This is a genomic window from Streptomyces sp. NPDC102402, from assembly GCF_044765765.1.
Classification (GTDB): domain Bacteria; phylum Actinomycetota; class Actinomycetes; order Streptomycetales; family Streptomycetaceae; genus Streptomyces.
In genome coordinates, this window is the sequence record NZ_JBIWKR010000010.1 from 113,292 (window position 1) to 170,719 (window position 57,428).

Below are 57,428 nucleotides of genomic sequence, written 5' to 3' on the forward strand. Positions count from 1 at the left end.
CGCGTACCTCGTAGTAGTAGACGTTGCCGTCCTTCGGCACGGTCGTGTCCGTGTACGACGTCGACGTCGTCGTGGCGAGGGGCTTCGTGGGGTACGCGGCGCCCTTCAGACGGCGGTACACGCGGTATCCGGCGAGGTCCATCTCCTTGTTCTTCGCCCAGCCGACCGTGGTGGACGTGGCGGCCGTGCTGTAGGAGACGGTGGTCCCGGCGGGAACCAGCGGCTTGACCTTGTCGACGCTCGCCGTGGTGCGGGGCGCGTACGCGAATCTCACGTCGGCGGCGCCGGTCCAGTTCACGAAGTCGATGCGCAGACTGTGCGTGCCCGCCGGGATGGTCACGTAGGCCGTCTTGGAGACCGTGTTCGCGACGTTCTTCCACATGTCGATCTTGCGGACGCCGTCCACGTACACGCGGATGCCGTCACGGGAGGAGGCGGTGAACGTGAAGGGCCCGCCCGAACCGAAGTCGCGGGTCGTGGACCAGCGGACACCGAAGTCGTTGGAGGGCATCCCCTTGTAGCCGGGTGCGCCGGTGCCCCAGTCCTGGTCGATCACGGAGTCGCAGTCCGTGCCCTTGGGGGTCCCGCTGAAGGTGGTGTTCGCGTAGAACGTGCGCGTGAAGACGGGCGACGCGCAGGACACGGCTGCGGAGGAGGGGGCGGCCGCGGCGAGCAGGCCGCACGCCGAGGCGAGCACCACAGCGGTGGCGGTGGCCACCGTGGTGCGTCTGGGTCGGTTCATGCATTCCTTCAGTTCTGATCGTCTGTGTCGTGAAGTGACTACCGACGATCAAGACTCCCGTGAAGTAGGCATGGTTGTAGGCGCGGAGGGAGCGGCGGGGAAGGCCGTTCGCCGCGTCGGCTGCCGGTCGCGAGTCCCGGGACAGGAAGAGGCCCCTGTCCGTCCTGGGACGGCAGGGGCCCTCGTGGCGCGTGGTGTGGCGGTCTCCCGGTCAGAAGCCGAAGAACTGACCACCTGGCGGAGGGACCTGCGGAGGGGTGCCGTTCCCTGTCTCTGACCTGGGGCGTAGGCCGGTGGTATTGGTGAACGTCGGTGTCTGTGGGCCATCCTCGGACGGCCCACAGACGGCCCGATTCCCTGCCAGGCGCAAGCCGAGCAGGGAATGACCGCGACCAGAAGGGCACCCCCCTACCTGTCAGGTCCGCTACCTCCGCTACCGCCGCTACCGTGCCGGTCAGAGGGGGTGCGAGAGGTAGCGGCAAAGGTAGCGGTAGCGGACGATGCCGTTACCCGCCTCCCCCTTCCCCTGAGGGTCCGCTACATCCACTACACCGCTACATTGCAGCTCAGGGGCCTGATTTCTGTAGCGGACCGATGTCGTGTAGCGGACAGGTCCCGCTACACGACGAGTGCGGGACAAGCCTTAAGGGCTGAAAGGACCGCCCTGCCGGGCGGACGACTTCCGGGCGCCTAGCGCGGAGCTCTCAGCGGCATCGGGCGACTGCGGCAGAGCAGGGCACGACTTCCCGGGCACCGAGAAGCTGTCGCCTCCTTGAAAAGCCATCAGTGGTCGGGGCGATCGGCAGAGGGCATCGGAGGCTGTTTGTAAGCACTTGTTTGGGCTCCACTGCACGGGGTTGAAGTGGCTCCGCAGAGTAAGAAGTTGATCTGGCTCCACTTGGCTGTCGGCGGCCACTTCACATTCCCCAGGTACGGCCAGATACGTGATCACAGTCGGTGCTCGATGAGGGCTGGGTCACAGCGGGCCTCCAAGAACGCCTGGTAAGCACGGCGTATGGAGGAACTTGCACGGCTCAGCGATATCGAGCAGGCCGCGGCCGGCGACGGACATCCGGTCTGGGCCGCCCAGGGACAAGGCGGTGACGGCCTGGGGCCGGGGGTACGGGCCTGGTGCCACGGCGCGGCGCTGGCGGTGGCGAGCCCGAACCCTCAACAGGACCGGCTTGCGGTCAAGGGCGACGGCGCCGACGCGGCCGTGCTGGTGCGGCGGATCCTGGAGGAGATCGGCCCGTCCTACCGAGTTTTGGGGGAAGCTGCCTTGATCGATGCGCTGGTGCGTCAGCTGCCCAACCTGGCGCCGGTCCACAACTTCTTCTGGATGGAGGCCACGTCCCCATCCGGTGCCGCCGCCGCAGGCGTGCGGTGGCTGAACGCCCGCGAGGAGAAGGAGACGACCTCACTGTTCGACCGCTTCTTCCCTGACTCCTACGCGCAGCCGGGACGCGCGGGCATGCGCCGCTGGGCCGGGGTCGTCGGCGAGGTGGACAGCAGCGTCGGGACGAAGCCGCTAGCGGTGGCGGCGGACGCGTGGTCCGCGGCCGGGTGCGGGTTCATGGGCGGAGTGGTCACCCACCCCGCGGCCCGCGGACGCGGTCTTGCGCGGGCCGTGTCCGGCTTCGTCGTGGACGCCCTCGTCAACCAGCACGGCCGCGCCGCGCTCATGGTGCTCACCGGTAACGCGCCGGCCATCGCCACGTATGAACGCCTCGGCATGGCCAAGCGACTGTTCGGGGCGGCGCACATCGCGGCCCGGTGAGGCCAGGGCTCCACCGTGGCAAGCCGACGCGGGCCCGCTCACGCGGAGTGATCACTGGCGGCCAGGCAACTCCCCGCTAACTGGCCGCCAGCGGGGAATCCCGACTGGCCGCTATCACTTGGCGAACACGTGCTGCGACGTGCCCTCGTTGGAGTGAATGCGCTGCTCCGTCCGCCCGGCGACGGCAGGGTGTGCGTCGAGCACGGTCTTGTCGGAGACCGTGTGTGTTGATCGCGGTCATGTCGGGAGGCCGGGATGGGTTTGTCGCGCGCTGAGCTGTTCGCAGCGATCCGGAGGGACAAGCGTCTCGATCCGGAGCTGTCGCATCGAGGCTTTTCAGGGGGAGGTGGACCGGCGGTTGCCCGTGTTGGCTGCGGCGGTGGCATCAGGCTCTTAAGCGGGGGACGGCTGCCCGCCGGCCCCGAGGACGAAGCTCACGGCGGCCACCGAGGATCGGCTGATCCGCTCGAACCCGTGCAGCGCCCGCTCGGTGAAGGCTCCGCGCCTCGATCCCCGCAAGGTGAAGCCGTGGCCGGCCGACCGAGTCATGACTGTGCGGGCAGCACTTCCCGAGCGGTACCGCGTCCTCGTCGAGCCTGCCGCAGGGTGCGGGATGCGGCAGGGGGAAGCCTTCGGGCTGGCCGTAGAGGACGTGGACTTTCTTGCTGGAGTCGTGCACGTGGTGCGGCAGGTGAAGCTCCTGCGGAACCGCCCGGTGTTCGCGCCGCCGAAGGGAGGCAAGGAAAGGGACGTTCCGCTGCCCGAGTCTGTGGCGGACGCGCTGCGGGCGCACCTGGCGAAGTACCCGGCAAGGCCGATCACCTTGCCGTGGAAGTCCGTGGACGGGAAGCCCGTTACGGCGATCCTCATCCTCTATAGCCCGGAGGGTCTCTCGCTGAATCGGAATCGCTTCAACCACCGAGTGTGGAAGCCCGCCCTCGAAGCCGCGGGCGTTCCCACGGTTCGCGACAACGGTACCCACGCGCTGCGGCACTTCTACGCGTCAGTTCTCCTGGACGCGGGGGAGAGCATCAAGGCGCTCAGCGAGTACCTGGGGCACCACGACCCCGGATTCACGCTACGGACGTACACCCACCTGATGCCCGCGAGCGAGACTCGCACCCGAGCTGCAGTGGACGGCGTTTTCAAGAGGACTGGGCACACGCCACGGCCCTGAGACGGCCCACGCGGGGGCGAAAGCCTCTGACCTGCGGATTTCTCAGAAGCCGAAGTCCTGCGTCCACCAGGGGCCGCCGGAGCCGAGGTGGACTCCCACGCCGAGCGTCTTGTAGTCGCAGTTGAGAATGTTCGCGCGGTGGCCGTCGCTGTTCATCCAGGCGTCCATCACGGCCTGCGCGTCGGCCTGGCCCCGGGCGATGTTCTCGCCTCCGAGACCCTGCACGCCGGCCGCGGCGGCGCGGTCCCAGGGGGTCGCCCCGTCGGGGTCGGTGTGGCCGAAGAAGTCGCGGGCGGCCATGTCCTCGCTGAAGTCCTGGGCGAGCGCGGTCAGGGACGCGCTGGTGGTGACCGGGCTGCAGCCGACCTTCGCGCGTTCCTGGTTGACCAGGGCGAGCACGGCGGCCTGGGCCGAGGTGGAGGACGGGCTCGCCGGGGCGTCGGCCGTGCGGCTCGGAGCGGCCGGCTTCCTCGTCGCCGGGCTCGATGAGGCGGGCTTCTCGGCCGCCGGGCTCGACGAAGTGCTCTTCTTCGGGGCGGCCGCAGGTGACTTCGTCCGCTCCGGCGTCTTCGTCGCCTGCTTCGAAGGACCGGCGGACGCCTTCTCGCTCGGGGTCGCGGAGGGCGACTTGGAGGGGGCCGCGGAACGGCCCGTACCCCGGCTGGCCTCGGCCGACGCGGAGGCGGAGGTGCGGCCGGTCGGTTCGGCGGACGCGTCGCCCTGGGTCAGCAGGTCGGGGGCACCGCCCGCGTGCACCTGGTCGGAGGCCCCGCCCCCACTGACGTCGTAGCTGCCGCCGCCCGGGAGCAGACCGGAGGCGACGGCGACCGCTCCGACGGCCACGGCGGCGGACACTCCGAGGAGGCCGGCGCGCACGGGTATGCCGGTTCGCTTCTTCCGGCGAGCACTCCGGTGCCCGTCCGCCGCGTCCGCCGTGCGCTGCTCAGCGGCGGGGGCCGCGCCTGCGCGTCGATGCCGTCCCATGCGCTGTGCCTTCCTCGTTCTCCGGGCGTCGTGGCGACGGCACCGTATTCAAGATCAAGCTCACCCGTTCGAGTGAGGCTATTGCGAGGGGACCTTACGCCATGGCGGATTGGGGCGGCGTGCTCGTCGAGCAATTGGCCGGTTAGCGTTCGGGCATGAACGAAGATGCACGACTCGTCGTATGGGTACGCGGCCGAGTACAGCAAGTAGGGTTCCGTTGGTTCACCAGGGCAAATGCTTTGGAGATCGGAAAACTCACCGGCTTCGCCCTCAATCTCGACGACGGCCGGGTACAGGTGGTGGCCGAAGGGCCGCGTGAGAATTGCCACCGTCTGCTGGACTGGCTCGGCTCGGACGACACACCCGGCCGAGTGGACGGCGTCACTGAGATCTGGGACACGCCTCGCGGCGGATATGAGGGATTCGCGATCCGCTGACCGAGGCCGGGAGAGACGGCCCGATCCGCCGTGTGTACGTGGCCCGCCGAGCGGTGACCGCGAGGGGCTTCGAAGGGCGCGCACCCGAAATGACCTGCGAAAGCAGCCGGCCTCCGGGCATGGTTGCCAAGAAGCGCGCCTCATGCCAGGCTGCGGCATTGACGAAGATCTCCACACCCCTTCGGGAACCCGCAGGAGAGTCGCGCCGCATGATCGTCCGGCCGCGCGCCGCGGGACACCCGGTCCGTCGGCGTGTGATCGTGTTGACCGTCAAACTTTTTGGTGAGACGCTGAAAACCCCGCGCACCTTAGCTGTTCGGCAGAGCTGGAGACAGCAGAACAGCAGTGGACACAGAGCACTGCCGAGCACCGCGGGTGCGATTCCCTCACGACCCACACCGCATCCGGTCGGTCACTCAGTGTGGAGGACCTCTCATCATGGCAAAGGCGCTTCTCGGTTACGTCGGCGGTTCCGACCCGCGACTCCTCGCCGAGATGCGACGGCTTCAGAAGCGCGTCCAGGACCTGGAATCCGAGCTCGTACGGATCCAGGACGAGAACGACGCGCTCAACGCCGCCGCCCAGCACCAGGAGTCGCTGCTCGACAGCATCGACATCGACGTACCCCAGGCGGAGCCCGCGCTGACCTGACCCCAAGGCCCTGCCGGGGCCGGCCGGGCCGTACGCCAGCCGCTCGGGATCAACCCATCGAATGCCTTCGTCACGGATCGTCGCCCCGGAACACGTCGTCGTCCCGGAAACCGAGGACTGCTTCGTGAACCGGTCCGTTCGCGATCCGTCACGCAGGACTGTGCCCGGATGACTGCGCCCGCAGCGCCGTGCACTTTTTACAAGGGACGCCTCGGCGTCCCTTCTTTCTTTCCCCCGGGTCCGTCCCCGGCCGCCCGCTCTTCGCTTACCATCTGATGTGCCCTGCACCTTCATCAGCGAAACCGAGAGCGAAAGGTAGAGTCCGGCGGCGTGCACCTCAAGGCCCTGACCCTCCGCGGTTTCAAATCGTTCGCCTCCGCCACGACCCTGCGGTTCGAGCCGGGGATCACCTGCGTCGTCGGTCCCAATGGATCGGGAAAATCCAATGTGGTGGACGCGCTCTCCTGGGTCATGGGTGAACAGGGGGCCAAATCCCTGCGCGGCGGCAAGATGGAAGACGTGATCTTCGCGGGCACCACGGGAAGGCCACCGCTGGGCCGCGCCGAGGTGTCGTTGACCATCGACAATTCCGATGGCGCGCTTCCGATCGAGTACGCCGAAGTGACGATCACCCGGATCATGTTCCGTAATGGCGGCAGCGAATATCAGATCAACGGCGACACCTGCCGGCTGCTCGACATCCAGGAACTGCTCTCGGATTCCGGAATCGGCCGCGAGATGCACGTCATCGTCGGCCAGGGCCGCCTGGACTCCGTCCTGCACGCCGATCCGACGGGACGCCGCGCCTTCATCGAAGAGGCGGCGGGCGTGCTCAAGCACCGCAAGCGCAAGGAGAAGGCGCTGCGGAAGCTGGAGGCGATGGGAGCCAACCTCGCCCGCGTCCAGGACCTCACCGACGAACTCCGGCGCCAGCTCAAACCGCTGGGCCGACAGGCGGCCGTGGCTCGCAGGGCCGCCGTCATCCAGGCCGATCTGCGGGACGCCCGGCTGCGGCTCCTCGCCGACGACCTGGTGCGGCTGAGGGAGGCGCTGCGCAGCGAGATCGCCGACGAGGCGGCACTCAAGCAGCGGCGGGAGGCGGCCGAGGCCGAACTCAGGGCGGCGCTCGCCCGGGAGGCGGACCTGGAGGACGAGGTACGCCGGCTGGCGCCCCGGCTGCAGCGGGCACAGCAGACCTGGTACGAACTCTCCCAGCTGGCCGAACGCGTCCGGGGCACGATCTCGCTCGCTGACGCGCGCGTGAAGAGTGCCGCCTCGGCGCCGGACGAGGAGCGGCGCGGACGCGACCCGGAGGACATGGAGCGTGAGGCCGCCCGGATCCGCGAGCAGGAGGCGGAGCTGGAGGCGGCACTCGAAGCGGCGGAGCACGCCCTCGAGGACACCACCGCGCACCGCTCCGAGCTGGAGAGGGAGTTGGCGGCGGAGGAGCGCAGGCTCCGGGACGCGGCCCGTGCCATCGCCGACCGGCGCGAGGGCCTCGCACGTCTCCACGGGCAGGTCAACGCCGCCCGCAGCCGCGCGGGTTCGGCACAGGCCGAGATCGACCGGCTGGCCGCCTCGCGGGACGAGGCACAGGAGCGGGCGGTCGCGGCTCAGGAGGAGTACGAGCACCTCAAGGCCGAGGTCGACGGCCTCGACGCGGGCGACGCGGAGCTGACGGAGCGGCACGAGGCCGCCAAGCGGGATCTCGCCGGAGCGGAGTCGGAACTGAGCGCGGCGCGCGAGGCGGTCACCTCGGCGGAGCGCAGCCGCGCGGCGGTCTCCGCCCGGCACGAGGCACTGTCGCTGGGGCTCCGGCGCAAGGACGGAACCGGGGTGCTGCTCGGCGCGGGAGACAGGCTCACGGGGCTGCTCGGGCCGGTCGCGGAGCTCCTCACGGTGGCGCCGGGGCACGAGGTCGCGGTGGCCGCCGCGCTGGGCGCCGCGGCCGACGCGATCGCGGTGACGGACCCGGCCGCGGCGGCCGAGGCGATCCGCCTGCTGCGCAAACAGGACGCGGGGCGCGCGGCATTGGTACCGGGCGGAGCGGGGGCCGGACAGGTTCCCGCGCAGGGTACGGAGCCCACCGCGGGCCCCGCGGGCCATGTACCCGGGCAGGGATCGGGGGCGGAGCACGGCCCCGCGGCCCTCGCGGTCTCCGGGGCGGAGTACGGCGCCGCCGCGTCGGAGCACGGCGCCACAGCAGCGGAGGACCGGCCGGAACGTACGGCCGGCCGGGCCGTCGGCACGGGGGACTGCGCGGCGCCGGCCGTCGCGGGCCTGGTGCGGGGGCCTGCCGAGCTGATGGCCGCCGTGCGACGGCTGGTTCGCGACATGGTGGTCGTCGGCACCCTGGAGGACGCCGAGGAGCTTCTCGCCGCCCACCCCGGGCTCACCGCCGTCACCGCGGAGGGCGATGTGCTGGGCGCCCACTTCGCGCACGGCGGCTCCGCCGGAGCGCCCAGCCTGCTGGAGGTGCAGGCCTCCGTGGACGAGGCCGCCGCCGAACTGGCGGAGCTCGCCGTGCGCTGCGAGGAACTGGCGTCGGCCCAGCGCGCCGCGGCCGCCCGGCGGGGCGAAGCCGCAGCCCTGGTCGAGGACCTGGGGGAGCGTCGCCGGGCCGCCGAGCGGGAGAAGTCCGGGGTCGCGCAGCAGCTCGGGCGGCTGGCAGGGCAGGCCCGGGGCGCCGCCGGGGAGGCCGAGCGGACCACCGCTTCCGCCGCCCGGGCGCAGGAGGCTCTCGAGCGGGCCACCGAGGAGGCCCAGGAGCTGGCGGAGCGGCTGTTCGTGGCGGAGGAGACGCCGGTGGAGGAGGAGCCGGACACCTCCGTACGGGACCGGCTCGCCGCCGACGGCGCCAACGCACGCCAGACCGAGATGGAGGCCCGCCTCCAGGCCCGTACCCACGAGGAACGGGTCAAGGCGCTCGCCGGACGGGCCGACGCGCTGGACCGCGGGGCCCGTGCCGAGCGTGAGGCCCGCGCCCGCGCCGAGCAGCGTCGCGCCCGGCTGCGTCATGAGGCCGCCGTGGCCACCGCCGTCGCCTCGGGCGCGAGGCAGTTGCTCGCCCACGTGGAGGTCTCGGTCGTACGCGCGGACGAGGAGCGGACCAGGGCCGAGGCGGCGAAGGGCGGGCGCGAGCGGGACCTGGCCGCGGAGCGCGGCCGCGGCCGGGACCTCAAGACCGAGCTCGACCGGCTCACCGACTCGGTGCACCGGGGAGAGGTGCTCGGCGCCGAGAAGCGGCTGCGCATGGAGCAGGTGGAGGCCAGGGCGCTGGAGGAGTTCGGCGTCGAGCCGGCCGGTCTGGACGCCGAGTACGGCCCGGATCAGCTCGTGCCGCCGTCCCCGGCCGCGGAGGGGGAGGAGCTTCCCCCGGATCCGGAGGATCCGCGCAACCAGCCGAAGCCGTTCGTCAGGGCCGAACAGGAGAAGCGGCTGAAGGCCGCCGAACGGGCGTATCAGCAACTCGGGAAGGTGAATCCGCTCGCTCTCGAGGAGTTCTCGGCGCTGGAGGAACGGCACAAGTTCCTCTCCGAGCAGCTCGAGGACCTGAAGAAGACCCGGGCCGATCTGATACAGGTGATCAAGGAGGTCGACGAGCGGGTCGAGCAGGTGTTCACGGAGGCCTTCCGGGACACGGCACGCGAGTTCGAAGGCGTCTTCTCCCGGCTCTTCCCGGGCGGTGAGGGACGCCTCATCCTCACCGACCCGGACAACATGCTGACCACCGGTCTCGACGTCGAGGCGAGGCCGCCGGGCAAGAAGGTCAAGCGGCTCTCGCTGCTGTCCGGAGGCGAGCGATCCCTTACGGCCGTTGCCCTCCTGGTCTCCATCTTCAAGGCCAGGCCGAGCCCGTTCTATGTCATGGACGAGGTGGAGGCGGCGCTCGACGACACCAATCTGCAGCGTCTGATCCGGATCATGGAGGAGCTCCAGGAGAGCTCCCAGCTCATCGTGATCACGCACCAGAAGCGGACGATGGAGGTCGCCGACGCGCTGTACGGCGTCTCCATGCAGGGCGACGGAGTGTCCAAGGTGATCAGTCAGCGTCTTCGCTGACAACCGGGGCATACGAACTGACAAGCCATCACTCCGCCTTTACCCAATCTTCAATACTTCAACGCACCTTTTGGGTGTTCTTGGGGCACTTACGAAGAAGGGCAAGGGTCTGATGGGGTCTTGACTTCGAAACTTGAACGCATAACCTCGGCAATGTTGTTTTTACCTTCAAGTGGTGGCCGACCGAAAGTTGTGCGCCACTAGGAGGGCTCACCCCCCACACCTGACGTTGCGGCCAGGTATCAGGAGTTCATGTGACCAGCAGAGCGCGCGGACCGGAGTCCGGAGCCCGGGAGGCCCACCCGGACCATCTCGGCCATGTCATCTTCATCACGGCAGCCGCTGCGATGGGCGGCTTCCTCTTCGGCTACGACAGTTCCGTCATCAACGGTGCCGTCGAGGCCATCCGGGACCGCTACGACATCGGGTCCGGGACACTCGCGCAGGTGATCGCCATCGCGCTGATCGGCTGTGCGATCGGTGCGGCGACGGCGGGACGCATCGCCGACCGGATCGGCCGTATCCGCTGCATGCAGATCGCCTCGGTGCTGTTCACCATCAGCGCCGTCGGGTCCGCGCTGCCGTTCGCCCTCTGGGACCTCGCCATGTGGCGGATCATCGGCGGATTCGCGATCGGTATGGCCTCGGTCATCGGCCCGGCGTACATCGCCGAGGTCTCGCCGCCCGCCTACCGCGGGCGTCTCGGCTCCTTCCAGCAGGCGGCCATCGTCATCGGCATCGCCATCTCCCAGCTGGTCAACTACGGCATCCTGCAGATCGCGGACGGCGACCAGCGCGGTGAGATCGCCGGTTTCGAGGCCTGGCAGTGGATGCTCGGCGTGATGGTCGTGCCGGCCATCCTCTACGGGCTGCTGTCCTTCGCGATCCCCGAGTCGCCGCGCTTCCTGATCTCCGTCGGCAAGAGGGACCGGGCCCGGAAGATCCTCGAGGAGGTCGAGGGCAAGAACGTCGACCTCGACGCGCGTGTGGACGAGATCGAGACGGCCATGCGCCGTGAGCACAAGTCGAAGTTCAGCGACCTGCTCGGCAGCCGCTTCGGCTTCCTGCCGATCGTCTGGGTCGGTATCGGCCTGTCGGTCTTCCAGCAGCTCGTCGGCATCAACGTCGCGTTCTACTACTCGGCGACGCTGTGGCAGTCCGTCGGCATCGACCCGACCGACTCGTTCTTCTACTCGTTCACCACGTCGATCATCAACATCATCGGCACCGTGATCGCCATGGTGCTGGTCGACCGGGTCGGCCGCAGGCCTCTCGCGCTCGTCGGATCCGTCGGCATGGCCGTCGCCCTGGCGTTCGAGGCATGGGCCTTCTCCGCGGACCTCGTGGACGGCAAGCTGCCCACGACCCAGGGCACGGTCGCCCTGATCGCGGCCCACGTCTTCGTGCTCTTCTTCGCGCTGTCGTGGGGTGTCGTCGTCTGGGTCTTCCTCGGCGAGATGTTCCCGAACCGCATCCGCGCCGCCGCCCTCGGTGTCGCCGCGTCGGCGCAGTGGATCGCCAACTGGGCGATCACCGCGAGCTTCCCGAGCCTGGCCGACTGGAACCTGTCGGGCACCTACATCATCTACACCTGCTTCGCCGTGCTCTCCATCCCCTTCGTGATCAAGTTCGTGAAGGAGACCAAGGGCAAGGCGCTGGAGGAGATGGGCTGATCCCCGCTGCCCCTCTCCTCGACCCGCTGCCCCGGGCCGGCCCCATGCCGGTCCGGGGCAGTGTCGTGCCGGTCCGGGGCAGCGTCGTGCCGCGCCGCGGTCCGCGGTCCGCGCTCGGAGCCGGCGTCAGAAGCCGACCGGTCCGCCGGCCGTCGCGTCGGCCGCACGGGGAAGGGCCGCGTACGACCCGGCCGCGACGAGGATCGTCGCCACCCAGCCCAGGCCGTCGCGCCCGATCCAGGTGGAGGCCAGCGGGCCGGCGAACCAGTCCACCTCGGTGAAGAGCAGCCCCACCGCGAGCCCCGCGCCCCAGGCGCCCATCGCCTGCGGGCTGAATCCGCCGGTGTACCAGTAACCACTGCGGGGAGTGGTGTCCATGAGCGCCGCGGGGTCGTAGGCGCGGCCGCGCAGCAGATCCACGCCGAAGACCCCGATCCAGGCGGAGAAGGTCACGCCGAGCAGGACCAGGAACGAGAGGAAGGTGTCGATGAGACTCGTCGCCACCATCATCAGTGTGCCGCCGAGCAGCAGGCTGATCGTCGCGTTCACGCCCACCGCCCAGGGGCGGGGGACCGCGAATCCGAGCGTCTGCGCGGTGAAGCCGGCGGAGTACATCGACAGGGCGTTGATCAGCACCATGCCGACGACGGCGGTCAGCAGATAGGGGACCGAGATCCACCGGGGCAGCAGTTCGCCGATGAAGGCCACCGGGTCCTTCGTGACGGCCAGGTCCGGTGAGCTCACCGCCATCACCGCACCCATCAGCACCATCGGCCCCACGGTGACCAGCGCCCCTCCCACGGTCGCGCCGACCATCGCCCGCGCGGACGCGGAGCGCGGCAGGTAGCGGGTGAAGTCCGGTGCCGAGGGGCCCCAGCTGAGGCCACCGGCCGCCAGCGTCCCGATCCCCGCGATCATCATCCCCGCGGGCCCCGGCGGCCGGTCGAGAACCGTCCGCCACGGGGCCGAGGCGATCAGATGGACCAGGACGAGCAGGCTCGCGGCGCCGAAGAGCCATGCGGAGACCCGGGAGCCCGTCCGCAGCGCCGTGATGCCGAGCCCGGACAGGAGGAAACTCGCCGCGACGAAGACCGTCAGGGTCACGAGGACCAGGGTGGGCGTACTCCGGACGCCGGACAGCAGATCGAGCACGGCCAGCAGGGCGAAGGAACCGGTGACCGCGTTGGCGGTCTCCCAGCCCCAGCGGGCCACCCAGATGAGCGCTCCGGGCAGGAGGTTGCCGCGCTGCCCGAACACCGCCCTCGACAGCGCCATGCCCGGAGCCCCGCCGCGCTTGCCCGCGATCGACACGAGACCGACCAGTCCGAACGAGAGCACGGGGGCGGCGACGGCCACAACCAGCACCTGCCAGAAATTCAGCCCGTTGAAGACGGTGAGCCCGGCTCCCACGCTCAGCAGCAGCACCGTCATGTTGGCGGCCACCCAGGTGGGGAAGAGGGCGCGGACCCGCCCCCTGCGTTCGTCGTCGGGGACGGGGTCCAGGCCGCGGTTCTCCACGGACGTCAGCGTACCTTTACCCCCAAACGTGGCATACCGGCGCTGCGGTCCTGCCTCTCCGCCCTCCGGGTCCGTGCCCGGACCGCAGCCGTGGCCGATACTGGACGGGTTATGGAAATCGCCGAAATCGTCATCCTTGCTGTAGTCATCGCCCTGGTCGCGGTCGGCCTGATCAGCGGGCTCGTGGTCAGCAGCCGCAAGAAGAAGCAGCTGCCGCCCTCGGCACCGTCGAGCACGCCGACCCTCACTCCTCCCGCAGAGCCCCATGTCGGCGAGGAAGCCGAGACGCCGCGCGACGAAGCGCGGCGCACCGTCGAGGAGGTCGGTCTCCCCGGCGACGGGACTCCCGTCGGGGAGACCCCCGTCGTCGTCGAGCCGGAGACCCCCGAGCTCGAAGTCCCCGAGCCCACCGCGGGCCGCCTCGTGCGGCTCCGCGCCCGGCTCGCCCGTTCGCAGAACTCCCTGGGCAAGGGGCTGCTCACGCTCCTGTCCCGCGACAACCTCGACGAGGACACCTGGGAGGAGATCGAGGACACCCTCCTCACCGCCGATGTCGGCGTCGCCCCCACCCAGGAGCTGGTGGAGCGGCTCCGTGAGCGGGTCCGCGTCCTCGGCACCCGTACGCCCGACGAACTGCGCACCCTGCTGCGCGAAGAGCTCGTCGCCCTGCTCGGGCCCGACTTCGACCGTGCCGTGAAGACGGAGGGCGGCGAGACGACACCCGGCGTCGTGATGGTCGTCGGGGTCAACGGCACCGGCAAGACGACCACGACGGGCAAGCTCGCCCGGGTGCTCGTCGCCGACGGCCGCAGCGTGGTGCTCGGCGCGGCGGACACCTTCCGCGCCGCCGCCGCCGACCAGCTGCAGACCTGGGGCGAGCGCGTCGGTGCCCGTACGGTGCGCGGCCCCGAGGGCGGCGACCCCGCGTCGATCGCCTTCGACGCGGTGAAGGAGGGCATCGCCGAGGGCGCCGACGTGGTGCTCATCGACACCGCGGGCCGGCTCCACACCAAGACCGGTCTCATGGACGAGCTCGGCAAGGTCAAGCGGGTCGTCGAGAAGCACGGGCCGCTCGACGAGATCCTGCTCGTCCTCGATGCCACGACCGGTCAGAACGGTCTCGTCCAGGCGCGGGTCTTCGCCGAGGTGGTCGACATCACCGGCATCGTCCTGACCAAGCTGGACGGCACCGCCAAGGGCGGCATCGTCATCGCCGTCCAGCGCGAGCTGGGTGTTCCCGTGAAGCTCATCGGCCTCGGTGAGGGACCGGACGACCTGGCGCCGTTCGAGCCGGGCGCGTTCGTCGACGCGCTGATCGGCGACTGACAGCCGGAGCCCCGTGGGCACGCGGAAGGGCGGTGGACCCGAGAGGGGTTCACCGCCCTTCCGCGTTCACCAGCGGTGGCATATGTAGGCGAGCGTGCCCAGCAGCAGCCTGGCCTGCGGGGGAGAGGCGGCCGTGTCAGGCGCCGGCGGGCGCAGCCAGCGGACAGGGCCCAGTCCCCCGAGGTCCGAGGGGGGAGCAGTGACGTAGGAGCCGAGGCCGAGCGCCCGCAGATCCAGGTCCGCGTCGTCCCAGCCCATCCGGTAGAGCAGTCCGGGCAGCCCCGCAGCGGCTCCGGGGGCGACGAAGAACTGCGTGCGGCCGGCCGGTGTCACCGCCACCGGCCCGAGCGGGAGACCCATCCGCTCCATCCGCACCAGCGCACGCCGGCCGGCGGCCTCGGCGACGTCGAGTACGTCGAACGTCCTGCCCGCGGGCAGGAGCACCGAGGCACCCGGCACTTCGGCCCAGGCGTCCGCGGCCATGCCCAGGGACGCGCCCGGCGGCACCTCGCGGGCGAAGTCCAGGGGATGCGCGCCGGGGGCCGCACACGCGTCGTCGCCGCACGAGCAGACGCCCGCCGCGGCTCGCGCGCCGGGAGCCACCGCCCAGCCCCAGAGTCCTGTGTACTCGGCCACCGCGGTCGCCCCGGCCCCGCGGCCGCGACGCCGCGGGCCGGACCGCATCTCCCGGATGCCGCCGATCGTGAAGCCCATGCCCCCTCCAACGGGTCCGACTCACCGGTGGTTACGACCCGCAGTCCTCGACGTCCTCCGCGCGCCGCCGGACCGACGGCGCGCGGGGTGGCGTACCAGGGGGACGCGCCATGGATCCCGCGCCCCTCGATGCTTCACTCCGCCCGCTGCTGATCGCGGCCTGTCAAGTGAATCGCGGACCGTGCCGGACGGGTTCACCCGAAGGGGTGGCGAATGGTGGCGTTTCAGCAAGAGCCCTCGCAGCGACGGTGATCGTAGGATTACCGTCGGTACTCGAACCTGCAATTGCACGCGCTGGTGGGTATGCCCCGGGCAACCCGATTTTCTGTTCGACGGTGCGCAACGCCCGTACGGGCGGCACAGGAGCACGGCATTCTGATAGAGGTTCGCGCGACAGGTTTCAGCGGGATGGGGGCGTATCCGTGAGTGGCAGCGGCGCAGGCGAGACGAATGCCGGGAAGCGCCCCAACGGGCAATTGGGTTCGTGGTTCGTGCGGAGCGGCTGGTCGAAGGGCGAGCTCGCCCGCCAGGTGAACCGGCGGGCCCGCCAGATGGGTGCCCACCACATCAGCACCGACACCTCCCGGGTGCGCCGCTGGCTCGACGGCGAGCAGCCCCGCGAACCGATCCCGCGCATCCTCTCCGAGCTCTTCTCCGAGCGCTTCGGCGCCGTCGTCCCGGTCGAGGACCTCGGGCTGCGCGCGGCACACCAGGCCCCCTCGGTCGCGGGGGTGGACCTCCCCTGGGCGGGTCCGCAGACCGTCGCGCTGCTCAGCGAGTTCTCCCGCAGCGACCTCATGCTCGCCCGGCGGGGATTTCTCGGCAGCTCCCTAGCCCTGGCCGCGGGTCCCACCCTCGTCGAACCCATGCAGCGCTGGCTGGTGCCGGTCACCCGTCCGGGGCACGCGGAACCTGAACTGCCGTCCGCGGAGAGCCGCCCCTCACGCCTCTCCGCGCCCGAGCTGGACCTGCTGGAGTCGACCACGGCGATGTTCCGTCAGTGGGACGCCCAGTGCGGCGGAGGGCTGCGCCGCAAGGCCGTCGTCGGCCAGCTGCACGAAGTCACCGACCTGCTGCAGGAGCCGCAACCCCAGGCCACCGCCAGGCGCCTGTTCCGCTGCGCGGCCGAACTGGCCGAGCTCGCGGGCTGGATGAGCTACGACGTGGGCCTCCAGCCCACCGCCCAGAAGTACTTCGTCCTCGCCCTGCACGCCTCCAAGGAGGCCGGCGACAAGCCGCTCGGCTCGTACATCCTCTCCAGCATGAGCCGCCAGATGATCCACCTCGGCCGGCCCGACGACGCCCTCGAACTCATCCACCTCGCCCAGTACGGAAGCCGCGACTGCGCGACCGCGCGGACCCAGGCCATGCTGTATGCGATGGAGGCGCGCGCCTACGCCAACATGGGCCAGCCGAGCAAGTGCAAGAGAGCCGTCCGGATGGCCGAGGACACCTTCGCCGACGCCGTCCTCGACGACGAGCCCGAGCCCGACTGGATCCGCTTCTTCTCCGACGCCGAGCTGCACGGCGAGAACGCCCATTCCTACCGTGACCTCGCCTATGTCGCGGGCCGCAGCCCCACGTACGCCTCGCTCGCCGAGCCCGTCATGGCCCGTGCCGTCCAGCTCTTCGGCGAGGACGACGAGCACCAGAGGTCCTACGCCCTCAACCTGATCGGCATGGCCACGGTGCACCTCCTCAAGCGCGAGCCGGAGGAGTCGACCGTCCTGGCCAGGCAGGCCCTGAAGATCGCCAAGAAGGTCAGATCGGAGCGCGTCAACACCAGGCTCCGCAAGACCGTCGACACCGCTGCCAGGGACTTCGGGGACATCTCCGAGGTCGCCCGGCTCACCGACCTGCTCACCGAGCAGCTCCCGGAGACCGCCGAAGCGGTCTGACCGGGCACTCCCGCCACCGGCCGCGACGGCCGCCCCGTACAACCCGACTCGGCTCCCCCATCGCCAGGTCAGCGGGTCGCCGTCGTGGCCGGTTCACGTTTCCGGGCGTGCCGAGCGCACCGTATGCGGCGCAGGCAGCATGGTAGGCAGGGCACCGGGCCCGACACTCCTGGTTCATTGGGACGTAACACACCGGGTCCCTTCGTCACTGCGGTGAAACACCGTGCGGCATTCGTGGAAACCGCGCTGCGCGAATCTCATGGCGCATAACCGGCCCGCACCTTTTCACCGTGGTCCCGCACCCCCGCACGTGGCCGCACCGACGACGAGGAGACGCCGATGCCCCCAGGCATCACGACGCTTGCCGCAGACGCCCCGGAGCTGTCTGCCGCCAATACAGGGTTCATGCTCATCTGCTCCGCGATGGTGATGCTCATGACCCCGGGTCTGGCCTTCTTCTACGGAGGCATGGTCCGCGTCAAGAGCACCCTGAACATGCTGATGATGAGCTTCATCAGCCTCGGGATCGTGACGATCCTGTGGGTGCTCTACGGATTCAGCCTCGCCTTCGGCACCGACGTCGGCTCCGTCATCGGCTGGAGCTCGGACTTCGTCGGCCTCAGCGGGATCGGTGTCACGGAGCTCTGGCCCGACTACACCATCCCGGTGTACGTCTTCGCCGTCTTCCAGCTGATGTTCGCCATCCTCACCCCGGCCCTCATCAGCGGCGCCCTCGCCGACCGGGTCAAGTTCACCTCCTGGGCCCTCTTCATCACCCTGTGGGTCACCATCGTCTACTTCCCGGTCGCCCACTGGGTCTGGGGCGCCGGCGGCTGGCTCTTCGAGCTCGGTGTCATCGACTTCGCGGGCGGTACGGCCGTCCACATCAACGCCGGTGCGGCGGCCCTCGGCGTGATCCTCGTCATCGGCAAGCGGGTCGGCTTCAAGAAGGACCCGATGCGGCCGCACAGCCTGCCGCTCGTCATGCTCGGCGCCGCTCTCCTGTGGTTCGGCTGGTTCGGCTTCAACGCCGGCTCGTGGCTCGGCAACGACGACGGCGTCGGTGCCGTCATGTTCGTCAACACCCAGGTCGCCACCGGTGCGGCGGTCCTCGGATGGCTGGCGTACGAGAAGATCCGCCACGGTTCCTTCACCACCCTGGGTGCCGCGTCCGGCGCCGTCGCGGGCCTCGTCGCCATCACCCCCGCGGGTGGTGCGGTCAGCCCGCTGGGAGCCATCGCCATCGGTGTCATCGCCGGTGTGCTCTGCGCCATGGCCGTCGGTCTCAAGTACAAGCTCGGTTACGACGACTCCCTGGACGTCGTCGGCGTCCACCTCGTCGGCGGAATCCTCGGCTCCCTCCTGATCGGCTTCTTCGCCACCGGCGGTGTGCAGTCCGACGCCAAGGGCCTCTTCTACGGCGGCGGGGTCGAACAGCTCGGCAAGCAGGCCGTCGGTGTCTTCGCGGTCCTCGCCTACTCCCTGGTCGTCTCGGCGGTCCTGGCCTTCGTCCTGGACAAGACCATCGGGATGCGGGTCAGCGAGGACGAGGAGATCTCCGGTATCGACCAGGTCGAACACGCCGAGACGGCGTACGACTTCAGCGGTGCCGGTGGCGGCGCCACCACCCGCACGGCCCCGCCGGCCGCAGGCACCCCGGCAGCCCCGACGAACAAGAAGGTGGACGCATGAAGCTCATCACCGCAGTCGTGAAGCCGCACCGGCTGGACGAGATCAAGGAGGCCCTCCAGGCCTTCGGCGTCCAGGGCCTCACGGTCACGGAAGCCAGCGGCTACGGGCGTCAGCGCGGACACACCGAGGTCTACCGTGGTGCCGAGTACACCGTCGACCTCGTGCCGAAGATCCGCATCGAGGTACTCGTCGAGGACGAGGACGCCGAACAGCTCATCGACGTGGTCGTCAAGGCCGCCCGTACGGGCAAGATCGGTGACGGCAAGGTCTGGAGCGTCCCGGTCGACACCGCGATCCGCGTACGGACGGGTGAACGCGGCCCGGACGCACTCTGACCGACGGTCCCTGTGAACGGAAAGGCAGCTGGGTGACGAGTACCGAAGTGACCACCGAAACCGAGGACTCGGGACCCAGCGGCTATGCGGCGGCCCGGCTGCGCCTCCTCCAGGAGGAGGCGCGGTCCGGGCCGCCGCGCCGTGCGGCCCTCGCCCGGCTCACCGACGACTGGCTCACCGGCCTGTTCACCGCGGCCGCCGAGCGGGCGGGTGTCCGGGGCGCCGCCCTCGTCGCCGTCGGCGGATACGGCCGTGGCGAGCTCTCCCCACGCAGCGACCTCGACCTGCTGCTCCTGCACGACGGCTCCGCGGACGCGGGGGCCGTCGCCGCCCTCGCGGACGGGATCTGGTACCCCGTCTGGGACCTCGGCCTCGCCCTCGACCACTCCGTACGCACCCCCGGCGAGGCGCGCGCGACCGCGGGGGAGGACCTCAAGGTCCAGCTCGGACTGCTCGACGCGCGCCCCGTCGCGGGGGACCTCGGCCTCGTCGCCGGGCTGAGGACCGCGGTCCTCGCCGACTGGCGCAACCAGGCACCCAAGCGCCTCCCCGCACTCGACGAGCTGTGCCGCGAGCGCGCCGAACGCATGGGCGAGCTCCAGTTCCTTCTGGAACCCGACCTCAAGGAGGCCCGCGGAGGCCTCCGCGACGCCACCGCCCTGCGTGCCGTCGCCGCCTCCTGGGTCGCGGACGCGCCCCGCGAGGGACTCGCGGAGGCACGCCGCACGCTGCTCGACGCCCGGGACGCGCTGCACCTGACCACCGGCCGGGCCACCGACCGCCTCGCCCTGCAGGAGCAGGACCAGGTCGCCGGGGCCCTCGGCCTCCTCGACGCCGACGCCCTGCTGCGCCACGTGTACGAGGCGGCCCGGACCGTCTCGTACGCCACCGACGTCACCTGGCGCGAGGTCAACCGCGTCCTGCGCGCCCGCTCGGCGCGGCCACGGCTGCGGGGGATCCTCGGCGGCGCCAAGGCCGCGCCCGAGCGCACCCCGCTCGCCGAGGGCGTCGTAGTGGCCGACGGAGAAGTCGTCCTCGCGCGCACGGCACGCCCCGAGCGCGACCCCGTGCTCACCCTCCGGGCCGCCGCCGCGGCGGCGGAGGCCGGACTGCCGCTCTCCCGCCACCTCGTACGCCATCTGTCCACCGCGGCCCAGCCGCTGCCGGTGCCGTGGCCCGCCCAGGCCCGCGAGGAACTCGTCACCCTGCTCGGCGCCGGTGAGGCGACCGTCGGCGTCTGGGAAGCCCTGGAGGCGGAAGGCATCATCACGCGCCTGCTGCCCGACTGGGAGCGGGTCCACTGCCGGCCGCAGCGCAACCCCGTCCACACCTGGACCGTCGACCGGCACCTCGTCGAGACGGCCGCCCGCGCCTCCCACCTCACCCGTCGCGTCGGCCGCCCCGACCTCCTCCTGATCGCCGCGCTGCTCCACGACATCGGCAAGGGCTGGCCCGGGGACCACTCCGTCGCGGGCGAGGTCATCGCCCGGGACATGGCGGCCCGCATCGGCTTCGACAAGCAGGACGTGGGCGTCGTCGCCACGCTCGTACGCCATCACCTGCTGCTCATCGACACCGCCACGCGGCGCGACCTCGACGACCCCGCGACGGTCCGCTCCGTAGCCACGGCCGTGGGCACCGCCTCCACCCTGGAACTCCTGCACGCGCTCACCGAGGCCGACGCGCTGGCGACCGGCCCCGCCGCCTGGAGCTCCTGGCGGGCCTCCCTCGTCACCGATCTGGTCAAGCGCGTCGCCGCGCTCCTGGCGGGCGAGGAACCCCCCGTACCGGAACCGCTCGGGCCCAGCGCGGAGCAGGAGCGCCTCGCCATCGAGGCGCTGCGCACCCGCGAACCCGTCCTGTCCCTGCACACCCGGCCGGAACCGGCCTCCGGGGACGGCGAGCCGGAACCCGTCGGTGTCGAACTCCACATCGCGCTGCCCGACCGGCCCGGTGTCCTGCCCGCCGCGGCCGGAGTGCTCGCCCTGCACCGCCTGACCGTGCGGGCCGCCGACCTGCGGGCCGTGGAGCTCCCCACGGAGCTGGGCGAATCGGCCGGACTGCTGGTGCTCAGCTGGCGGGTCGCCGCCGAGTACGGCTCCCTTCCCCAGGCCTCCCGGCTCCGCGCCGACCTCGTGCGCGCCCTGGACGGCTCCCTGGACATCCGGGCCAGGCTCGCCGAGCGGGAGGCCGCCTATCCGAGGCGGCGCGGGGTGAAGGCTCCGCCGCCCAGGGTGACCGTCGCCGCCGCGGGCTCCCGCCTGGCCACCGTGATCGAGGTCCGCGCCCAGGACGCCCCAGGGCTGCTGCACCGGATCGGCCGGGCACTGGAGCAGAGCGCGGTGCGGGTGCGCAGCGCCCACGTCTCCACGCTCGGAGCGAACGCCGTGGACGCGTTCTACGTCACGGACGGCGACGGCGAACCGCTGTCCCCGGAACGCGCCGCGGAGGTGGCCCGGGAGGTCGAGAAGGAGCTGGGCTGAACCCCTGCCCCGGGCCCGTTCACGACGAGAATCGGGTGAGGGCTTTGCGTTCTCCGGGGTCCGGATACCCTGGAGGGCGACTGACCTGCCCCGCCCCCGACCCTGAGGACCGACGAGCGCCGTGTTCGATACTCTCTCCGACCGCCTTAGCGCGACTTTCAAAAACCTCAGGGGCAAGGGCCGCTTGTCCGAGGCGGACATCGACGCCACGGCTCGCGAGATCCGTATCGCCCTGCTCGAGGCGGATGTCGCCCTCCCCGTGGTCCGCGCGTTCATCGCCAACGTCAAGGAGCGGGCGCGCGGCGTCGAGGTCTCCCAGGCGCTGAACCCCGCCCAGCAGGTCGTCAAGATCGTCAACGAGGAGCTCGTCTCCATCCTCGGCGGCGAGACCCGCCGGCTCCGGTTCGCCAAGAACCCGCCCACCGTGATCATGCTGGCGGGTCTGCAGGGTGCCGGAAAGACCACCCTCGCCGGGAAGCTCGGCCTCTGGCTCAAGAGCCAGGGCCACTCCCCGCTGCTCGTCGCCTGTGACCTCCAGCGCCCCAACGCCGTCAACCAGCTGAGCGTCGTCGCCGACCGGGCCGGTGTCGCCGTCTACGCCCCGGAGCCGGGCAACGGCGTGGGCGACCCGGTCAAGGTCGCCAAGGACTCCGTCGAGTTCGCCAAGGCCAAGGTCCACGACATCGTCATCGTCGACACCGCCGGACGCCTCGGCATCGACGAGGAGCTGATGCGGCAGGCCGCGGACATCCGCGACGCGGTCAGTCCCGACGAGATCCTCTTCGTCGTCGACGCGATGATCGGCCAGGACGCGGTCAACACGGCCGAGGCCTTCCGTGACGGCGTCGGCTTCGACGGCGTGGTGCTCTCCAAGCTCGACGGCGACGCCCGTGGCGGCGCCGCCCTGTCGATCGCCCACGTCACGGGCAAGCAGATCATGTTCGCGTCGAACGGTGAGAAGCTCGAGGACTTCGACGCCTTCCACCCCGACCGCATGGCCTCCCGCATCCTCGACATGGGTGACCTGCTCACCCTGATCGAGCAGGCGGAGAAGACCTTCAGCCAGGAAGAGGCCGCCAAAATGGCCTCCAAGCTGGCGTCGAGCAAGGGCAAGGACTTCACGCTCGACGACTTCCTGGCGCAGATGGAGCAGGTCAGGAAGATGGGCTCCATCTCCAAGCTGCTCGGCATGCTGCCCGGCATGGGGCAGATCAAGGACCAGATCAACAACATCGACGAGCGCGACGTCGACCGCACGGCCGCGATCATCAAGTCGATGACCCCCAAGGAGCGCGCCGACGCGACGATCATCAACGGCTCGCGCCGGGCCCGTATCGCCAAGGGCTCCGGCGTCGAGGTCTCCGCGGTGAAGAACCTCGTGGAGCGCTTCTTCGAGGCCCGCAAGATGATGTCGAAGATGGCCCAGGGCGGCGGCATGCCCGGGATGCCGGGCATGCCGGGCATGGGTGGCGGCCCCGGCCGTCAGAAGAAGCAGGTCAAGCAGGCCAAGGGCAAGCGCAAGAGCGGCAACCCGATGAAGCGCAAGGCCGAGGAGCAGGCCGAGGCCGCCCGCCGTGAGCAGGCGGCGCAGGGCGGCGCGTTCAACCTGCCCGCCCAGGGGGACAAGAACTTCGAGCTGCCGGACGAGTTCAAGAAGTTCATGGGCTGACCCGCCGGAAGCACGCGCGAAGGGGCGCCCCGCACCGCGGGGCGCCCCTTCGTCATCCCGTCACGTCACGCACACCAGGTAGCGGAAGACGTTCGGCATCCAGACCGTGCCGTCCGGCCGCAGATGCTGATGCAGGGCCTCCGCGACCTCCTTCTCGACCTGGGTGCGGTCCGTCGCCCGTATCGCCGTGTCGAACAGCCCGGTCGACAGCAGGCCGCGCACCGCGCTGTCCACGTCCGCGTAGCCGAACGGGCAGGACACCCGGCCCGAGCCGTCCGGCTTGAGCCCGGCGCGCGCCGCGACCTCTTCCAGGTCGTCCCGCAGCGCCGGCCGCCAGCCGTTCCCGGAGCGCGGGACGCGCGCCGACTCGGTGAGCCGGGCCGCCACCCTCAGCACCGGAGCCGTGGCGCACCGCTCGGGCGGCCCCCAGCCCGCGAGCACCACCGTGGCCCCCCGCACGGCGAGCGGCACGGCGGACGCCAGCGCGGGCGCGAGGCCCTCCGAGTCGCCGGCCGCACAGCCGATCGGCTGGAAGGCGGTCAGGAGGTTGTACGGCGCCTCACCGTCCGGAACGGCGGCGGGAACGCCGTCGGCGAGCCTGGCGCGCGGATCCGTACGGCCGGGCCCCGCGTCCTGTCCAGGAGCGGAGGCGAGGCGCTCACGGGCCAGCGCGAGCCGTTCGCGGTCGGTGTCGACGCCGGTGACGCGCGCCCCGCGCGAGGTGGCGATCAGCATTGACAGCCCGGAACCGCAGCCGAGGGAGAGCATCCGGGTGCCGGCCCCGACTTCGAGGCGCTCGTACACCGCCTCGTAGAGCGGTGCCAGCATGCGCTCCTGGATCTCGGCCCAGTCACGGGCGCGGGTACCGGCGTCCACCGGGGCGGACGAATCCGCGTACCTGTGGTGCCGGACGAGCGTAGGTGTCATGGAATGCGCCCCAATCCGCCGTGAGGTCGGTCGTGCCCGAGTGAGGTCCCCCATGTCTATGTGCTGTGTATGTACGCCCACAGCCCCCGTATGTCAGAGAACTCCGCTTCGGCGGTCCCGTCCAGAGGTCGGACGGGGTGGGATGGCATTGCTTGCGTGCTCCGGTCGTGCGCCCCCGGCGCCGCGTGCAGAGCGCGGGCGCCGGGAACAGCGCGCCCGCTGCTCGCTTCCTCACAGTCTTACCCGACACACGGGGCGCAGCACGTCGAGCGCCCCGGGCCGGGCCGTGACCGGTGTGCGGCCGCCGCTCCGTGCCGGGTAAGGTCGCCGGTCGGGTGCCCGTCCACGCCCGTGCGTACGCGTTGCTACGTACCACCTTGGTGCGAGCTGTGAGACTTCTCCGCTGATCTGCGCACCCGCCCTCGTCCGGACGCATCAAGGGCAACTGACTGGTACGTGCAAATTATTTGGGATGCCCCGGAATAGGAACACCGGAGCCCTCAGGCTCGTTGTCACGACGTGAGCACGACACCACCTGTACTTGCCGCAGAGCTGGCACAGGCGTGGGCCGACATTCAGCGGTACCACCCCGAGCTGCCCGATCTTGCCGCGCCAGAGTCCCTGATCGGAGAGTCCTCGTCCGCCTGTGGCGCCGAACTCTCCTTCGAACGGCTGCTTCATGAGGCAGTCCACGGCATCGCCGCGGCGAGAGGTGTCCGGGACACCTCCCGCGCCGGCCGCTACCACAACCGACGCTTCCTCGCGATCGCCGAGGAGCTGGGCCTCGATCACGCCGAGGAGCCCCACCCCAGCAGCGGATTCTCGCTGGTGACCCTGAATCCCGAGGCCAAACGCAGATACCGCCCGACCACGGAACGGCTGCAGCGGGCGCTCAAGGCGCACACCGTGGCCACCGCCGCCGACACCAAGCGCTCGTTCCGCGGCCCCGCGGCGCGGCACGGCTCGTCCGGGGGAGGGGTGCGGGTGAAGGCCGTCTGCGACTGCGGGCGCAACGTCCGCGTCGTTCCCTCGGTCCTCGCCCAGGCGCCGATCGTGTGCGGAGGGTGCGGCAAGCCCTTCCGTATCCCCGAAGGGGCGGTCGCGGTGGGGTGACCCGGCGCGGTGTGGCACAATGGACAGCTGTACTCGACAGCCGCACAGGACCCCTCTCTCCTCCGGCTGACGCGTCCGTCGGGCACCCGAGTACCGCAACCCCACGTGGCATCTTTTGTGCCCAACCACGTCAGAGACCAGGAGACACCACTTCCGTGGCAGTCAAGATCAAGCTGAAGCGTCTGGGCAAGATCCGTTCGCCTCACTACCGCATCGTCGTCGCCGACTCCCGTACCCGCCGTGACGGCCGGGCCATCGAGGAGATCGGCCTGTACCACCCGGTGCAGAACCCCTCCCGTATCGAGGTCAACGCAGAGCGCGCGCAGTACTGGCTGTCCGTCGGCGCCCAGCCGACCGAGCCCGTCCTCGCGATCCTCAAGCTCACCGGTGACTGGCAGGCCCACAAGGGTCTCCCGGCCCCCGCGCCGCTCCTGCAGCCGGAGCCCAAGGCTGACAAGCGCGCCCTGTTCGAGGCCCTGGCCACGGACGGCGACGAGGCCAAGGGTGAGGCCATCACCCCGAAGGCCAAGAAGTCGGACAAGAAGGCGGACGAGGCGGCCGACGCTGCTGCGTCCACCGAGTCGACCGAGGCCTGAGCATGCTCGAGGAGGCTCTTGAGCACCTCGTGAAGGGCATCGTCGACAACCCCGACGATGTGCAGGTCGCCTCGCGTGACCTGCGCCGTGGACGCGTTCTCGAGGTCCGGGTTCACCCCGACGACCTCGGCAAGGTGATCGGCCGCAACGGCCGCACCGCACGCGCCCTGCGTACCGTCGTGGGTGCCATCGGCGGCCGTGGGATCCGGGTCGACCTCGTCGACGTGGACCAGGTTCGCTGAAAGAGTTGAACACCGGCAGGGGCCGGGGAGGGCTTTCGAGCCGTCCCCGGCCTTTGTCGTCCGTACATGACCGCCTCCTCAGTAAGAGATCACCGGGAGAAGTAGCGTGCAGTTGGTAGTTGCGCGGGTCGGTCGCGCCCATGGCATCAAGGGCGAGGTCACCGTCGAGGTACGCACCGACGAGCCCGAGCTCCGGCTCGGGCCCGGCGCCGTGCTGGCCACGGAGCCCGCCTCCACGGGCCCGCTGACGATCGAGACCGGCCGCGTGCACAGCGGCAGGCTGCTGCTGCGCTTCGAGGGCGTGCGTGACCGCACGGGCGCCGAGGCGCTGCGCAACACCCTGCTCATCGCCGATGTGGACCCTGCTGAACTCCCGGAGGACCCCGAGGAGTTCTACGACCACCAGCTGATGGACCTGGACGTCGTCCTCGCCGACGGCACGGAGATCGGCCGGATCACCGAGATCTCGCACCTGCCGTCCCAGGACCTGTTCATCGTGGAGCGGCCGGACGGCAGCGAGGTGATGATCCCGTTCGTCGAGGAGATCGTCACCGAGATCGACCTGGAGGAGCAGCGGGCCGTCATCACCCCGCCGCCGGGCCTGATCGACGAGAGCGAGGCCGTGATCGCCACCACGCGTGACGAGGACGGCGCCGACAAGGGGGAGGCGTGATGCGGATCGACGTCGTCACGATCTTCCCCGAGTACCTGGAACCCCTGAACGTCTCGCTCGTCGGCAAGGCGCGCGCCCGCGGCCGTCTCGACGTGCACGTCCACGACCTCCGGGACTGGACCCACGACCGCCACAACACCGTGGACGACACCCCCTACGGCGGCGGTCCCGGCATGGTCATGAAGACCGAGCCGTGGGGCGAGGCGCTGGACGACGCCCTGGCCGGCGGGTACGAGGCCGGGGCGCACTCCCCGGTCCTCGTCGTGCCCACACCCAGTGGCAGGCCCTTCACCCAGGAGCTGGCCGTCGAGCTGTCGGAACGGCCGTGGCTGATCTTCACCCCGGCCCGCTACGAGGGCATCGACCGCCGGGTGATGGACGAGTACGCGACCCGTGTGCCGGTCGTCGAGGTGTCCATCGGGGACTACGTCCTGGCGGGCGGGGAGGCCGCCGTCCTGGTGATCACCGAGGCCGTGGCCCGGCTGCTGCCCGGCGTGCTCGGCAACGCCGAGTCGCACCGCGACGACTCCTTCGCGCCGGGAGCCATGGCCGACCTGCTCGAGGGTCCCGTCTACACGAAGCCTCCCGAGTGGCGGGGGCACGGCATCCCCGACGTCCTGCTCAGCGGCCATCACGGCCGGATCGCCCGCTGGCGACGGGACGAGGCCTTCCGTCGTACCGCGCTCAACAGGCCCGATCTCATCGAGCGTTGCGAGGCGTCGGGCTTCGACAAGAAGGACCGGGAGATGCTCTCCATCCTCGGCTGGTCACCCGGGCCGGGCGGACGATTTTGGCGCAGGCCCGAGGCCGTGGAAGAATAGGCCCGCTGTACGTCCGGCGTGCGCCCCTGCCACAGGGGGAAAGACGTCCGCCCGATGTGATCAGCATCCGAACTTCACTCTCTCCCGTCGATGACCTGTGGCATCGGCGAAGAAAGCAGACAACATGGCTTCCCTGCTCGATGGCGTCAACGCCACCTCGCTCCGTTCCGACCTCCCGGCGTTCCGCCCCGGTGACACCGTCAACGTCCACGTGCGCGTGATCGAGGGCAACCGCTCCCGTATCCAGCAGTTCAAGGGCGTCGTCATCCGCCGTCAGGGCTCGGGCGTCAGCGAGACCTTCACGGTCCGCAAGGTCTCCTTCAGCGTCGGCGTCGAGCGCACCTTCCCGGTGCACAGCCCGATCTTCGAGAAGATCGAGCTCGTCACCCGCGGTGACGTCCGTCGCGCCAAGCTGTACTTCCTCCGTGAGCTCCGCGGCAAGGCCGCGAAGATCAAGGAGAAGCGCGACCGCTGATTCACCTCCGGAGTCCACAGCGCGGCCCGATAGTATTCGGCCCCGATGGACACGGACGCACAGCACATGGAGCGCGATCGTTCCTCCGAACCCGAAGACGGGGCGGAGGAGGGGTCGCGCTCCACGCATGTCCCGGACCCTCCGGCCGTCTCGACGTCATGGGGGCGCGCGGTCTTCCTGGGCATCCTCTGCACGGTCGCCCTGCTGCTCTTCAGCACGTTCGTGCTGCAGCCCTTCCTCATCCCCAGTGGCTCGATGCAGCCCACGCTGCGGGTGGGGGACCGGGTCCTCGTCAACAAACTGGCGTACCGTTTCGGCTCGGAGCCACGGCGCGGTGACGTGGTGGTCTTCGACGGCACGGGGTCCTTCGTGCAGGAGGCGGAGACGGGGGACGACCCCGTCGGCAGGCTGCTGCGCGGGGCGGCCGCGACCGTGGGGCTGGCCGAACCCTCAGGGTCCGACTTCGTGAAGCGGGTGGTGGGCGTGGGGGGCGACCGTGTGGTCTGCTGCGACGAGCGGGGGAGGCTCGAGGTGAACGGGGCTCCGGTGGCCGAGGAGTATCTGCACCCGGGAGACCGCCCCTCCGCGGTCGCCTTCGACATCGTCGTGCCCGACGGCAGGCTGTGGGTGATGGGCGACCACCGCAGCAACTCACGGGACTCCCGCGACCACCTCGGGGAGCCGGGAGGAGGCATGGTGCCCGTCGAGCGCGTGGTCGGACGGGTCGACTGGCTGGGCTGGCCGCTCGGCAGGCTCGGCTCCCTGGAGGGCACCGACGCCTTCACCGGCATACGGCCGGCGGACGCGGACCATGGGTAACCGGGGGCGCGAGCGGGGAGCACCGGACACGGATCCGCCGCTGCCCACCGGGTCGAGACCGACGACGGGCCGCTCACTGCCCACGCGGGCGGAGCGCCGGAGGCTGGCCCGCAAGGTGAAGCGCCGCAGACGCAGGTCCGCGATCAAGGAGATACCCCTCCTCGTCCTGGTGGCGCTGCTGATCGCGCTGGTACTCAAGACCTTCCTCGTCCAGGCCTTCGTGATCCCCTCCGGATCGATGGAACAGACCATCCGGATCGGTGACCGGGTGCTGGTGGACAAGCTGACCCCCTGGTTCGGCTCCGAACCGCAGCGTGGCGACGTCGTCGTGTTCAAGGACCCGGGCGGCTGGCTGCAGCAGGAGAGCGCCCCCGCCGAGGACCCGCCCGCCGGAGTCAAACAGGTCAAGGAGCTGCTGACCTTCATCGGGCTGCTGCCCTCCGAGGACGAGCAGGATCTGATCAAGCGCGTGGTGGCGGTCGGCGGCGACACGGTGAAGTGCTGCGGTGCCGACGGCAGGATCACGGTCAACGGAGTGGCGCTCGACGAGCCCTATCTGAATCCCGGCGATGTCCCGTCCACTCTCAAATTCGAGGTAAAGGTTCCCCGAGGCCGCATCTTCGTGATGGGCGACCACCGGTCGAACTCCGCGGACTCCAGATTCCATCTCGACAAGCCCGGGAAGGGCACGGTGTCCGAGGACGAGGTCGTCGGACGGGCCGTGGTGATCGCCTGGCCCCTCGGGCACTGGCGCAGGCTGGAGGAGCCCGGAACGTACGCCTCGGTCCCCGGAGGGGGCTCCGGAGCGACGGCTGCGCCGGGCCCGTCGAATAGTGTGTCCTCCCAGGATCACAACGGAATGGTCCTGCTCCCGACCCCTGCGGAACTCCCGCTCGTTATGGGAGTGGTGGGCCTGCGCCGAATCGGGCGCGGGCGGTGGCACGGAGTGAGGAGTGGATGTGGGGGATTTGGCGGTCGGCGCACGATCCGGACACGACGAACCCGAGGACCGGCCTTCGAGTGACGGGGTCCCGGTGGCATCGGAGAGTGACGGCGAGTCCCCGGACGGTGGCAGTACGGCGGTGAAGAAGCCGCGCTCGTTCTGGAAGGAGCTGCCGCTCCTCATCGGCATCGCGCTCATCCTCGCGCTGCTGATCAAGACGTTCCTGGTCCAGGCGTTCTCGATTCCCTCGGACTCCATGCAGAACACTCTGCAGCGGGGTGACCGGGTGCTGGTCGACAAGCTGACCCCGTGGTTCGGGTCGGAGCCGGAGAGGGGAGAGGTCGTGGTCTTCCACGACCCGGGCGGCTGGCTGGGGGAAACTCCGGTACCCGAGCCCAACGCGGTGCAGAAGTTCCTGAGCTTCATCGGGCTGATGCCGTCGGCCGAGGAGAAGGACCTCATCAAGAGGGTCATCGCCGTCGGTGGCGACACGGTCCAGTGCAAGAAGAACGGACCGGTCACGGTCAACGGCAAGGCGCTGGACGACAAGTCCTTCATCTTCTCGGGCAACAGCGCCTGCGACGACGAGCCCTTCGGGCCGATCCACGTCCCCGAGGGCCGGATCTGGGTGATGGGCGACCACCGGCAGAATTCGATGGACTCCCGCTACCACCAGGAGCTGCCCGGTCAGGGCACGGTCTCCACGGACGAGGTCGTCGGGCGGGCCGTCGTCATCGCGTGGCCCGTCAACCGCTGGGCGACCCTTCCGGTGCCCAGCACGTTCGACCAGCCCGGACTGAACGCCGCCGCCTCCGTCGCGGTGCCCGGAGCACTGGGTGTAGCCGGAGCGCTGCCCCTCGTGTTCTGGCGTCGCCGCAGGCTGACCCGCGGGCGTACCGCCGGGTAAGGTGCCGACTCGGATCAGCGATTGTCGATCTCCGATGGGGGAGCGCTGGGATGAGTGGATCAGAACGTCACGACGGCCGCGGCCGGCTCGGCAACACGTTGTCGAACCTGGCCGTGGCCGTCGGCTGTGTGCTCTTCCTCGGCGGATTCGCCTGGGGAGCGGTGGTGTACAAGCCGTACACGGTGCCGACGGACTCGATGACGCCGACGGTGAACGCGGGCGACCGGATCCTCGCGGAGCGGGTGGACGGCCACGACGTACGGCGCGGTGACGTGGTCGTGTTCACCGATCCGACGTGGGGCGACGTCCCGATGGTGAAGCGGGTCGTCGGCGTGGGCGGCGACAAGGTCGCCTGCTGCGACAAGGGCGGACGGCTCACCGTGAACGGCAAGGCCGTCGAGGAACCGTATCTGCAGGCGAAGGGCGCCTCGTCGTTGAGCGGCGCGGCGGGTGCGCCGGCCTCTCCCCAGGACTTCACGGCCGAGGTGCCCGAGGGGCAGCTCTTCCTCCTCGGGGACGAGCGCAGCACATCGATGGACTCCCGGGTCCACCTGGAGGATCCGGGGCACGGTTCGGTGCCACGCAGCGCCGTCGAGGCGCGGGTGGACGCCGTGGCATGGCCCGTGAACGGCATGATCGGCCGGCCCGAGGCATTCGCCGCCCTGCCCGGCGGTGTGTCGTCCGAGGGGCCGCTGCCCCTGCAGGCCGGGGCGCTCGTGGTGGGTGTGGTGCTCATCCTGGGCGGCGCGGCCTACGGTCCGCTCGCGGCCCGGTCCGCGCGGCGGACCGACAGGCCGAAGGCCTCCACCGGTGCGCGCTGAGGCACGCCGGGTCGCCCGCGTGGTGCTCCTGGACCCGGACGACCGGATCCTGCTGCTGCACGGCTTCGAGCCCGCGGATCCGGCCGTGAGCTGGTGGTTCACCCCGGGCGGCGGTCTGGAGGGCGAGGAGACCCGGGAGGAGGCCGCCCTGCGTGAGCTCGTGGAGGAGACCGGCATCAGCGACGTCTCCCTCGGCCCGCTGCTGTGGACGAGGACCTGTTCGTTCCCGTTCGACGGGCGCCGCTGGGACCAGGACGAGTGGTACTTCCTGGCCCGCACGTCACAGACGGCCACCGACCAGAAGGGCCTCACCGAGCTGGAGCTGCGCAGCGTCGCCGGTCTGAGGTGGTGGACTTCCGCCGAACTTCTGGCCACGCGTGAGACGGTGTACCCGACCAGGCTCGCCGGGCTGCTGCGCACGCTGCTCGACGAGGGTCCCCCGAGTGTTCCGCTGGTTCTCGCCCCCGAAATCGTCTAATCGGCCAGGGCGGTGTGGGGCTGACGCACAATAGGGGGACGCACGGCTGAAGGGGAACATGCCATGAGCGCCGAGGACCTCGAGAAGTACGAGACCGAGATGGAGCTGAAGCTCTACCGGGAGTACCGCGATGTCGTCGGTCTGTTCAAATACGTGATCGAGACCGAACGGCGCTTCTACCTCACCAACGACTACGAGATGCAGGTGCACTCGGTTCAGGGTGAGGTGTTTTTCGAGGTTTCCATGGCGGATGCGTGGGTCTGGGACATGTACAGGCCCGCGCGCTTCGTCAAGCAGGTCCGGGTCCTGACGTTCAAGGACGTGAACATCGAGGAGCTCAACAAGAGCGACCTCGAACTTCCGGGCGGCTGATCCCGGGCTTGCCCCCGTATCCCGGTTCACTCTTCCGAGTGGCCGGGATATCCACATCGGGCCGGTTGTCCACCAAGATCCAATGGATCGGGCGGGGGGCGTCACAGTCGGTGCCGGAGGTGGTGCCGATATGAACGCACGGGGGGCACTCGGGCGGTACGGCGAGGATCTGGCGGCGCGGCTGCTGGCCGACGCCGGGATGACCGTTCTGGAGCGCAACTGGCGGTGTCGCGCAGGAGAGATCGACATCGTGGCCAGGGACGGCGACGCGGTGGTCGTCTGTGAGGTCAAGGCCCGCAGGGCGGGCTCCTTCGAGCATCCGATGGAGGCCGTCACACCGGCCAAGGCCGACCGGTTGCGCAGGCTCGCGGAGATCTGGCTCGACCGGCACGGCGGGCCGCCGCCGGGCGGGGTCCGTATCGACCTGATCGGTGTGATCCTGCCCCGGCGCGGTGCACCGGTCGCCGAGCATGTGCGGGGCGTGGCCTGATGGGGTTCGCGCGGGCGTGCTCGGTGGCGCTGGTCGGCGTCGAGGGCGTGGTGGTGGAGGTCCAGGCGGACCTGGAACCGGGCGTGGCGGCGTTCACGCTGGTCGGCCTGCCGGACAAGAGCCTGGTGGAGAGCCGGGACAGGGTCCGGGCCGCCGTCGTCAACTCCGGCGCCGAGTGGCCGCAGAAGAAGCTCACGGTGGGTCTGTCCCCCGCCTCCGTGCCCAAGAGCGGGTCGGGGTTCGACCTGGCCGTGGCGTGCGCGGTGCTCGGCGCGGCGGAGAGGATCGATCCGGCGGCCATCGCCGATGTGGTGATGATCGGGGAGCTCGGCCTGGACGGCCGGGTGCGGCCGGTGCGCGGGGTCCTGCCCGCGGTTCTCGCCGCGGCGGAGGCGGGGTACCGGCACGTCGTCGTCCCGGAGCAGACCGCGGGGGAGGCCGCCCTGGTGCCGGGCGTCTCCGTCCTCGGCGTCCGGAGCCTGCGCCAGCTGATCGCCGTCCTCGGTGACGAGCCCGTCCCGGACGAGCCGGCCGCCGACCGGGGCCGCCCCGACACGATGCTGGCCGGCCTGATGGTGCCCGGAGCGGGCCTCGGCACGGGGCTGGCCCCGCTGTCGGCCGACGGCGCGGCGCACCGGCCCGATCTCTCGGACGTCGCGGGCCAGGGCCGGGCCCGCAAGGCCCTGGAGGTGGCGGCGGCGGGAGGACACCATCTCCTGCTCTCCGGTCCGCCCGGCGCGGGGAAGACCATGCTGGCCGAGCGGCTCACGGCGATCCTGCCGCCGCTGTCCCGGCAGGAATCCCTCGAAGTGACGGCGGTGCACTCGGTCGCGGGCATCCTCCCACCGGGTGAACCGCTGATCAGCAGGGCACCGTACTGCGCTCCGCACCACTCGGCGACGATGCAGTCGCTCGTCGGGGGAGGGAACGGCCTGCCGAGGCCGGGAGCGGTGTCCCTGGCGCACCGGGGAGTCCTCTTTCTGGACGAGGCCCCGGAGTTCTCCGGGCGGGCCCTCGACGCGCTGCGGCAGCCTCTGGAGTCCGGGCACGTGGTGGTCGCGCGTGCGGCCGGTGTCGTCCGGCTGCCCGCCCGCTTTCTGATGGTCCTGGCCGCGAACCCCTGCCCGTGCGGCAGGCACACCCTGGCAGGCGCGGGGTGCGAATGCCCGCCCTCCGCGGTCCGCCGCTACCAGGCAAGGCTCTCGGGCCCGCTGCTGGACCGGGTCGACCTGCGCGTCGAGGTCGAGCCGGTCGGCCGGGCGGATCTGATGGGACAGGGCGGCCGGGGGGAGTCCTCCGCGGAGGTGGCCGTCCGGGTGCGGGAGGCCAGGGACCGCGCCGCCGAGCGGCTCGCGGGCACTCCCTGGACCACCAACAGCGAAGTGCCCGGTCACGAGTTGAGGACGCGGCTGGTCGCGGCGCCCGGCGCCCTGATGGCGGCCGAACGCGACATGGAGCGGGGCGTCCTCACAGCCCGCGGTCTCGACCGGGTCCTGCGCGTGGCGTGGACCGTGGCGGACCTCAGGGCCGCCGACCGCCCGGACGCCTCGGACGTGGCGACCGCGCTGGAGCTGCGGACGGGCATCCAGCGCGGGGTCCCGCTGCGGGCGGGGGCCCGGTGAACGCCCCGCCGGCCGGGGACGAGCGGGAGCGGCTGGCGCGTGCCGCGCTGACCCGCGTCTTCGAGCCGGGTGACGAGCGCGGTGGCCGATGGCTCCGCGAGATCGGCCCCGTCGAGCTGATGAGACGTCTCGCCGGGCCCGACGGACCGGCTCAGGCGCTCAGGGGGATGACGGCGGCCCGCCTCGCCGGATACCGGCTGCGGGCGTCGAGCGCCGACCCCGTACGGGACCTGGAGGACGTGGCCGCGATCGGCGGGCGGTTCGTCTGTCCCGGCGACCGGGAGTGGCCGAGCCAGCTCGACGACCTGGGCGACGCGCGGCCGATCGGGCTCTGGGTGCGCGGCCGGTCCGACCTGCGCCTCTGGGCGCTGCGCTCCGTCGCCCTGGTCGGCGCCCGGGCATGCACACCCTACGGGGCCCACATGGCGGCGACACTCGCCTCGGGGCTCGCCGAGCGGGGCTGGGTGGTCGTCTCCGGAGCGGCGTTCGGAGTGGACGGCGCCGCCCATCGCGGGGCACTGGCCGCGGGCGGGGCGACGATGGCGGTCCTGGCCTGCGGGGTGGACATGGCGTATCCCAGGGGGCACGCCGGACTGATCGGGCGCATCGTGGAACAGGGCCTGGTCATGGGCGAGCTGCCGCCCTCCGACCATCCGACGCGCAGCAGATTCATCCTGCGCAACAGGGTGATCGCGGCGCTCACGCGGGGCACCGTGGTGGTGGAGGCCGAGTACCGGAGCGGTTCACTGGTCACGGCGAGAAACGCACAGCGGCTGGGCCGGTTCACGATGGGGGTGCCGGGCCCCGCGACCAGCGGCCTCTCGGCCGGGGTCCATGAACTCCTGCGGGGCGAGGGCGTCCTGGTCACCGATGCCGCCGAGATCGCGGAGCTGGTGGGGGAGATCGGTGACCTCGCCCCCGCCAGGAGAGGCCCGGTCCTGCCCAGGGACCTGCTCGACGCGGCTTCCGCGAGAGTGCTGGACGCGCTGCCGGGCACAGGCGCCATGGACGGGCGGGACGTGGCCCGGGGTGCCGGGACGTCGGCTGACGAAACCCTCGCGCGCCTGTACGAACTGCACTCCCTGGGGTTCGTCGAACGCGAGGGCGGCGGATGGCGGTTGACGCCGGGACGGACACACGAAGGGGACGTGCGGCGAGGCGGTACTTGACCCGGAGCATTCGGGTGAAAAGGTGATGTCGACGACCTCGGCAGTACCCGGCCGGGCCGTCGGGAGCTGTGCGAGTGCCGACAGTTCCCGGCGTCGGCAAGGCCGGGTGGCGGAGGAACGGCGAGGGATTCGGTACGCAATCGCACCGCGCGCTTCCCTTGTCCAGCGCGCACCGCAACACCTCAGTCACGCTACGCTCACGAGGAATCCGCCCCAGAGACACGTCCCAGCACTTCACAGCAGAACGGCTCAAGGCACCACATGCCCCAGCACACCTCCGGGTCTGACCGCGCGGCAGTACCACCGGCTGCGCGTGGCACTGTGCGCCCTCCCGCCCCCTCCTCGCTCGACGAGTTGTGGCGTTCGTACAAGACCACCGGCGACGAGAGGCTGCGGGAGCAGCTGATCCTGCACTACTCGCCCCTGGTGAAGTACGTCGCCGGCCGGGTCAGCGTGGGGCTGCCGTCCAATGTGGAGCAGGCGGACTTCGTCTCCTCCGGTGTCTTCGGGCTGATCGACGCCATCGAGAAGTTCGACATCGAGCGGGCCATCAAGTTCGAGACCTACGCGATCACCAGGATCCGCGGCGCGATGATCGACGAACTCCGCGCCCTGGACTGGATTCCCCGGTCCGTGCGGCAGAAGGCACGCAACGTCGAACGCGCCTACGCCACGCTGGAGGCGCAGCTGCGGCGTACGCCCTCCGAGGCCGAGGTCGCCGCGGAGATGGGTGTCGCCCTGGAGGAACTGCACGCTGTTTTCAGCCAGTTGTCGCTCGCCAACGTGGTGGCCCTGGAAGAGCTGCTGCACGTCGGGGGCGAAGGCGGCGACAGGCTGAGCCTGATGGACACCCTGGAGGACACGGCGGCCGACAATCCGGTCGAGGTCGCCGAGGACCGCGAGCTCAGACGGCTGCTCGCGCGTGCCATCAACACGCTCCCCGAACGGGAGAAGACCGTGGTCACCCTCTACTACTACGAAGGCCTCACCCTCGCCGAGATCGGCAATGTGCTCGGCGTCACCGAGAGCAGGGTCAGCCAGATCCACACCAAGTCGGTGCTGCAGCTCCGGGCGAAACTGGCCGACGCCGGACGCTGAGCCGGATGCCGTCCGGCCGGCCGGTCACGGACGGGGACCTCCCTTCGAACTGATGCCGCCGTAGAGTGGTCGGGTGCCCAGGATTCGAGCGGCCTCCGTGGCCGAGCACCGGACCATGCAGCGCGGCGCCCTCCTGGACGCCGCACGCTCCCTGCTGTCCGAGGGCGGTACGGAGGCGCTGACCTTCCCCGCCCTCGCCGAGCGCACCGGCCTCGCCAGGTCCTCCGTCTACGAGTACTTCCGCTCCCGCGCGGCCGTGGTCGAGGAGCTCTGCGCCGTCGACTTCCCCGTCTGGGCCGCCGAGGTCGAGAACGCGATGGAGCGGGCCGGTACGCCCGAGGCCAGGATCGAGGCCTACGTGCGCCGGCAGCTCGACCTGGTCGGGGACCGCCGGCACCGCGCGGTGGTGGCGATCTCCGCGAGCGAACTGGACGCGGGAGCGCGGGAGAAGATCCGTGCCGCGCACGGCGGTCTGATCGCCATGATCGTCGAGGCGCTCGCAGACCTGGGCCACACCGAGCCGAGGCTCGCCGCGATGCTGCTGCAGGGTTCCGTGGACGCGGCGGTGCGACGGATCGAGCTGGGCGCGGCGGAGGAACCGGGGGTCGTCGCGGACACCGCCGTGGCCATGGTCCTGCGGGGCGTCCGGGGCTGAGCGGCCCGCCCGCCCGCCCGCCTCCGGCAGCGGCACGCCGAACACCGGCAGCAGTCTGGAAGGCCCCCGCCGCAACAGGGACGGGGGCAGCAGTGTCAGCGGGTCCAGATAGACGTCGCCGCGCCGCAGGCCCCAGTGCAGGCATCCGCCGGCGCAGTGGGACGGCTCAGGACCGACCACCCCCACCACCTCCCCCGCGGTCACCTGGTCGCCCTCGGTGACCCGCGCCCGCACCGGCTCGTACGTGAAGCGGAGCAGCGGATCCCCGCTCCCCGCCACATCGACGGAGACCACCCCGCGCCCCGCCACCGGGCCCGCGAAGGCGACCAGGCCCGAGGCGGCCGCCCGCACCGGCGTGCCCGGCGGGGCGGCGAGGTCGACCCCGCGGTGGCCGGGCCCGTACGGGCCGGCCGGCGGCTCCCAGCCGCGTACGACCAGGGGGCGGCCCGCCAGCGGCCAGGACCGGTCGACGCCCGGCGGCACCCCTTCGGCGGCCCCGGCGGTGGCCGGTGCGGCCAGGGCCGCCAGCACCGCGGTCAGCAGCACGACGAGGAGCGCGGCCGGGACCGGCGGAGGGGGCAGGGGCCGGGCCACCCGTGAGGCCGGAAGCCGGAAGGGCTGCGGCTCCGGCGCGCACGGCGCAAGGGCCTGCGCGCACCGCTGCGGGCCCGGCCCGTACGGCGCCGTGGCGCGGGCGGTACGGGGCCGGCCGGCGGTCTTTCCTGGTGTGCGGCACATGGCGGAACGATCTCCCGGACGCCCGTTCCGCGGGGATCATGGTCCGGATCTGTGGACGGCCGAGCGGTTGTGGACATCGCCGTCACCCGGCACCCGGCGGGTCCCGTACACTTCTTCTGGCGATCCGGGTCACCGGGTCGACTTCGCACGCCCCGCCACCTCCCTCTCTGCGGACGGTGGCCGCGCTCCTCGGTCCCTCGTGGCACGGCGCGTCGGGGCGTCAGGCGCGACAGCAATCCTGCGGTCGCGGCAACCGAGAAAATCAAGGAGTACGGCCATGGCCGTCGTCACGATGCGGGAGCTGCTGGAAAGCGGCGTCCACTTCGGTCACCAGACCCGTCGCTGGAACCCGAAGATGAAGCGCTTCATCTTCACCGAGCGCAACGGCATCTACATCATCGACCTGCTCCAGTCGCTGTCGTACATCGACCGCGCCTACGAGTTCGTCAAGGAGACCGTCGCCCACGGCGGCTCCATCATGTTCGTGGGTACGAAGAAGCAGGCCCAGGAGGCCATCGCCGAGCAGGCGACGCGCGTCGGCATGCCGTACGTCAACCAGCGTTGGCTCGGTGGCATGCTCACCAACTTCTCCACCGTCTACAAGCGCCTTCAGCGTCTGAAGGAGCTCGAGCTCATCGACTTCGAGGACGTGGCCGCCTCCGGCCTCACCAAGAAGGAGCTCCTGGTCCTCTCCCGCGAGAAGGCCAAGCTGGAGAAGACCCTCGGTGGTATCCGCGAGATGCAGAAGGTGCCGAGCGCAGTCTGGATCGTCGACACCAAGAAGGAGCACATCGCCGTCGGTGAGGCGCGCAAGCTCCACATCCCGGTCGTCGCGATCCTCGACACCAACTGCGACCCCGACGAGGTCGACTACAAGATCCCGGGCAACGACGACGCGATCCGCTCCGTCACCCTGCTCACCCGCGTGATCGCCGACGCCGTCGCCGAGGGCCTCATCGCCCGTTCCGGTGCCGCGACCGGTGACTCGAAGCCGGGCGAGAAGGCCGCCGGCGAGCCCCTCGCCGAGTGGGAGCGTGACCTGCTCGCGGGCGACAAGAAGGACGACGCCGACGTCCAGTCCTCCGCCGAGACGGAGAAGGACGCCGACGAGGACGCCAAGCCGGCCGCCGTCGCCGCGGAGCAGGACGAGGCCGCTGCCGAGGCTCCGGCCGCCGCCGAGGCTCCCGCCGCGGACGCCGAGCAGGCCTGACACCCGTCAGTCACGGCTGAATGACGGCGGGGGCCGGTGCGATGCACCGCCCCCGCCGTTCACCCGTAGATCTTTCAGACTTCGAGAGAGAAACAGACTCATGGCGAACTACACCGCCGCTGACGTCAAGAAGCTCCGCGAGCTCACCGGCGCCGGCATGATGGACTGCAAGAAGGCGCTCGACGAGGCCGACGGCAACGTCGACGGCGCGGTCGAGGCCCTCCGTATCAAGGGCCAGAAGGGCGTCGCCAAGCGCGAGGGCCGTTCTGCCGAGAACGGTGCCGTCGTCTCCCTCATCTCCGAGGACAAGACGTCGGGCGTCCTGGTCGAGCTGAAGTGCGAGACCGACTTCGTCGCCAAGGGTGACAAGTTCCAGGCCGTCGCCAACACGCTCGCCGCTCACGTCGCCGCGACCTCCCCGGCCGACATCGAGGCGCTCCTCGCCTCCGAGATCGAGCCCGGCAAGACCGTGCAGGCGTTCGTGGACGAGGCCAACGCCACCCTCGGCGAGAAGATCGTCCTGGACCGCTTCGCGCAGTTCACCGGCGCCTACGTCTCCGTGTACATGCACCGCACCATGCCCGACCTGCCGCCGCAGATCGGTGTTCTGGTCGAGCTGGACAAGGCCGACGCCGGCCTGGCGAAGGGCCTCGCCCAGCACATCGCCGCCTTCGCGCCGAAGTACCTCTCCCGCGAGGACGTCCCGGCCGAGGTCGTCGAGGCCGAGCGTCGCGTCGCCGAGGAGACCACGCGCGCCGAGGGCAAGCCCGAGGCCGCGCTCCCGAAGATCGTCGAGGGTCGCGTCAACGGCTTCTTCAAGGAGGCCACCCTCCTCGGCCAGCCGTACGCCCTGGACAACAAGAAGTCCGTCCAGAAGGTCCTGGACGAGGCCGGTGTCACCCTGAAGCGCTTCACGCGCATCAAGGTCGGCATCTGAGTCCGTCCGCGAACAACGGTGGACCCCGATAGGGTCTGGTGCAGTCGTCGGTTGCACTCAGCCGGACGACCGCAGATCTGACGAGGAGGCCATTGCCGCTGAGGGACGACAGACCCACCGGCAATGGCCTTCTTCGTATGTGCACGAGGAGAATCTCCATGAACAAGGGCGCGGACGCCACACAGGGTGACCACAAGCGCGACGACGGCACGATTTCCGGGCGCTTCATGCTGAAGCTGTCCGGCGAGGCCTTCGCCGGTGGCGGAGGTCTCGGTGTCGACCCCGACGTCGTGCACGCCATCGCCCGCGAGATCGCCGCGGTCGTACGCGACGGAGCGGAGATCGCGGTCGTCATCGGCGGCGGAAACTTCTTCCGTGGCGCCGAGCTCCAGCAGCGCGGCATGGACCGGGCGCGGTCCGACTACATGGGCATGCTCGGCACGGTCATGAACTGCCTGGCGCTGCAGGACTTCCTGGAGAAGGAAGGCATCGACTCACGCGTCCAGACCGCCATCACCATGGGCCAGGTCGCGGAGCCGTACATCCCGCTCCGTGCCGTACGGCACCTGGAGAAGGGACGCGTCGTGATCTTCGGTGCGGGCATGGGAATGCCGTACTTCTCCACCGACACGACCGCCGCCCAGCGCGCCCTGGAGATCGACGCCGAGGCGCTGCTGATGGGGAAGAACGGCGTGGACGGTGTCTACGACGCCGACCCGAGGACCAACCCCGGCGCGGTGAAGTTCGACGCCCTGGAGTACGGCGAGGTGATCGCCCGCGACCTGAAGGTCGCCGACGCCACCGCGATCACCCTCTGCCGTGACAACCAGCTCCCGATCCTCGTCTTCGAACTGACGCAGGAGGGCAATATCGCCCGCGCGGTCAAGGGTGAGAAGATCGGCACGCTGGTGAGCGACCGGAGCACCCGGGCCTGACGGCCCACAAGATGGACAACGGCCTGCCGGTCGGACACCGTGCAGGTGAGGACGCGACGCAGGATCCGCAGGGCCCGACGATGACGGGTCCGCTCAAGACACGCAGGAGCACGTGGTGATCGAAGAAATCCTCCTCGAGGCCGAGGAGAAGATGGAGAAGGCCGTCGTGGTCGCGAAAGAGGACTTCGCCGCGATCCGCACCGGCCGTGCGCACCCGGCGATGTTCAACAAGATCGTCGCCGACTACTACGGCGCGCTGACCCCGATCAACCAGCTGGCCTCGTTCTCGGTCCCCGAGCCGCGCATGGCCGTGGTGACCCCGTTCGACAAGACGGCGCTGCGCAACATCGAGCAGGCGATCCGTGACTCCGACCTCGGCGTCAACCCGAGCAACGACGGCAACATCATCCGTGTGACGTTCCCCGAGCTCACGCAGGACCGCCGCAAGGAGTACATCAAGGTCGCCAAGACCAAGGCCGAGGACTCCAAGATCTCGATCCGCTCCATCCGCCGCAAGGCCAAGGAGTCGCTCGACAAGCTCGTCAAGGACAAGGAGTCCGGCGAGGACGAGGTCCGTCGCGCGGAGAAGGAGCTCGACGACACCACCGCGAAGTACGTGGCGCAGGTGGACGAGCTGCTCAAGCACAAGGAAGCCGAGCTGCTCGAAGTCTGATGAACGACTCTTCCTGGGGCGCCCCGCAGGGAGCCGGTTACTGGAGCACGCCCGAGATGGGGGCCGCTCCGGCGGGTCCTGCATACGATGTGCACGGCGCCCAGCAGACTCGGCCCATGCCCATCGTGCCGGACGTTCCCGACGCAGGTAGAGACGCTGACGACCGCGACGACCGGAACGGGGACGCCGCGCGCGTCAGCGGCCCCCCGTTCCGTGACGAGAAGCCGCAGGAGCCCATGTCCACCCCGCCGCCGTCCCCGCCGCACAAGAAGCGCGCGGGGCGTGACCTGCGTGCCGCCATAGGGGTCGGTCTCGGTCTCGGTGCTCTCGTCGCCGGCTCTCTCTTCGTCGTGAAGGCCGTCTTCGTCGGCGTGGTCGTGCTGGCGGTGGTGGTCGGTCTCTGGGAACTCACCTCCCGCCTCAAGGAGCGCAAGGGCATCAACGCCCCCCTCGTGCCGCTCGCCGTCGGCGGCGCCGCGATGGTGGTCGCCGGTTATGTGCGGCAGGCGGAGGGCGCCTGGGTAGCCATGGCGCTCACGGCCCTCGCGGTGCTCGTGTGGCGGATGACGGAGCGGCCCGAGGGGTACCTGAAGGACGTCACGGCGGGTGTCTTCGCCGTGTTCTACGTACCGTTCCTGGCGACGTTCGTCTCCATGATGCTCACCGCGGACGACGGTGCGTGGCGCGTGCTGACGTTCCTCCTGCTGACCGTGGTCAGCGACACCGGCGCGTACGCCGTCGGCTGGCGCTTCGGGACGCACAAGCTGGCGCCGCGCATCAGCCCCGGGAAGACCCGTGAGGGTCTGTTCGGTGCCGTCGCCTTCGCCATGGTGGCCGGCGCCCTGTGCATGGAGTTCCTGATCGACGGCGGGAGCTGGTGGCAGGGCCTGCTGATGGGCCTCGCGGTCGCCGTCAGCGCCACGCTGGGCGACCTGGGCGAGTCCATGATCAAAAGGGATCTGGGCATCAAGGACATGGGCACGCTGCTGCCCGGTCACGGCGGCATCATGGACCGGCTCGACTCGCTCCTGCCGAGCGCGCCGGTCGTGTGGCTGCTGCTGGTGCTGTTCGTCGGATCGGGCTGACCCGGCCCTCGGCTCCGTACCGCGCTGTCACGAAGGGCCCGCCGTCCACGGCGGGCCCTTCGTGCGTTCCCACGGCCGGCGCGCTCCCACGCCGGCGCGTGCGATCGGTCACGGTCCGCGCGCTGCCCGGGCCGTCCCCGGGCCTGGCGAAGGGCCCCGGAAGGGGCCACGACGCCACCGTCGGGCGACCGGCGGCAGCCGGGTCCGGGGCCCCTCGCCTCTCCTGAGCCGCTCGCGGTCCCTACTACCTCTGCGTGTCTGTAACACTGGAGGAACCATGCCTAAGCCCGGAGAACTCACTTTCGTCGCGCCCCGTGGAGCCAAGCGGCCGCCGCGGCACCTCGCCGACCTCACCCCCGACGAGCGCAAGGAAGCAGTCGCCGCGACCGGCGAGAAGCCCTTCCGCGCCAAGCAGCTGTCGCAGCACTACTTCACGCGGTACGCGCACGACCCGGCGGAGTGGACCAACATCCCGGCCGCGTCGCGCGACAAGCTCGCCGAGGCGATGTTCCCGGATCTGATGTCGGTCATGCGCCACATCAGCTGTGACGACGACACCACCCGCAAGACGCTCTGGAAGCTGCACGACGGCACGCTCGTCGAGTCCGTGCTCATGCGGTATCCGGACCGGGTCACCATGTGCATCTCCTCGCAGGCGGGCTGCGGGATGAACTGCCCCTTCTGCGCGACCGGGCAGGCGGGTCTCGACCGGAACCTGTCGACCGCCGAGATCGTGCACCAGATCGTGGACGGCATGCGGGCCCTGCGCGACGGCGAGGTCCCGGGCGGGCCGGCGCGGCTCTCCAACATCGTCTTCATGGGCATGGGCGAGCCGCTGGCCAACTACAAGCGCGTCGTCGGGGCGATCCGTCGGCTGACGGACCCGGAGCCTGACGGCCTGGGGCTCTCCCAGCGTGGGATCACCGTGTCCACGGTGGGCCTGGTGCCGGCGATGCTGCGCTTCGCCGACGAGGGCTTCAAGTGCCGCCTCGCCGTCTCGCTGCACGCTCCGGACGACGAGCTGCGCGACACCCTCGTCCCCGTGAACACCCGCTGGAAGGTCCGTGAGGTCCTGGACGCCGCCTGGGAGTATGCGGAGAAGTCGGGCCGCCGCATCTCCATCGAGTACGCGCTGATCCGGGACATCAACGACCAGGCGTGGCGGGGCGACAGGCTCGGCCGGCTGCTCAAGGGCAAGCGGGTACACGTCAACCTCATCCCGCTGAACCCGACCCCGGGCTCCAAGTGGACCGCCTCGCGGCCCGAGGACGAGAAGGCGTTCGTCGAGGCGATCGCAGCCCACGGCGTGCCGGTCACCGTCCGGGACACCCGTGGCCAGGAGATCGACGGCGCCTGCGGGCAGCTGGCGGCCTCCGAGCGCTGAGGGGGTTCCGGGACCGGCGCTATCCGGCCGGTCGGGCATGATCCGGCCGGTGTAGCCTGGCCAGGAAATCAACTGCATATTCCGACAGGGGAGCGCCACAGCGCTGAGAGTGCGGCACCGAGGACAGGTCGGCCGCAGACCCTCTGAACCTCGCCCGGGTCATTCCGGGTAGGAAGTTCGGACCTTACTCAAGCTGTTGCGCCCTGCCCGCTCGCCGAGCGGGCAGGGCCGCGTCTCTTCCTGGTCACCTCCAGGAGGAATCAGATGAACACCACCACGAAGTACGCCGCGACGGCGCTCGCCGCCGCGCTCGGCGTCACCGTGCTCGCGGGCTGCGGCGGCTCCGACGACAAGGCCTCCGGCGACACGGGGGCCGGCTCCAAGACCGTCACGCTGGTCAGCCACGACTCGTTCAACGCCTCGGACGCCGTGCTGAAGGAGTTCACGAAGGAGACCGGCTACAAGGTCAAGGTGCTCAAGAGCGGGGACGCCGGAGCCGCGCTCAACCAGGAGATCCTGACCAAGGGATCCCCCCGTGGCGACGTGTTCTTCGGCGTCGACAACACCCTGCTCTCCCGCGCCCTGGACGCCGGCCTGTTCACGCCGTACGAGGCGAAGGGCCTCGGCCGTGTCGCGGCCGACGCCCAGCTCGACGCGGACCGGCACCGGGTCACGCCCGTCGACACCGGCGACATCTGTGTCAACTACGACAAGAAGTACTTCGCCGACAGGAAGCTCGCCCCGCCGAAGTCCTTCGACGACCTGCTGAAGCCCGCGTACAGGAACCTCCTCGTCACCGAGAACGCCGCGACCTCCTCGCCCGGCCTCGGCTTCCTGCTCGGCACCGTCGCCACCTACGGCGAGACCGGCTACCAGGACTACTGGAAGAAGCTGAAGGACAACGGCGTCAAGACCGTCGACGGCTGGGAGCAGGCCTACAACGAGGAGTTCTCCGGCTCGGCCGGCGGCAGGAAGACCAAGGCCGACCGTCCGCTCGTCGTCTCGTACGCCTCCAGCCCGCCCGTCGAGGTGCTGTACGCCGATCCGAAGCCCACCGAGGCCCCGACAGGAGTCGCCACCGGCACCTGCTTCCGCCAGACCGAGTTCGCCGGCCTGCTGGACGGCGCGAAGAACGAGGCGGGCGGCAAGGCGCTGCTGGACTTCCTGATCAGCAAGCGGTTCCAGGAGGACATGCCGCTGAACATGTTCGTGAACCCGGTGGTGAAGGACGCGAAGCTGCCGGAGCTCTTCACGAAGTTCGGCGCGACCGTGGACGAGCCGACGACGGTGGCCCCGGAGAAGATCGCCAAGAACCGTGAGCAGTGGGTCCAGTCATGGTCCTCGCTCGTCGTGAAGTAGCCCGCGCGCGTACCGCGTGGAGGGGGAACGCGGTGCGGCTCGGCCTGATGGCCGTGCCCGTCGCGTTCTTCGGGCTGCTCTTCGCCTATCCCGTCGCCGCGATCGTCGGGAGGGGCCTGAAGGCGGAGGGTGACTGGCAGTTCGGCCGGATCGGTACGGTGCTGAGCCGGCCCGACATCCTGGACGTCCTCTGGTTCACGACCTGGCAGGCTCTCGCCTCCACCGTGCTCACCCTGCTGATCGCGCTGCCCGGCGCCTACGTCTTCGCCCGCTTCGACTTCCCCGGCAAGCAGCTGCTGCGGGCCGTGGTGACCGTGCCGTTCGTGCTGCCCACCGTCGTGGTGGGCACGGCGTTCCTCGCCCTGCTGGGGCGCGGCGGTTTCCTCGACGACTTGTGGGGGGTCAGGCTCGACACCACCGTGTGGGCGATCCTGCTCGCCCATGTCTTCTTCAACTACGCCGTCGTCGTACGGACCGTGGGCGGCCTGTGGGCGCAGCTCGACCCCCGCCAGGAGGAGGCCGCACGGGTCCTCGGGGCGGGACGGTTCGCGGCATGGCGGCGGGTGACCCTGCCCGCGCTGGGCCCGGCGGTGGCAGCCGCCGCCCTGATGGTCTTCCTCTTCACCTTCACCTCCTTCGGAGTCGTCCAGATCCTCGGCGGCCCGGCCTATTCCACGCTTGAGGTGGAGATCTACCGGCAGACCGCGCAGCTGCTGGACCTGCCGACGGCCGCCGTGCTGACCCTGGTGCAGTTCGCGGCGGTCGGCGGGATCCTCGCCGTGCACGCGTGGACCGTACGGCGCAGGGAGACCGCACTGCGGCTGGTCGATCCGGCGCAGACCTCCCGGCCGCCGCGCGGGGCCGGACAGCGTGCGCTGCTCGGCGGCGTCCTGCTGACCGTGCTCCTGCTCGTCCTGCTGCCGCTCGGCGTGCTGGTGGAGCGTTCCTTCGACACCTCCGGCGGCTACGGGTTCGCCTTCTACCGCGCCCTGCAGTCCGCCGACGCCAACGGCTCCACCTTCCTGGTGCCGCCGCTCGACGCGATCGGGAACTCCCTGCGGTACGCGCTGGCCGCGACCCTCATCGCCCTCGTGATCGGTGGCCTCGCCGCCGCCGCCCTGACCCGTCGGGCGGGCCGGCTGGTCCGGGGCTTCGACGCGCTTCTGATGCTGCCGCTCGGTGTCTCAGCCGTCACCGTCGGCTTCGGCTTCCTCATCACGCTCGACGAGCCGCCGCTCGACCTGCGGACGTCCTGGATCCTCGTCCCGCTCGCCCAGGCTCTGGTGGGCGTGCCCTTCGTCGTACGGACGATGCTGCCGGTGCTGCGTGCCGTGGACGACCGGCTGAGGGAGGCCGCGGCGGTGCTCGGCGCCTCGCCGCTGCGGGCCTGGCGCGAGGTGGACCTGCCGCTGGTCCGGCGGGCCGTCATGGTCGCCGCGGGCTTCGCCTTCGCCGTGTCGCTCGGTGAGTTCGGAGCGACCGTGTTCATCGCGCGTCCCGACAACCCCACCCTGCCGGTCGCGGTGGCCAGGCTGCTGGGGCGTTCCGGAGAGCTCAACTACGGCCAGGCGATGGCCCTGAGCACGATTCTGATGCTCGTCTGCGCGGTGTCGCTGCTCCTGCTCGAACGTATCCGCACCGACCGATCCGGGGAGTTCTAGAGATGCTGGCAGTGGAGTCCGCCACGGTCCGCTTCGGGAAGCGCACCGCCCTGGACGCGGTGGACCTGGTGGTCGCGGACCACGAGATCGTCTGTGTGCTGGGGCCGAGTGGCAGCGGCAAGTCGACGCTGCTGCGGGCGGTGGCCGGGCTGCAGCCCCTGGACGGCGGGCGGGTGCTGCTGGACGGTGAGGACCAGGCGCCGCTGCCCGTGCACCGGCGCGGTCTCGGGCTGATGTTCCAGGACCACCAGCTGTTCCCGCACCGTGACGTCGGCGCCAACGTCGGCTTCGGCCTGCGGATGCACGGCGTCACCCGGGCCGAGCGCGACCGCCGGGCCGATGAGCTGCTGGACCTGGTCGGCCTGCCCGGAGCCGGACGGCGGGCCGTCGCCGCGCTGTCCGGCGGCGAGCAGCAGCGGGTGGCCCTCGCACGGGCCCTGGCCCCGCGTCCGAAGTTGCTGATGCTGGACGAACCGCTGGGTCAGCTGGACCGGAGCCTGCGGGAACGGCTCGTCGTCGAGCTCCGTACCCTCTTCGGCAGGCTGGGCACCACGGTCCTCGCCGTCACCCATGACCAGGGCGAGGCCTTCGCGCTCGCCGACCGGGTCGTGGTCATGCGGGACGGACGGATCGCCCAGGCCGGCACCCCGCTGGAGGTCTGGCGGCATCCGGCGTCGGCGTTCGTCGCGCGCTTCCTCGGTTTCGACAACCTGGTGGACGCCACGGTCACCGGCACGACCGCCGACACCGCCTGGGGCGAGGTACTGGTGCCCGACGGCTCCTCCCAGGGTGAGTGCGAGCTGCTCGTCCGGCCGGGCGGTGTCCGGATCGGCGGCCCGAAGGGCGGCCTGCGCTGCACGGTCGGCGTACGCACCTTCCGCGGGCACCACGTCACCGTCCTCCTGCACCCGGAGGACGGCCCGGCACTGGAGGCGGAGTGCGGCCTGCGGGAGACCCCGGACGAGGGAACGGCCGTCGGCGTGACCTTCGACCCCGCGGAGACGGTGGTGCTTCCCCCGGCGTGACCTGTCCGGCCGGCGGCCAGCACCCTGAAGAACGGCTGGGAGGCGGCTCTTCGGCGCCCTGGACGCCGGGCTCGACACCCGATGACCGCGACCGGTCGCGGTCAGCCCGTCAGCCGCGCGAGCGCCCCGGCCGCCTCCTCCACCGTGTCGACGAGTGCGATCCGGGACTCCATCTTCCGGCCCTCGGCCAGCGCGCTCAGCAGCGGCCAGGCGGGCAGCTTCTCCGTCCAGTGAGCGCGGTTCACCAGCACCATCGGCGTGGGCGCGGAACGCGACTCGTAGTAGTTCGGCGTCGCGTTGTCGAAGATCTCCTGCACGGTCCCGGCGGCGCCCGGAAGGAAGATCACACCGGCGGTGGAGCGGGCCAGGAGGCCGTCCTCGCGCACGGCGTTCGCGAAGTACTTGGCGATGTGGTCCGCGAAGGCGTTGGGCGGCTCGTGGCCGTAGAACCAGGTCGGTACCGCCACCGAGGAGCCGCCGTCGGGCCAGCGGTCCCGCACGGCGAACGCGGCCTTCGCCCAGTCGGTGACCGAGGGGCTGAACGACGGTGCCGAGGCGAGGAGCTCGCAGGCCTTGAGCAGCATGGCATCGGAGTGCGGTGCGGCGTAGGCACCGAGGTTGGCCGCCTCCATGGCGCCCGGGCCGCCGCCCGTCGCCACCGTCAGACCGCTGCGGGCCAGCTCCCTGCCGAGCACCGCCGCGCCGCGGTACTCGTCGGAGCCCCGGGCCATGGCGTGGCCGCCCATCACGCCCACCACGCGTGCTCCGACGAGGTGTTCGTCCAGTGCGTCGGAGACCGCGTCGTCGTGCAGGGCCCGCAGCATCGAGGCGAAGACGTCACCGTTCGACCTGGTCAGCTGGAACCAGTCGTACGCCCGTGCGTCCGGGGTCGAGGCGTACCCCCCTTCGGCCAGCCCCTCGTACAGCGCCTCGGGGGTGTAGAGGAGGCCACGGTAGGGGTCGAAGGGCAGCCCGGGCACCGGCGGGAAGACGAAGGCCCCGTCCCCGCGTATCTTCGCCTCGGCGTGGGGCGATATGCGGCAGCCGAGGAAGACAGCGGCCCGGGTGTCCGTCGTGAGCAGGACGCCGGTCCGGTCCGTCAGGTCGACGGACTGGACACGGTGGCCGGCGAGGGTTCCGGCCTCGGCCGCCTTGTCGAATGCTGTGAGCGTCTCGATCTCGACGCCAAGTGCGTACGCGTACTCGTCCGGATTATCCACGCCGCCATGCTACGTACCTCCCCGGCGAGGGGTGTCACCCCGTCAGAGGCAGCGCAGCGAGCTCCGCGATCACCCAGGTCAGCGGCGCGAAGACGGCGAGAAGCACAAGTGCCCGCAGGGCGGCGGCGGTGCGCAGCGCGGAGGCCGGGGCGCCGAGCCGCAGCAGGGTCGCGGCCGTACGGGCGCGGGCCTGCTTGGCCTCCAGCGCCGTGGTCAGCAGCGTCGCCAGGGTGCAGCCGATGACGAGCAGGGCGCCGAGCGCCGTGAGCGGGCCGAAGGGGCGGGGCCCGCCCGTGTACAGCACGGAGGCGGCGATCACCCCGGACACCACCGCGCAGACGATTCCCAGTGGCCGCCCGATGCGGGAGGCCTCGTCCATCAGGACTCTCCCCGCGAGCAGCCGTACGGCGCCGGGGCGCACAGCCTGGAGCAGCCGTCCGCACAGATGGGTCAGGCCGGGCCCCGCCATGGCCAGGCCGATCGCGGTGAGCGTCCATCCCACGAGCACGGCGGCGGGGGTGGAGTCCAGCCGGCCCGGCAGGGGGAAGGGGCTGCCCGCCGAACCGCGGCTCGCGTACGCCTCGACCGCGAGTCCGGCCGCGGTGAGCGCGACGCCCCAGGGCAGTCCCGTCGGCGTCGGGGACGGCGCGAGATCCGCCTCGGCCTCCTGAGCCTCGGACGGCGCGACCTGCCGGGAGCGCACGGAGAGCCCACCGGCCGCGGACGCGGCCAGCGGCACGACGGCCAGCAGCGTCAGCGCCGCGGCGAGCGGCAGCGGGGTGCCCGCGCCGAGGAACTCCGCCGCCCCTCCGTCGAACGGCAGACCGGTCAGATCGCCGCGCAGATGCAGGAAGAGGAGCAGCGCCACCACCGACCCCAGCGTGGTGGAGACCGCCGTCGAGATCGCCGCCAGCAGCGCGAGCCGGGCCGGCCCCAGGCCGGCGGCGAAGAGCGCCGGCCGCGGGCGGGTACCCGGATCCGTCCGAGCCACCGCGACCGCGAACTGGACGGTCGCGGCGAGCGGCACGGCGCACCACAGCAGCCGCAGCACGGAACCCGACGCGTGCGCCGGGTGCCCGGAGGCGTACCCCAGGGTGCACAGGAGAAGGAAGCCGACCCCGGCCGACGCGGCGGCGAGGAGCAGCCGGCGCATCAGGACCAGGGGGTGCGAGCCGCGGGTCAGACGGAGAGCGAGCACGCCGAGCGGCCTTCCGTATCGGTCGCGGCGGGCAGGGAGACGGTGCTGACGCGGCGGCCGTCCAGCATGGCGACCACGCGGTCGGCGAGTGCGGCGACCTCCGCGTCGTGGGTGGCGAGCACGACGGTGATCCCGTGGGACCTCGCCGCGGTGGTGAGGGTGCGCAGGAGCTGCGCGCGCTCGGCGTGGTGCAGGGAAGCGGTCGGCTCGTCCGCGAAGATCACGGAAGGCGACGCGGCCAGCGCGCGGGCCACGGAGATCCGCTGGCGCTGGGACTGGAGCAGGGTGTGAGGACGCTTCTTGGCGAGGGGGCCGATGTCCAGGCGCTCCAGCCACTCGGTGGCCGCCTTCTTCGCCGCCCGGTGCGAGACGCCCCTCAGCAGCAGCGGCAGGGCCGCGTTCTCCCAGGTGCTGAGCTCGGGCACGAGCTGCGGCTCGGCCGCGATCCAGCCGAATCTCTCCCGGCGGAGCTGCTCGCGGAGCCGGGGGCCCATGGTGTGAACGGGCACGCTGTTGAACCAGACCTCGCCCTGCTGGGGCACGAGCTGGCCGGAGAGGCAGTGCAGGAGGGTCGTCTTCCCGCACCCGCGAGGGCCGGTCACGGCGAGGATCTCGCCGTCACGGACACCGAGGGAGACACCACCCAGCCCCGGCGATCCGTTGTGCGAGTGGTGCAGGGAACGTGCCCAGATCACGTCGTTGTCGGGCGGGGCCACCATGGCGTACACCTCGGTTCGGATCAGATTTCCCAGCCCCCGTACGGGGGAACGAATTCAACGAATACGCGGCCGATCGGTCACTCGGCACGCTAGGCAGCCGGACCGGGGTGTCGGGACAGTACGCGGCCCGGATGCCTCCCTTCTCACTCGAAAGGGTGCATCCGGGCCGCGTGGTCCGTATGAAATGACTGCCGGAGGCTCCGCCGACGGCAGCCGGGTGCGTCGATCAGAGCTTGGTCCAGGCCTCCGTCAGGACGTTCCGCAGGATGCCTTCGATCTCGTCGAACGTCGACTGGTCGGAGATCAGCGGCGGCGCGAGCTGGACGACCGGGTCGCCGCGGTCGTCGGCCCGGCAGTAGAGGCCGTTCTCGTACAGCGCCTTGGAGAGGAAGCCGTACAGGACGCGCTCGGTCTCCTCGTCGGTGAAGGTCTCCTTGGTGGCCTTGTCCTTCACCAGCTCGATGCCGTAGAAGAAGCCGTTGCCGCGGACATCGCCGACGATCGGCAGGTCGTGCAGCTTCTGCAGGGTCTTCAGGAACGCGCTCTCGTTGTCCAGGACGTGCTGGTTGAGGCCCTCGCGCTCGAAGATGTCGAGGTTGGCGAGACCGACCGCGGCGGACACCGGGTGGCCGCCGAAGGTGTAGCCGTGCAGGAAGGTGTTGTCACCCTCGTAGAACGGCTCGGCCAGGCGGTCGGAGATGATGCAGGCGCCGATGGGGGAGTAGCCCGAGGTCATGCCCTTGGCGCAGGTGATCATGTCCGGGACGTAGCCGAACTTGTCGCAGGCGAACATCGTGCCGAGCCGGCCGAAGGCGCAGATGACCTCGTCGGAGACGAGCAGCACGTCGTACCGGTCGCAGATCTCCCGGACGCGCTGGAAGTATCCGGGGGGCGGCGGGAAACAGCCACCGGCGTTCTGCACCGGCTCCAGGAAGACCGCGGCGACGGTGTCCGGGCCCTCGAAGAGGATCTGCTGCTCGATCTGGTCGGCGGCCCAGCGGCCGAAGGCCTCCGGGTCGTCGCCGAAGAGGGGGGCGCGGTAGATGTTGGTGTTCGGCACCTTGTGCGCGCCGGGGACCAGTGGCTCGAACGGGGCCTTGAGCGCGGGCAGTCCGGTGATGGACAGGGCGCCCTGCGGGGTGCCGTGGTAGGCGACCGCGCGCGAGATGACCTTGTACTTGGTCGGCTTGCCCTTGAGCTTGAAGTACTGCTTCGCCAGCTTCCAGGCGGTCTCGACCGCCTCGCCGCCGCCGGTGGTGAAGAAGACCTTGTTGAGGTCGCCCGGGGCGTGGTGGGCGAGTCGCTCGGCGAGCTCGACGGCCTTGGGGTGGGCGTAGGACCACACCGGGAAGAAGGCCAGCTCCTGGGCCTGCTTGTACGCCGTCTCGGCGAGCTCGTGGCGGCCGTGTCCGGCGTTGACCACGAACAGGCCGGAGAGGCCGTCGAGGTAGCGCTTGCCCTTGTCGTCGTAGATGTAGGTGCCTTCGCCACGCACGATGGTGGGAACAGGCGCGTTCTCGTAGTCCGACATGCGGGTGAAGTGCATCCACAGGTGGTCGTACGCGGTTCGGCTGAGGTCCTTGCTCACGGCTATCGGGTTCCCCACATATAGGTCTGCTTCTTGAGCTTGAGGTAGACGAAGCTCTCGGTGGAGCGCACTCCGGGTATGGCCCGGATGCGTTTGTTGATCGTCTCCAGCAGGTGGTCGTCGTCCTCGCAGACGATCTCCACCATGAGGTCGAAGGAGCCCGCGGTCATCACCACGTACTCGCACTCGGCCATGGCCGACAGCGCCTCGGCCACCGGATCGAGGTCACCCTCGACGTTGATCCCCACCATCGCCTGCCGCCGGAACCCCACGGTGAGCGGGTCCGTGACGGCGACGATCTGCATCACGCCCTGATCGAGCAGCTTCTGGACGCGCTGGCGCACGGCGGCTTCGGACAGGCCCACGGCCTTTCCGATCGCGGCGTACGGACGCCGCCCGTCCTCCTGGAGCTGCTCGATGATCGCGAGGGAGACGGCATCGACCGCTGGTGACGATCCGCTCCCGTTCCTGGAGTCTGCGCTACGGCTGGCCACACCCCCACTGTGCACCGCTACTCGTCTGTCTGGCAAGCCTGAATCGATGAAATTCGTTGTCTGCATGCCTGAATCTTGCTGAATCCGAAGGAGACGGCGGGTGGGTATGTCGAAAGCGTCACCGGACGGTCTAGGGTGGAAGTCTCACCCATCGGACAGCCGACAGGAGGGGTGGTCGTGACCACCGAGGTGCGCCGCCTGCGCAACTACATCAACGGAGAGTTCCGGGACGCCGCGGACGGGCGGACCATCGACGTGGTCAACCCGGTGACGGAAGAGGTCTACGCGACCTCGCCGCTCTCCGGACAGGCCGACGTCGATGCCGCCATGGACGCCGCCGCCGCGGCGTTCCCCGCCTGGCGCGACGTGACGCCCGCCGAACGCCAGAAGGCACTGCTGAAGATCGCGGACGCCTTCGAGGAGAGGGCCGAGGACCTCATCGCGGCGGAGTCGGAGAACACCGGCAAGCCGCTGGAGCTCACGCGTACCGAAGAGATCCCGCCGATGGTGGACCAGATCCGCTTCTTCGCGGGCGCCGCCCGGCTGCTCGAAGGCCGCTCGGCCGGCGAGTACATGGAGGGGCTCACCTCCATCGTCCGCCGTGAGCCGGTGGGCGTCTGCGCCCAGGTCGCGCCGTGGAACTACCCGATGATGATGGCCGTGTGGAAGTTCGCCCCGGCGCTCGCCGCGGGCAACACCGTCGTCATCAAGCCCTCCGACACCACTCCGGCGTCGACCGTGCTGATCGCCGAGATCATCGGGCAGATCCTCCCCAAGGGCGTCTTCAACGTCATCTGCGGCGACCGCGACACCGGCCGCGCGATGGTCGAGCACCCGACCCCGGCGATGGCCTCCATCACCGGCTCGGTACGGGCCGGAATGCAGGTCGCCGAGTCCGCGTCCAAGGACGTCAAGCGCGTCCACCTGGAGCTCGGCGGAAAGGCCCCGGTCGTCGTCTTCGAGGACGCCGACATCGCCAAGGCCGTCGAGGGCATCTCCGTGGCGGGCTACTTCAACGCCGGCCAGGACTGCACGGCAGCCACCCGCGTCCTGGTCCACGAGTCCGTCCACGACGAGTTCGTCACGGCGCTCGCCAAGGCGGCGGCCGACACGAAGACCGGCCTGCCGGACGACGAGGACGTGCTCTACGGCCCGCTCAACAACGCCAACCAGCTGGCGCAGGTCAGCGGCTTCATCGAGCGGCTCCCCGCGCACGCCAAGGTCGAGGCGGGCGGCCACCGGGTCGGCGACAAGGGCTACTTCTACGCCCCGACCGTGGTCTCCGGGCTCCAGCAGGACGACGAGATCATCCAGCACGAGGTCTTCGGGCCCGTCATCACCGTCCAGTCCTTCACGGACGAGGCCCAGGCCGTCGGGTACGCCAACGGCGTCGAATACGCCCTGGCCTCCTCGGTGTGGACCAAGGACCACTCCCGTGCGATGCGGATGTCGAAGAACCTCGACTTCGGCTGCGTGTGGATCAACACCCACATCCCGCTCGTCGCGGAGATGCCGCACGGCGGGTTCAAGAAGTCCGGCTACGGCAAGGACCTCTCCGCCTACGGCTTCGAGGACTACACCCGCATCAAGCACGTCATGACGTCGCTCGACGGCTGAGCGGTACCGCCCCCTGACGCGGTACCGCGTCCCTGACGGCCCCGGGCTCCCGCCCGGGGCCGTTCGGCTGTCCCGCCCAGACCCGGACCGGTCCACCGCGCGCCGTCCAGGACGGCCCCGGGACCCGAGGCCCTCGACAAGGTGTGCGCAACAGGCGGTTCGCGCTGGACGGTTGGTCCATTGCCCGGCGCGGCGCCCTACCGACATGCTGCGCGGGTGCGCTCGATCACGGACCACCTCATGTCCCGTCGTTCCCTCCTGCGGTCCCTCGGGGCCGGTGCTGCCGGTGCCGCTCTGGCCGGCTGCGGCGTGCCCGCCGCCTATGTCGAGCCGGGCGACCGCGCGGGCCGCGACAGTTCGGACAGTGACCGCTCCCTGCACTTCGCCAACTGGCCCCTCTACATCGACACCGACGAGGAGGACGGGTCGAAGAGGCCGACGCTCGACGCGTTCTCGCGCCGCACGGGGATCTCCGTCACCTACACCGAGGAGATCAACGACAACGACGAGTTCTTCGGGAAGGTCAGCCCGGCGCTGATGAACCACCAGTCGACGGGGCGGGACCTCGTCGTCATCAGCGACTGGATGGCGGCCCGCTTCGTACGGCTCGGCTGGGTGCAGGAGATGGACCGGTCGAGGCAGCCGAACGTCACCGCGTACCTGGACCCCCAGTTGCGCGCGCCCGCGTTCGACCGGGGGCGGCTGCACAGCGTGCCCTGGCAGTCCGGGATCACCGGCATCGCCTACAACCGGAAGAAGCTCGGCCGGGAGATCCGCCGTACGAGCGAGCTCTGGGCGGACGACCTGCGCGGCCGGGTGACGCTGCTCTCCGGTCTCGACGAGGCCTTCGCCCTGTTGATGCAGGGCGACGGCGCCGACATCACCCGCTGGACCGGCGACGACTTCCACGCGATGTGCGAGCAGGTGGAGAAGCGTGTGAGGTCGCGCCACATCCGCCGCTTCACCGGCAACGACTACATCAAGGACCTGGCCAACGGCGATGTGCTCGCCTGCCAGGCCTACTCAGGGGACGTGATTCAGCTCCAGGCCGACAACCCGGACATCGAGTTCGTGGTGCCCGAGGAGGGGGCGGAACTCTGGTCCGAGTCCCTGATGATTCCGAACCTCGCCGCCCACAAGCGCAACGCGGAGCAGCTCGTCGACCACTACTACGACCCGGCAGTCGCGGCGGAGCTGGCCACGTGGGTCAACTACGTCTGCCCAGTGCCCGCCGCCCGGGACGTCCTGGCCTCCTCCAAGGACGAGGAGACCGCCGCGCTCGCCGAGGATCCGCTGATCTTCCCCGACGGCGCGATGCGGTCACGGCTGGCCATCGCGCGCGACATCACCTCCGAGGAGCGCACCGGGTTCGCCAAGAAGTGGAACTCCATCGTCGGCCTGTGACGCGCGTACGCCCCGCCCGCCGGCCTGCGTCCCACTCCGCCGCACCCGCACCCGCGGCTCCCCGCCCGGAGGGGGATCGAATCCTTCCGGGAACCTCGGCGGGTCCGGCTGTGCGCGCGACGACGGGTGACCGTCTCCTGCCAGTCGAATCGGGGGTGGCCGGGGGGCGGCCGGGGAGGGGGCATCCACCCGTCATGCCCTCGCTGAGATCGGGCGGAGTGCAGGAGACCCCCCTCTTTTTGAACGTGTTCATGATGGGCGTACGCTGCGGGCATGAGCGAGCGAGCCCTCTTGCGGCGCATACGCGTGTGGTTGGTCGTGTTCATCGTCTGTCTGGTGCTCAGCGGGCTGACCGCCTTCCCGCTGGTCACCGAACTCCACTGGGCGGAGGACCTGTTGAACTCCTCCGCCTCTCCCGCCCCCGAGCACTTCCCGGCCCTGACGGAATGGATCACCCGGGTCCGCACCGGCCTCGACGAGGCCGACGCGGACTACCCCTTCGTCCTGTACGGCACCGACTGGCTGGCCTTCGCCCACCTCGTCATCGCGGTCGCCTTCTACGGCCCCTACCGTGATCCGGTCCGCAACATCTGGGTGATCGAGTTCGGGATGATCGCCTGTGCCGGGATCATCCCGCTCGCCCTGATCTGCGGACCGATCCGCGACATCCCCTTCTGGTGGACCGTCATCGACATGTCCTTCGGGGTCTTCGGGGTCATCCCGCTGCTCGTCGTCCGCCGCATGATCAAGCGCCTGGAGGCGGCCGGGACGGCGTGAACTCATGCCGCAGCTCCGTTTACCGCCGCCCGGGTGGCCGGCGGC

General features: G+C 70.6%; 51 protein-coding genes, 1 pseudogene and 1 riboswitch (1 of these 53 only partly in view). Of the genes and pseudogenes, 41 read left to right on the forward strand and 11 right to left on the reverse strand.

The window, feature by feature from the left end; genetic code table 11:
* A protein-coding gene (locus ACIRJR_RS26355; protein WP_403784928.1) for a PA14 domain-containing protein crosses the window boundary here: on the reverse strand, positions 1-742 show its 5' portion. Its footprint begins 1,298 nt before the window's first position; 742 of the gene's 2,040 nt are visible here — the first part of the coding sequence; its start codon is at positions 740-742; its stop codon lies off the left edge, out of view.
* 1,015 nt (positions 743-1,757) lie between these two features.
* On the opposite strand from ACIRJR_RS26355, the gene ACIRJR_RS26360 reads away from it, so the two are divergent.
* Entirely contained in the window at positions 1,758-2,519 is a 762-nt protein-coding gene (locus tag ACIRJR_RS26360) for a GNAT family N-acetyltransferase (RefSeq protein ID WP_403784930.1), read from the forward strand.
* Positions 2,520-3,066: 547 nt separating this feature from the next.
* Complete coding sequence (locus tag ACIRJR_RS26365; protein ID WP_403784932.1) at positions 3,067-3,696, forward strand: tyrosine-type recombinase/integrase; 630 nt, start codon at positions 3,067-3,069, stop codon at positions 3,694-3,696.
* A 42-nt stretch (positions 3,697-3,738) separates the two neighbouring features.
* On the opposite strand, the gene ACIRJR_RS26370 is transcribed toward ACIRJR_RS26365, so the two are convergent.
* Entirely contained in the window at positions 3,739-4,680 is a 942-nt protein-coding gene (locus tag ACIRJR_RS26370) for a CAP domain-containing protein (RefSeq protein ID WP_403784934.1), read from the reverse strand.
* A 155-nt stretch (positions 4,681-4,835) separates the two neighbouring features.
* On the opposite strand from ACIRJR_RS26370, the gene ACIRJR_RS26375 reads away from it, so the two are divergent.
* From ACIRJR_RS26375 to ACIRJR_RS26390, 4 genes are all read left to right on the forward strand, one after another.
* Positions 4,836-5,117, forward strand: coding sequence for an acylphosphatase (locus ACIRJR_RS26375; RefSeq protein ID WP_147959695.1), 282 nt, complete (start codon positions 4,836-4,838; stop codon positions 5,115-5,117).
* Between the two features lie 438 nt (positions 5,118-5,555).
* Entirely contained in the window at positions 5,556-5,768 is a 213-nt protein-coding gene (locus tag ACIRJR_RS26380) for a hypothetical protein (RefSeq protein WP_033304037.1), read from the forward strand.
* 330 nt (positions 5,769-6,098) lie between these two features.
* Positions 6,099-9,830: an AAA family ATPase gene (locus tag ACIRJR_RS26385; RefSeq protein WP_403784937.1), complete on the forward strand. Its 3,732-nt coding sequence runs from the start codon at positions 6,099-6,101 to the stop codon at positions 9,828-9,830.
* Between the two features lie 254 nt (positions 9,831-10,084).
* Positions 10,085-11,503, forward strand: a complete 1,419-nt coding sequence (locus tag ACIRJR_RS26390; RefSeq protein ID WP_403784939.1) for a sugar porter family MFS transporter — start codon at positions 10,085-10,087, stop codon at positions 11,501-11,503.
* Positions 11,504-11,629: 126 nt separating this feature from the next.
* Here ACIRJR_RS26390 and ACIRJR_RS26395 read toward each other — a convergent pair whose 3' ends face one another.
* Positions 11,630-13,021: a purine-cytosine permease family protein gene (locus ACIRJR_RS26395; protein ID WP_403784941.1), complete on the reverse strand. Its 1,392-nt coding sequence runs from the start codon at positions 13,019-13,021 to the stop codon at positions 11,630-11,632.
* 111 nt (positions 13,022-13,132) lie between these two features.
* On the opposite strand from ACIRJR_RS26395, the gene ftsY reads away from it, so the two are divergent.
* Positions 13,133-14,347, forward strand: a complete 1,215-nt coding sequence (gene ftsY / locus ACIRJR_RS26400) for a signal recognition particle-docking protein FtsY (protein WP_403784943.1) — start codon at positions 13,133-13,135, stop codon at positions 14,345-14,347.
* A gap of 66 nt (positions 14,348-14,413) precedes the next feature.
* Here ftsY and ACIRJR_RS26405 read toward each other — a convergent pair whose 3' ends face one another.
* Positions 14,414-15,061, reverse strand: a complete 648-nt coding sequence (locus ACIRJR_RS26405) for a bifunctional DNA primase/polymerase (protein ID WP_403784945.1) — start codon at positions 15,059-15,061, stop codon at positions 14,414-14,416.
* Between the two features lie 422 nt (positions 15,062-15,483).
* Between ACIRJR_RS26405 and ACIRJR_RS26410 the strand changes: the two genes are divergently transcribed.
* From ACIRJR_RS26410 to ffh, 5 genes are all read left to right on the forward strand, one after another.
* Complete coding sequence (locus ACIRJR_RS26410; protein WP_403784947.1) at positions 15,484-16,959, forward strand: hypothetical protein; 1,476 nt, start codon at positions 15,484-15,486, stop codon at positions 16,957-16,959.
* Between the two features lie 339 nt (positions 16,960-17,298).
* Positions 17,299-18,651 (forward strand): ammonium transporter, encoded by a 1,353-nt coding sequence (locus ACIRJR_RS26415; RefSeq protein ID WP_403784949.1) that lies wholly within the window; start codon positions 17,299-17,301, stop codon positions 18,649-18,651.
* Complete coding sequence (locus tag ACIRJR_RS26420; protein ID WP_033304048.1) at positions 18,648-18,986, forward strand: P-II family nitrogen regulator; 339 nt, start codon at positions 18,648-18,650, stop codon at positions 18,984-18,986. The genes ACIRJR_RS26415 and ACIRJR_RS26420 overlap by 4 nt, the downstream gene beginning before the upstream one ends.
* Positions 18,987-19,018: 32 nt before the next feature.
* The gene (locus ACIRJR_RS26425; RefSeq protein ID WP_403784951.1) at positions 19,019-21,469 is read left to right on the forward strand and encodes a [protein-PII] uridylyltransferase; all 2,451 of its coding nucleotides are present in this window, start codon (positions 19,019-19,021) and stop codon (positions 21,467-21,469) included.
* 121 nt (positions 21,470-21,590) lie between these two features.
* On the forward strand, positions 21,591-23,138 hold the full coding sequence (gene ffh, locus ACIRJR_RS26430; RefSeq protein ID WP_403784953.1) for a signal recognition particle protein: 1,548 nt from the start codon (positions 21,591-21,593) through the stop codon (positions 23,136-23,138).
* Positions 23,139-23,198: 60 nt separating this feature from the next.
* Here ffh and ACIRJR_RS26435 read toward each other — a convergent pair whose 3' ends face one another.
* Positions 23,199-24,065, reverse strand: a complete 867-nt coding sequence (locus tag ACIRJR_RS26435; RefSeq protein ID WP_403784955.1) for a methyltransferase domain-containing protein — start codon at positions 24,063-24,065, stop codon at positions 23,199-23,201.
* Between the two features lie 519 nt (positions 24,066-24,584).
* Between ACIRJR_RS26435 and ACIRJR_RS26440 the strand changes: the two genes are divergently transcribed.
* The 17 genes from ACIRJR_RS26440 to ACIRJR_RS26520 all read left to right on the forward strand — a co-directional run bounded on the left by ACIRJR_RS26440 (position 24,585) and on the right by ACIRJR_RS26520 (position 37,359).
* Positions 24,585-25,178, forward strand: a complete 594-nt coding sequence (locus tag ACIRJR_RS26440; protein WP_356745980.1) for a hypothetical protein — start codon at positions 24,585-24,587, stop codon at positions 25,176-25,178.
* A gap of 155 nt (positions 25,179-25,333) precedes the next feature.
* Positions 25,334-25,774: a 30S ribosomal protein S16 gene (rpsP, locus tag ACIRJR_RS26445; protein WP_403784957.1), complete on the forward strand. Its 441-nt coding sequence runs from the start codon at positions 25,334-25,336 to the stop codon at positions 25,772-25,774.
* A gap of 2 nt (positions 25,775-25,776) precedes the next feature.
* Positions 25,777-26,016, forward strand: coding sequence for an RNA-binding protein (locus ACIRJR_RS26450; protein ID WP_014153811.1), 240 nt, complete (start codon positions 25,777-25,779; stop codon positions 26,014-26,016).
* A gap of 106 nt (positions 26,017-26,122) precedes the next feature.
* Entirely contained in the window at positions 26,123-26,689 is a 567-nt protein-coding gene (rimM, locus tag ACIRJR_RS26455; RefSeq protein ID WP_403784960.1) for a ribosome maturation factor RimM, read from the forward strand.
* Positions 26,689-27,510 carry a tRNA (guanosine(37)-N1)-methyltransferase TrmD gene (trmD, locus tag ACIRJR_RS26460; protein WP_403785150.1) on the forward strand — a complete coding sequence of 274 codons (822 nt, stop codon included), beginning with the start codon at positions 26,689-26,691 and terminating at the stop codon, positions 27,508-27,510. Before rimM ends, trmD begins: the two co-directional genes overlap by 1 nt.
* 124 nt (positions 27,511-27,634) lie before the next feature.
* Complete coding sequence (gene rplS, locus ACIRJR_RS26465; RefSeq protein ID WP_103513652.1) at positions 27,635-27,985, forward strand: 50S ribosomal protein L19; 351 nt, start codon at positions 27,635-27,637, stop codon at positions 27,983-27,985.
* 45 nt (positions 27,986-28,030) lie between these two features.
* A complete protein-coding gene (gene lepB / locus ACIRJR_RS26470) occupies positions 28,031-28,804 on the forward strand; it encodes a signal peptidase I (protein WP_403784962.1) in 774 nt (257 codons plus the stop codon).
* Positions 28,797-29,828, forward strand: a complete 1,032-nt coding sequence (gene lepB, locus ACIRJR_RS26475) for a signal peptidase I (RefSeq protein WP_403784964.1) — start codon at positions 28,797-28,799, stop codon at positions 29,826-29,828. Before lepB (ACIRJR_RS26470) ends, lepB (ACIRJR_RS26475) begins: the two co-directional genes overlap by 8 nt.
* Positions 29,773-30,654 (forward strand): signal peptidase I, encoded by an 882-nt coding sequence (gene lepB / locus ACIRJR_RS26480; protein WP_403785153.1) that lies wholly within the window; start codon positions 29,773-29,775, stop codon positions 30,652-30,654. The genes lepB (ACIRJR_RS26475) and lepB (ACIRJR_RS26480) overlap by 56 nt, the downstream gene beginning before the upstream one ends.
* Positions 30,655-30,704: 50 nt before the next feature.
* The gene (gene lepB / locus ACIRJR_RS26485) at positions 30,705-31,475 is read left to right on the forward strand and encodes a signal peptidase I (protein ID WP_403784966.1); all 771 of its coding nucleotides are present in this window, start codon (positions 30,705-30,707) and stop codon (positions 31,473-31,475) included.
* Positions 31,465-31,953: an NUDIX hydrolase gene (locus ACIRJR_RS26490; protein WP_403784968.1), complete on the forward strand. Its 489-nt coding sequence runs from the start codon at positions 31,465-31,467 to the stop codon at positions 31,951-31,953. Before lepB (ACIRJR_RS26485) ends, ACIRJR_RS26490 begins: the two co-directional genes overlap by 11 nt.
* Positions 31,954-32,016: 63 nt before the next feature.
* Positions 32,017-32,325: a DUF2469 domain-containing protein gene (locus ACIRJR_RS26495; protein WP_003965949.1), complete on the forward strand. Its 309-nt coding sequence runs from the start codon at positions 32,017-32,019 to the stop codon at positions 32,323-32,325.
* Positions 32,326-32,455: 130 nt separating this feature from the next.
* Positions 32,456-32,815 carry a YraN family protein gene (locus ACIRJR_RS26500; protein WP_403784970.1) on the forward strand — a complete coding sequence of 120 codons (360 nt, stop codon included), beginning with the start codon at positions 32,456-32,458 and terminating at the stop codon, positions 32,813-32,815.
* Positions 32,815-34,437, forward strand: coding sequence for a YifB family Mg chelatase-like AAA ATPase (locus ACIRJR_RS26505; protein WP_403784972.1), 1,623 nt, complete (start codon positions 32,815-32,817; stop codon positions 34,435-34,437). The genes ACIRJR_RS26500 and ACIRJR_RS26505 overlap by 1 nt, the downstream gene beginning before the upstream one ends.
* Positions 34,434-35,606, forward strand: coding sequence for a DNA-processing protein DprA (gene dprA / locus ACIRJR_RS26510; RefSeq protein WP_403784974.1), 1,173 nt, complete (start codon positions 34,434-34,436; stop codon positions 35,604-35,606). The genes ACIRJR_RS26505 and dprA overlap by 4 nt, the downstream gene beginning before the upstream one ends.
* A 261-nt stretch (positions 35,607-35,867) precedes the next feature.
* On the forward strand, positions 35,868-36,704 hold the full coding sequence (gene whiG / locus ACIRJR_RS26515) for an RNA polymerase sigma factor WhiG (RefSeq protein ID WP_033304072.1): 837 nt from the start codon (positions 35,868-35,870) through the stop codon (positions 36,702-36,704).
* A gap of 97 nt (positions 36,705-36,801) precedes the next feature.
* On the forward strand, positions 36,802-37,359 hold the full coding sequence (locus ACIRJR_RS26520) for a TetR/AcrR family transcriptional regulator (protein WP_403785156.1): 558 nt from the start codon (positions 36,802-36,804) through the stop codon (positions 37,357-37,359).
* 159 nt (positions 37,360-37,518) lie between these two features.
* On the opposite strand, the pseudogene ACIRJR_RS26525 reads toward ACIRJR_RS26520, so the two are convergent.
* Positions 37,519-38,097, reverse strand: a pseudogene (locus tag ACIRJR_RS26525) (murein hydrolase activator EnvC family protein); the annotation flags it as partial.
* A 277-nt stretch (positions 38,098-38,374) separates the two neighbouring features.
* On the opposite strand from ACIRJR_RS26525, the gene rpsB reads away from it, so the two are divergent.
* From rpsB to ACIRJR_RS26570, 9 genes are all read left to right on the forward strand, one after another.
* Positions 38,375-39,307 (forward strand): 30S ribosomal protein S2, encoded by a 933-nt coding sequence (rpsB, locus tag ACIRJR_RS26530; RefSeq protein ID WP_403784976.1) that lies wholly within the window; start codon positions 38,375-38,377, stop codon positions 39,305-39,307.
* Positions 39,308-39,407: 100 nt separating this feature from the next.
* On the forward strand, positions 39,408-40,244 hold the full coding sequence (tsf, locus tag ACIRJR_RS26535; protein WP_403784978.1) for a translation elongation factor Ts: 837 nt from the start codon (positions 39,408-39,410) through the stop codon (positions 40,242-40,244).
* 158 nt (positions 40,245-40,402) lie between these two features.
* Complete coding sequence (pyrH, locus tag ACIRJR_RS26540) at positions 40,403-41,179, forward strand: UMP kinase (RefSeq protein WP_103513921.1); 777 nt, start codon at positions 40,403-40,405, stop codon at positions 41,177-41,179.
* A gap of 115 nt (positions 41,180-41,294) precedes the next feature.
* The gene (gene frr, locus ACIRJR_RS26545) at positions 41,295-41,852 is read left to right on the forward strand and encodes a ribosome recycling factor (RefSeq protein ID WP_031100531.1); all 558 of its coding nucleotides are present in this window, start codon (positions 41,295-41,297) and stop codon (positions 41,850-41,852) included.
* Complete coding sequence (locus ACIRJR_RS26550) at positions 41,852-42,937, forward strand: phosphatidate cytidylyltransferase (RefSeq protein WP_403784981.1); 1,086 nt, start codon at positions 41,852-41,854, stop codon at positions 42,935-42,937. The genes frr and ACIRJR_RS26550 overlap by 1 nt, the downstream gene beginning before the upstream one ends.
* Before the next feature lie 277 nt (positions 42,938-43,214).
* Positions 43,215-44,321 carry a 23S rRNA (adenine(2503)-C(2))-methyltransferase RlmN gene (gene rlmN, locus ACIRJR_RS26555; RefSeq protein WP_033304082.1) on the forward strand — a complete coding sequence of 369 codons (1,107 nt, stop codon included), beginning with the start codon at positions 43,215-43,217 and terminating at the stop codon, positions 44,319-44,321.
* 76 nt (positions 44,322-44,397) lie between these two features.
* Positions 44,398-44,514: riboswitch (TPP riboswitch) on the forward strand.
* A 71-nt stretch (positions 44,515-44,585) separates the two neighbouring features.
* On the forward strand, positions 44,586-45,680 hold the full coding sequence (locus ACIRJR_RS26560; protein ID WP_403784983.1) for a thiamine ABC transporter substrate binding subunit: 1,095 nt from the start codon (positions 44,586-44,588) through the stop codon (positions 45,678-45,680).
* Between the two features lie 47 nt (positions 45,681-45,727).
* Positions 45,728-47,341 (forward strand): ABC transporter permease, encoded by a 1,614-nt coding sequence (locus ACIRJR_RS26565; protein ID WP_403785158.1) that lies wholly within the window; start codon positions 45,728-45,730, stop codon positions 47,339-47,341.
* Positions 47,342-47,343: 2 nt separating this feature from the next.
* Positions 47,344-48,366 (forward strand): ABC transporter ATP-binding protein, encoded by a 1,023-nt coding sequence (locus ACIRJR_RS26570; RefSeq protein ID WP_403784985.1) that lies wholly within the window; start codon positions 47,344-47,346, stop codon positions 48,364-48,366.
* Positions 48,367-48,467: 101 nt separating this feature from the next.
* Here ACIRJR_RS26570 and ACIRJR_RS26575 read toward each other — a convergent pair whose 3' ends face one another.
* From ACIRJR_RS26575 to ACIRJR_RS26595, 5 genes are all read right to left on the reverse strand, one after another.
* The gene (locus ACIRJR_RS26575) at positions 48,468-49,586 is read right to left on the reverse strand and encodes an LOG family protein (RefSeq protein ID WP_403784987.1); all 1,119 of its coding nucleotides are present in this window, start codon (positions 49,584-49,586) and stop codon (positions 48,468-48,470) included.
* A gap of 34 nt (positions 49,587-49,620) precedes the next feature.
* Complete coding sequence (locus tag ACIRJR_RS26580; RefSeq protein ID WP_403784989.1) at positions 49,621-50,784, reverse strand: hypothetical protein; 1,164 nt, start codon at positions 50,782-50,784, stop codon at positions 49,621-49,623.
* Complete coding sequence (locus ACIRJR_RS26585) at positions 50,766-51,503, reverse strand: ABC transporter ATP-binding protein (RefSeq protein WP_403784991.1); 738 nt, start codon at positions 51,501-51,503, stop codon at positions 50,766-50,768. The genes ACIRJR_RS26580 and ACIRJR_RS26585 overlap by 19 nt, the downstream gene beginning before the upstream one ends.
* Positions 51,504-51,729: 226 nt before the next feature.
* Positions 51,730-53,109, reverse strand: a complete 1,380-nt coding sequence (locus ACIRJR_RS26590) for an aspartate aminotransferase family protein (protein WP_403784993.1) — start codon at positions 53,107-53,109, stop codon at positions 51,730-51,732.
* Positions 53,094-53,600, reverse strand: a complete 507-nt coding sequence (locus ACIRJR_RS26595) for an Lrp/AsnC family transcriptional regulator (RefSeq protein ID WP_403785161.1) — start codon at positions 53,598-53,600, stop codon at positions 53,094-53,096. Before ACIRJR_RS26595 ends, ACIRJR_RS26590 begins: the two co-directional genes overlap by 16 nt.
* Before the next feature lie 162 nt (positions 53,601-53,762).
* On the opposite strand from ACIRJR_RS26595, the gene ACIRJR_RS26600 reads away from it, so the two are divergent.
* From ACIRJR_RS26600 to ACIRJR_RS26610, 3 genes are all read left to right on the forward strand, one after another.
* On the forward strand, positions 53,763-55,202 hold the full coding sequence (locus ACIRJR_RS26600; protein ID WP_403784995.1) for a gamma-aminobutyraldehyde dehydrogenase: 1,440 nt from the start codon (positions 53,763-53,765) through the stop codon (positions 55,200-55,202).
* A gap of 240 nt (positions 55,203-55,442) precedes the next feature.
* Positions 55,443-56,606, forward strand: coding sequence for a spermidine/putrescine ABC transporter substrate-binding protein (locus ACIRJR_RS26605; RefSeq protein ID WP_403784997.1), 1,164 nt, complete (start codon positions 55,443-55,445; stop codon positions 56,604-56,606).
* Positions 56,607-56,879: 273 nt separating this feature from the next.
* Positions 56,880-57,383, forward strand: a complete 504-nt coding sequence (locus ACIRJR_RS26610) for a hypothetical protein (protein ID WP_403784999.1) — start codon at positions 56,880-56,882, stop codon at positions 57,381-57,383.
* Positions 57,384-57,428 lie beyond the last annotated feature (45 nt).

Excerpts from the sequence above, each read along its gene's own strand:
- ACIRJR_RS26550 (WP_403784981.1), top strand. The coding sequence starts at position 41,852 with ATGAACGACTCTTCCTGGGGCGCCCCGCAGGGAGCCGGTTACTGGAGC.
- lepB (WP_403784962.1), top strand. The coding sequence starts at position 28,031 with ATGGACACGGACGCACAGCACATGGAGCGCGATCGTTCCTCCGAACCC.
- trmD (WP_403785150.1), top strand. The coding sequence starts at position 26,689 with ATGCGGATCGACGTCGTCACGATCTTCCCCGAGTACCTGGAACCCCTG.
- ACIRJR_RS26435 (WP_403784955.1), bottom strand. The coding sequence starts at position 24,065 with ATGACACCTACGCTCGTCCGGCACCACAGGTACGCGGATTCGTCCGCC.
- ACIRJR_RS26365 (WP_403784932.1), top strand. The coding sequence starts at position 3,067 with ATGACTGTGCGGGCAGCACTTCCCGAGCGGTACCGCGTCCTCGTCGAG.
- rplS (WP_103513652.1), top strand. The coding sequence starts at position 27,635 with ATGGCTTCCCTGCTCGATGGCGTCAACGCCACCTCGCTCCGTTCCGAC.
- ACIRJR_RS26610 (WP_403784999.1), top strand. The coding sequence starts at position 56,880 with ATGAGCGAGCGAGCCCTCTTGCGGCGCATACGCGTGTGGTTGGTCGTG.
- rlmN (WP_033304082.1), top strand. The coding sequence starts at position 43,215 with ATGCCTAAGCCCGGAGAACTCACTTTCGTCGCGCCCCGTGGAGCCAAG.
- ACIRJR_RS26605 (WP_403784997.1), top strand. The coding sequence starts at position 55,443 with ATGTCCCGTCGTTCCCTCCTGCGGTCCCTCGGGGCCGGTGCTGCCGGT.
- ACIRJR_RS26360 (WP_403784930.1), top strand. The coding sequence starts at position 1,758 with ATGGAGGAACTTGCACGGCTCAGCGATATCGAGCAGGCCGCGGCCGGC.
- ACIRJR_RS26505 (WP_403784972.1), top strand. The coding sequence starts at position 32,815 with ATGGGGTTCGCGCGGGCGTGCTCGGTGGCGCTGGTCGGCGTCGAGGGC.
- ACIRJR_RS26565 (WP_403785158.1), top strand. The coding sequence starts at position 45,728 with ATGGCCGTGCCCGTCGCGTTCTTCGGGCTGCTCTTCGCCTATCCCGTC.
- ACIRJR_RS26570 (WP_403784985.1), top strand. The coding sequence starts at position 47,344 with ATGCTGGCAGTGGAGTCCGCCACGGTCCGCTTCGGGAAGCGCACCGCC.
- ACIRJR_RS26585 (WP_403784991.1), bottom strand. The coding sequence starts at position 51,503 with ATGGTGGCCCCGCCCGACAACGACGTGATCTGGGCACGTTCCCTGCAC.
- ACIRJR_RS26495 (WP_003965949.1), top strand. The coding sequence starts at position 32,017 with ATGAGCGCCGAGGACCTCGAGAAGTACGAGACCGAGATGGAGCTGAAG.
- ACIRJR_RS26560 (WP_403784983.1), top strand. The coding sequence starts at position 44,586 with ATGAACACCACCACGAAGTACGCCGCGACGGCGCTCGCCGCCGCGCTC.
- ACIRJR_RS26375 (WP_147959695.1), top strand. The coding sequence starts at position 4,836 with ATGAACGAAGATGCACGACTCGTCGTATGGGTACGCGGCCGAGTACAG.
- whiG (WP_033304072.1), top strand. The coding sequence starts at position 35,868 with ATGCCCCAGCACACCTCCGGGTCTGACCGCGCGGCAGTACCACCGGCT.
- ACIRJR_RS26500 (WP_403784970.1), top strand. The coding sequence starts at position 32,456 with ATGAACGCACGGGGGGCACTCGGGCGGTACGGCGAGGATCTGGCGGCG.
- lepB (WP_403784964.1), top strand. The coding sequence starts at position 28,797 with ATGGGTAACCGGGGGCGCGAGCGGGGAGCACCGGACACGGATCCGCCG.
- ACIRJR_RS26405 (WP_403784945.1), bottom strand. The coding sequence starts at position 15,061 with ATGGGCTTCACGATCGGCGGCATCCGGGAGATGCGGTCCGGCCCGCGG.
- rpsB (WP_403784976.1), top strand. The coding sequence starts at position 38,375 with ATGGCCGTCGTCACGATGCGGGAGCTGCTGGAAAGCGGCGTCCACTTC.
- ACIRJR_RS26370 (WP_403784934.1), bottom strand. The coding sequence starts at position 4,680 with ATGGGACGGCATCGACGCGCAGGCGCGGCCCCCGCCGCTGAGCAGCGC.
- ACIRJR_RS26450 (WP_014153811.1), top strand. The coding sequence starts at position 25,777 with ATGCTCGAGGAGGCTCTTGAGCACCTCGTGAAGGGCATCGTCGACAAC.
- pyrH (WP_103513921.1), top strand. The coding sequence starts at position 40,403 with ATGAACAAGGGCGCGGACGCCACACAGGGTGACCACAAGCGCGACGAC.
- tsf (WP_403784978.1), top strand. The coding sequence starts at position 39,408 with ATGGCGAACTACACCGCCGCTGACGTCAAGAAGCTCCGCGAGCTCACC.
- ACIRJR_RS26380 (WP_033304037.1), top strand. The coding sequence starts at position 5,556 with ATGGCAAAGGCGCTTCTCGGTTACGTCGGCGGTTCCGACCCGCGACTC.
- ACIRJR_RS26420 (WP_033304048.1), top strand. The coding sequence starts at position 18,648 with ATGAAGCTCATCACCGCAGTCGTGAAGCCGCACCGGCTGGACGAGATC.
- ftsY (WP_403784943.1), top strand. The coding sequence starts at position 13,133 with ATGGAAATCGCCGAAATCGTCATCCTTGCTGTAGTCATCGCCCTGGTC.
- ACIRJR_RS26415 (WP_403784949.1), top strand. The coding sequence starts at position 17,299 with ATGCCCCCAGGCATCACGACGCTTGCCGCAGACGCCCCGGAGCTGTCT.
- lepB (WP_403784966.1), top strand. The coding sequence starts at position 30,705 with ATGAGTGGATCAGAACGTCACGACGGCCGCGGCCGGCTCGGCAACACG.